The organism is Lacrimispora amygdalina (assembly GCF_900205965.1).
GTDB classification, from domain to species: domain Bacteria; phylum Bacillota; class Clostridia; order Lachnospirales; family Lachnospiraceae; genus Lacrimispora; species Lacrimispora amygdalina_A.
The window spans coordinates 1-57,671 of the sequence record NZ_OAOF01000020.1; the positions used below are offsets into that span (position 1 = coordinate 1).

The 57,671-nt window shown below is 43.1% G+C and carries 52 protein-coding genes (1 of these 52 running past the window's edge); 47 read left to right on the forward strand and 5 right to left on the reverse strand.

All coding sequences use genetic code 11. From position 1 onward, the window contains the following. Positions 1-410: 410 nt before the first annotated feature. Positions 411-1,508 carry a redox-regulated ATPase YchF gene (ychF, locus tag CRO04_RS20875; RefSeq protein WP_097006181.1) on the reverse strand — a complete coding sequence of 366 codons (1,098 nt, stop codon included), beginning with the start codon at positions 1,506-1,508 and terminating at the stop codon, positions 411-413. A 206-nt stretch (positions 1,509-1,714) separates the two neighbouring features. On the opposite strand from ychF, the gene lgt reads away from it, so the two are divergent. From lgt to CRO04_RS21035, 32 genes are all read left to right on the forward strand, one after another. Continuing rightward, positions 1,715-2,593 (forward strand): prolipoprotein diacylglyceryl transferase, encoded by an 879-nt coding sequence (gene lgt / locus CRO04_RS20880; protein WP_097006182.1) that lies wholly within the window; start codon positions 1,715-1,717, stop codon positions 2,591-2,593. 1 nt (position 2,594) lies between these two features. Continuing rightward, complete coding sequence (locus CRO04_RS20885) at positions 2,595-2,747, forward strand: Spo0E family sporulation regulatory protein-aspartic acid phosphatase (protein ID WP_185140375.1); 153 nt, start codon at positions 2,595-2,597, stop codon at positions 2,745-2,747. A gap of 505 nt (positions 2,748-3,252) precedes the next feature. Beyond that, positions 3,253-3,678, forward strand: a complete 426-nt coding sequence (mraZ, locus tag CRO04_RS20890) for a division/cell wall cluster transcriptional repressor MraZ (protein WP_097006183.1) — start codon at positions 3,253-3,255, stop codon at positions 3,676-3,678. Next, entirely contained in the window at positions 3,675-4,613 is a 939-nt protein-coding gene (gene rsmH / locus CRO04_RS20895) for a 16S rRNA (cytosine(1402)-N(4))-methyltransferase RsmH (protein WP_097006184.1), read from the forward strand. The genes mraZ and rsmH overlap by 4 nt, the downstream gene beginning before the upstream one ends. 16 nt (positions 4,614-4,629) lie before the next feature. Next, positions 4,630-5,109 (forward strand): cell division protein FtsL, encoded by a 480-nt coding sequence (locus tag CRO04_RS20900; protein ID WP_097006185.1) that lies wholly within the window; start codon positions 4,630-4,632, stop codon positions 5,107-5,109. Then, positions 5,087-7,345 carry a peptidoglycan D,D-transpeptidase FtsI family protein gene (locus tag CRO04_RS20905; RefSeq protein WP_097006186.1) on the forward strand — a complete coding sequence of 753 codons (2,259 nt, stop codon included), beginning with the start codon at positions 5,087-5,089 and terminating at the stop codon, positions 7,343-7,345. Before CRO04_RS20900 ends, CRO04_RS20905 begins: the two co-directional genes overlap by 23 nt. A 73-nt stretch (positions 7,346-7,418) precedes the next feature. Further along, entirely contained in the window at positions 7,419-9,179 is a 1,761-nt protein-coding gene (locus CRO04_RS20910; RefSeq protein ID WP_097006187.1) for a peptidoglycan D,D-transpeptidase FtsI family protein, read from the forward strand. A 75-nt stretch (positions 9,180-9,254) separates the two neighbouring features. Next, a complete protein-coding gene (gene mraY, locus CRO04_RS20915) occupies positions 9,255-10,223 on the forward strand; it encodes a phospho-N-acetylmuramoyl-pentapeptide-transferase (protein WP_097006188.1) in 969 nt (322 codons plus the stop codon). A gap of 12 nt (positions 10,224-10,235) precedes the next feature. Further along, positions 10,236-11,582, forward strand: coding sequence for a UDP-N-acetylmuramoyl-L-alanine--D-glutamate ligase (gene murD, locus CRO04_RS20920; protein ID WP_097006189.1), 1,347 nt, complete (start codon positions 10,236-10,238; stop codon positions 11,580-11,582). A 41-nt stretch (positions 11,583-11,623) separates the two neighbouring features. Continuing rightward, a complete protein-coding gene (locus CRO04_RS20925; RefSeq protein WP_097006190.1) occupies positions 11,624-12,775 on the forward strand; it encodes an FtsW/RodA/SpoVE family cell cycle protein in 1,152 nt (383 codons plus the stop codon). A gap of 68 nt (positions 12,776-12,843) precedes the next feature. Then, complete coding sequence (murA, locus tag CRO04_RS20930; RefSeq protein WP_097006191.1) at positions 12,844-14,094, forward strand: UDP-N-acetylglucosamine 1-carboxyvinyltransferase; 1,251 nt, start codon at positions 12,844-12,846, stop codon at positions 14,092-14,094. Next, positions 14,091-14,819 carry a cell division protein FtsQ/DivIB gene (locus CRO04_RS20935; RefSeq protein WP_097006192.1) on the forward strand — a complete coding sequence of 243 codons (729 nt, stop codon included), beginning with the start codon at positions 14,091-14,093 and terminating at the stop codon, positions 14,817-14,819. Before murA ends, CRO04_RS20935 begins: the two co-directional genes overlap by 4 nt. Before the next feature lie 118 nt (positions 14,820-14,937). Then, a complete protein-coding gene (gene ftsZ, locus CRO04_RS20940; RefSeq protein WP_097006193.1) occupies positions 14,938-16,251 on the forward strand; it encodes a cell division protein FtsZ in 1,314 nt (437 codons plus the stop codon). Positions 16,252-16,315: 64 nt separating this feature from the next. Further along, the gene (locus CRO04_RS20945; RefSeq protein WP_097006194.1) at positions 16,316-16,642 is read left to right on the forward strand and encodes a hypothetical protein; all 327 of its coding nucleotides are present in this window, start codon (positions 16,316-16,318) and stop codon (positions 16,640-16,642) included. A 17-nt stretch (positions 16,643-16,659) separates the two neighbouring features. Continuing rightward, on the forward strand, positions 16,660-17,589 hold the full coding sequence (locus tag CRO04_RS20950; RefSeq protein ID WP_097006195.1) for a hypothetical protein: 930 nt from the start codon (positions 16,660-16,662) through the stop codon (positions 17,587-17,589). Positions 17,590-17,816: 227 nt separating this feature from the next. Beyond that, on the forward strand, positions 17,817-18,794 hold the full coding sequence (gene hflK, locus CRO04_RS20955) for an FtsH protease activity modulator HflK (RefSeq protein ID WP_097006196.1): 978 nt from the start codon (positions 17,817-17,819) through the stop codon (positions 18,792-18,794). Beyond that, the gene (gene hflC, locus CRO04_RS20960; RefSeq protein ID WP_097006197.1) at positions 18,791-19,660 is read left to right on the forward strand and encodes a protease modulator HflC; all 870 of its coding nucleotides are present in this window, start codon (positions 18,791-18,793) and stop codon (positions 19,658-19,660) included. Before hflK ends, hflC begins: the two co-directional genes overlap by 4 nt. Positions 19,661-19,745: 85 nt before the next feature. Beyond that, the gene (gene metF, locus CRO04_RS20965; RefSeq protein WP_097006198.1) at positions 19,746-20,603 is read left to right on the forward strand and encodes a methylenetetrahydrofolate reductase [NAD(P)H]; all 858 of its coding nucleotides are present in this window, start codon (positions 19,746-19,748) and stop codon (positions 20,601-20,603) included. A gap of 72 nt (positions 20,604-20,675) precedes the next feature. Beyond that, positions 20,676-21,317 carry a vitamin B12 dependent-methionine synthase activation domain-containing protein gene (locus CRO04_RS20970; protein WP_097006199.1) on the forward strand — a complete coding sequence of 214 codons (642 nt, stop codon included), beginning with the start codon at positions 20,676-20,678 and terminating at the stop codon, positions 21,315-21,317. Positions 21,318-21,348: 31 nt separating this feature from the next. Then, positions 21,349-23,787: a homocysteine S-methyltransferase family protein gene (locus CRO04_RS20975; protein WP_097006200.1), complete on the forward strand. Its 2,439-nt coding sequence runs from the start codon at positions 21,349-21,351 to the stop codon at positions 23,785-23,787. A gap of 67 nt (positions 23,788-23,854) precedes the next feature. Continuing rightward, positions 23,855-24,946 (forward strand): tryptophan--tRNA ligase, encoded by a 1,092-nt coding sequence (gene trpS / locus CRO04_RS20980; RefSeq protein WP_097006201.1) that lies wholly within the window; start codon positions 23,855-23,857, stop codon positions 24,944-24,946. Between the two features lie 8 nt (positions 24,947-24,954). Further along, positions 24,955-25,197 carry an RDAC family protein gene (locus tag CRO04_RS20985; protein ID WP_097006202.1) on the forward strand — a complete coding sequence of 81 codons (243 nt, stop codon included), beginning with the start codon at positions 24,955-24,957 and terminating at the stop codon, positions 25,195-25,197. Between the two features lie 226 nt (positions 25,198-25,423). Further along, the gene (ahpC, locus tag CRO04_RS20990) at positions 25,424-25,987 is read left to right on the forward strand and encodes an alkyl hydroperoxide reductase subunit C (protein WP_097006203.1); all 564 of its coding nucleotides are present in this window, start codon (positions 25,424-25,426) and stop codon (positions 25,985-25,987) included. Between the two features lie 12 nt (positions 25,988-25,999). Then, entirely contained in the window at positions 26,000-27,640 is a 1,641-nt protein-coding gene (locus tag CRO04_RS20995) for an FAD-dependent oxidoreductase (RefSeq protein WP_097006204.1), read from the forward strand. Positions 27,641-27,659: 19 nt separating this feature from the next. Further along, positions 27,660-28,958, forward strand: a complete 1,299-nt coding sequence (eno, locus tag CRO04_RS21000) for a phosphopyruvate hydratase (protein ID WP_097006205.1) — start codon at positions 27,660-27,662, stop codon at positions 28,956-28,958. Between the two features lie 190 nt (positions 28,959-29,148). After that, the gene (locus CRO04_RS21005; RefSeq protein ID WP_097006206.1) at positions 29,149-29,796 is read left to right on the forward strand and encodes an MBL fold metallo-hydrolase; all 648 of its coding nucleotides are present in this window, start codon (positions 29,149-29,151) and stop codon (positions 29,794-29,796) included. Between the two features lie 16 nt (positions 29,797-29,812). After that, the gene (locus CRO04_RS21010) at positions 29,813-30,403 is read left to right on the forward strand and encodes a 4'-phosphopantetheinyl transferase family protein (protein ID WP_097006207.1); all 591 of its coding nucleotides are present in this window, start codon (positions 29,813-29,815) and stop codon (positions 30,401-30,403) included. Between the two features lie 28 nt (positions 30,404-30,431). Next, positions 30,432-31,601: an SAM-dependent methyltransferase gene (locus CRO04_RS21015; protein ID WP_097006208.1), complete on the forward strand. Its 1,170-nt coding sequence runs from the start codon at positions 30,432-30,434 to the stop codon at positions 31,599-31,601. A 31-nt stretch (positions 31,602-31,632) separates the two neighbouring features. Further along, complete coding sequence (locus CRO04_RS21020; RefSeq protein ID WP_097006209.1) at positions 31,633-32,379, forward strand: DMT family transporter; 747 nt, start codon at positions 31,633-31,635, stop codon at positions 32,377-32,379. A gap of 72 nt (positions 32,380-32,451) precedes the next feature. Beyond that, positions 32,452-33,306: a MurR/RpiR family transcriptional regulator gene (locus tag CRO04_RS21025; RefSeq protein ID WP_097006210.1), complete on the forward strand. Its 855-nt coding sequence runs from the start codon at positions 32,452-32,454 to the stop codon at positions 33,304-33,306. A gap of 256 nt (positions 33,307-33,562) precedes the next feature. Beyond that, a complete protein-coding gene (gene pfkB / locus CRO04_RS21030; protein WP_097006211.1) occupies positions 33,563-34,480 on the forward strand; it encodes a 1-phosphofructokinase in 918 nt (305 codons plus the stop codon). Then, complete coding sequence (locus tag CRO04_RS21035; RefSeq protein ID WP_097006212.1) at positions 34,480-36,381, forward strand: PTS fructose transporter subunit IIABC; 1,902 nt, start codon at positions 34,480-34,482, stop codon at positions 36,379-36,381. The genes pfkB and CRO04_RS21035 overlap by 1 nt, the downstream gene beginning before the upstream one ends. Positions 36,382-36,405: 24 nt before the next feature. Here CRO04_RS21035 and CRO04_RS21040 read toward each other — a convergent pair whose 3' ends face one another. Next, the gene (locus CRO04_RS21040) at positions 36,406-36,591 is read right to left on the reverse strand and encodes a hypothetical protein (RefSeq protein ID WP_097006213.1); all 186 of its coding nucleotides are present in this window, start codon (positions 36,589-36,591) and stop codon (positions 36,406-36,408) included. Between the two features lie 141 nt (positions 36,592-36,732). Here CRO04_RS21040 and CRO04_RS21045 point away from each other — a divergent pair, with 141 nt between their 5' ends. The 5 genes from CRO04_RS21045 (at position 36,733) to CRO04_RS21065 (ending at position 40,839) form a co-directional block, all read left to right on the forward strand. Then, the gene (locus tag CRO04_RS21045) at positions 36,733-37,386 is read left to right on the forward strand and encodes an HAD family hydrolase (RefSeq protein WP_097006214.1); all 654 of its coding nucleotides are present in this window, start codon (positions 36,733-36,735) and stop codon (positions 37,384-37,386) included. 79 nt (positions 37,387-37,465) lie between these two features. Further along, entirely contained in the window at positions 37,466-38,512 is a 1,047-nt protein-coding gene (locus tag CRO04_RS21050; protein WP_097006215.1) for an LCP family protein, read from the forward strand. Between the two features lie 105 nt (positions 38,513-38,617). Beyond that, positions 38,618-39,973 (forward strand): TrkH family potassium uptake protein, encoded by a 1,356-nt coding sequence (locus tag CRO04_RS21055; protein WP_097006216.1) that lies wholly within the window; start codon positions 38,618-38,620, stop codon positions 39,971-39,973. Positions 39,974-39,990: 17 nt separating this feature from the next. After that, complete coding sequence (locus CRO04_RS21060) at positions 39,991-40,644, forward strand: potassium channel family protein (RefSeq protein WP_097006217.1); 654 nt, start codon at positions 39,991-39,993, stop codon at positions 40,642-40,644. A 15-nt stretch (positions 40,645-40,659) separates the two neighbouring features. Further along, positions 40,660-40,839, forward strand: a complete 180-nt coding sequence (locus CRO04_RS21065) for a FeoB-associated Cys-rich membrane protein (RefSeq protein WP_097006218.1) — start codon at positions 40,660-40,662, stop codon at positions 40,837-40,839. Positions 40,840-40,893: 54 nt separating this feature from the next. Here CRO04_RS21065 and CRO04_RS21070 read toward each other — a convergent pair whose 3' ends face one another. Further along, a complete protein-coding gene (locus tag CRO04_RS21070; RefSeq protein WP_097006219.1) occupies positions 40,894-41,919 on the reverse strand; it encodes a PTS transporter subunit IIC in 1,026 nt (341 codons plus the stop codon). A gap of 239 nt (positions 41,920-42,158) precedes the next feature. Here CRO04_RS21070 and CRO04_RS21075 point away from each other — a divergent pair, with 239 nt between their 5' ends. The 5 genes from CRO04_RS21075 to CRO04_RS21095 all read left to right on the forward strand — a co-directional run bounded on the left by CRO04_RS21075 (position 42,159) and on the right by CRO04_RS21095 (position 48,716). Then, entirely contained in the window at positions 42,159-43,319 is a 1,161-nt protein-coding gene (locus tag CRO04_RS21075) for a CobW family GTP-binding protein (protein ID WP_097006220.1), read from the forward strand. A 17-nt stretch (positions 43,320-43,336) separates the two neighbouring features. Beyond that, positions 43,337-44,290 (forward strand): GTP-binding protein, encoded by a 954-nt coding sequence (locus tag CRO04_RS21080; RefSeq protein ID WP_242974592.1) that lies wholly within the window; start codon positions 43,337-43,339, stop codon positions 44,288-44,290. Positions 44,291-44,379: 89 nt separating this feature from the next. Further along, the gene (locus tag CRO04_RS21085) at positions 44,380-46,536 is read left to right on the forward strand and encodes an ATP-binding protein (RefSeq protein WP_166432629.1); all 2,157 of its coding nucleotides are present in this window, start codon (positions 44,380-44,382) and stop codon (positions 46,534-46,536) included. Positions 46,537-46,616: 80 nt separating this feature from the next. Further along, a complete protein-coding gene (locus CRO04_RS21090; protein WP_097006222.1) occupies positions 46,617-47,930 on the forward strand; it encodes a CitMHS family transporter in 1,314 nt (437 codons plus the stop codon). Between the two features lie 93 nt (positions 47,931-48,023). After that, positions 48,024-48,716, forward strand: a complete 693-nt coding sequence (locus tag CRO04_RS21095) for a response regulator transcription factor (RefSeq protein ID WP_166432630.1) — start codon at positions 48,024-48,026, stop codon at positions 48,714-48,716. A 75-nt stretch (positions 48,717-48,791) separates the two neighbouring features. Here CRO04_RS21095 and CRO04_RS21100 read toward each other — a convergent pair whose 3' ends face one another. Then, entirely contained in the window at positions 48,792-50,198 is a 1,407-nt protein-coding gene (locus tag CRO04_RS21100; protein ID WP_097006224.1) for a polysaccharide deacetylase family protein, read from the reverse strand. 191 nt (positions 50,199-50,389) lie between these two features. Between CRO04_RS21100 and CRO04_RS21105 the strand changes: the two genes are divergently transcribed. Together CRO04_RS21105 and CRO04_RS21110 are read left to right on the forward strand one after the other, a co-directional pair. Then, positions 50,390-51,625: a D-alanyl-D-alanine carboxypeptidase family protein gene (locus CRO04_RS21105; protein ID WP_097006225.1), complete on the forward strand. Its 1,236-nt coding sequence runs from the start codon at positions 50,390-50,392 to the stop codon at positions 51,623-51,625. Between the two features lie 506 nt (positions 51,626-52,131). Then, the gene (locus tag CRO04_RS21110) at positions 52,132-52,581 is read left to right on the forward strand and encodes a hypothetical protein (RefSeq protein ID WP_166432631.1); all 450 of its coding nucleotides are present in this window, start codon (positions 52,132-52,134) and stop codon (positions 52,579-52,581) included. 140 nt (positions 52,582-52,721) lie between these two features. Here the strand turns inward: CRO04_RS21110 and CRO04_RS21115 are convergent, their stop codons facing one another. Next, complete coding sequence (locus tag CRO04_RS21115) at positions 52,722-53,765, reverse strand: AraC family transcriptional regulator (RefSeq protein ID WP_166432632.1); 1,044 nt, start codon at positions 53,763-53,765, stop codon at positions 52,722-52,724. Between the two features lie 140 nt (positions 53,766-53,905). On the opposite strand from CRO04_RS21115, the gene CRO04_RS21120 reads away from it, so the two are divergent. The 3 genes in view from CRO04_RS21120 to CRO04_RS21130 are tightly spaced (at most 13 nt apart) and all read left to right on the forward strand, a layout consistent with a single transcriptional unit that may run on beyond the window. Beyond that, positions 53,906-55,264, forward strand: coding sequence for a glycoside-pentoside-hexuronide (GPH):cation symporter (locus CRO04_RS21120; RefSeq protein ID WP_097006228.1), 1,359 nt, complete (start codon positions 53,906-53,908; stop codon positions 55,262-55,264). Positions 55,265-55,277: 13 nt separating this feature from the next. After that, entirely contained in the window at positions 55,278-56,855 is a 1,578-nt protein-coding gene (locus CRO04_RS21125; RefSeq protein WP_207654495.1) for a cellobiose phosphorylase, read from the forward strand. Then, positions 56,836-57,671, forward strand: the 5' portion of a protein-coding gene (locus CRO04_RS21130) for an ROK family protein (RefSeq protein WP_097006230.1). 100 nt of this gene lie beyond the right edge of the window; only the first 836 of its 936 coding nucleotides appear in the window; the start codon lies at positions 56,836-56,838; the stop codon falls past the right edge of the window. The genes CRO04_RS21125 and CRO04_RS21130 overlap by 20 nt, the downstream gene beginning before the upstream one ends.

Below are 57,671 nucleotides of genomic sequence, written 5' to 3' on the forward strand. Positions count from 1 at the left end.
CTTGGCAGGTAAATGATGTTGCGGCTGGCGAACCTTTCAATGAGTCTTTAGACTCCAGTGCCGGTAACAGGCCCTTATAGGGCCAGAGCAAACCACCGGCTAAGCCGGTGGTTATGATTGCCTGCCATAAGTGGGTTTGGCAATCCTTTATCCGGAATATGCATTTGTGGATATCCTGCAGCCCTGTATCACCTTTACCAAGATTAATACCTTCACTTATTATAAAAATATGACGGACCGCTGATTGAACAAAATACAGAGGAGGGCGTTCTCAGGGAACTTATTAATAGCTTTATATAAAATAAGACAGAGCCGTTGCAAACAGGTGAAAGCCAAAGGCATATATTGTAAATAACCCAATAGTAAATAAGAAAGAAAACCGCCGGCAATTAAGCCGGCGGCCAAATGATTTATACATTGAAACGGAATAAAATTACATCTCCGTCTTTTACTACATATTCTTTACCTTCTAATCGTACCAGGCCTTTTTCCTTAGCAGCGTTGTAAGTCTTGCAGTCCAGCAGATCCTGATAATGTACGACCTCCGCACGGATAAAGCCACGTTCAAAATCTGTGTGGATCTTTCCTGCTGCCCCCGGTGCTTTTGTTCCTTCTTTTATGGTCCATGCTCTGGTTTCCGTTGGTCCGGCTGTTAAGTAACTGATCAGACCAAGTAAGTGGTAACTGGCAGCGATCAGTTTCTCAAGACCGGATTCGGTAAGTCCTAAGTCTTCCAGAAACATCTTTTTCTCGTCTTCTTCCAGCTCCGCTATTTCCTGCTCAATCTGGGCACAGATAACAAAAACTTCACTGTTATTTTCTTTTGCAAAGGAACGGACCTTTTCTACATAAGCATTGGAAGCTCCATCATCGGCAAGGTCGTCCTCACAGACGTTAGCAGCAAAGATAACCGGTTTATAAGTAAGGAGATTAAGAGTGGACAAAAATGCGGTCTCATCTTCATCGTCTGTTTCCATACTTCTGGCAAGTTTACCATCTTCTAAATGTGCTTTGATTTTCTTTAAAATGGTTAATTCCTTTGCAAGGGACTTATCATTCATGGCACCTTTGGCTGTTTTAGAAATTCTGCGGTCCAGGATCTCTAAATCAGAAAAGATGAGTTCCAGATCAATGGTCTCAATATCCCGCAGCGGATCTACGCTTCCATCTACGTGAATGACATTGGGGTCTTCAAAGCAGCGTACCACATGGACGATGGCATCTACCTCGCGGATATTGGAAAGAAACTGGTTTCCCAGACCTTCTCCCTTGGAGGCTCCTTTAACAAGACCTGCGATGTCTACGAATTCTATGACAGCAGGTGTAATTTTGGCGGAATCATACAATGCAGCCAGCTGTCCTAAACGTACATCCGGAACAGGAACAACTCCTACATTTGGATCAATGGTACAGAAAGGATAGTTGGCAGATTCTGCCCCGGCCTTTGTGAGTGAATTAAACAGAGTGCTTTTTCCGACGTTCGGCAAGCCGACAATACCTAATTTCATATCAAATACCTTCCTAATATTGTTTATATTCATGGTTGATTTTTATCTACAACTAATATAGAATATCATATTATCCACAAAAATAAAAGAGAAAAACAAAAAGAACGAAGCCCTTGTCGAAATATAGTTGAATATGTCGGGCGAATATGTTTGATTTTTGTGTTTTAGCGGGGTAAAATAAAGAAAACATCGAAAGGAGAAGACGAATGGCAAATACGGCAGATATTAGTTTTGTGCATTTGGGAATTACCATTGACCATTTGCAAAACAGTATCTCGATATTTGGATTCCGCATTGCATTTTACGGTATTATCATTGGAATTGGAATCTTAACAGGTCTTTGGGTTGCTGCAGGCGACGCAAAGCGCAGAGGGCAGGACCCGGATATTTATCTGGATTTTGCACTGTATGCAATCATTTTTTCTATTATGGGGGCCCGGATCTATTATGTAATTTTTGACTGGGCCAATTATAAGGATGATCTGCTTCAGATATTCAATACCAGAGCAGGGGGGCTGGCAATCTACGGTGGCGTCATTGGAGCTGTCATTACCCTTACGGTTTACACCAGAGTGAAGAAACTTTCCTTCTTTTCTTTGGCGGATACTGGTTGCTTAGGTCTGATAACCGGGCAAATTATAGGAAGATGGGGAAACTTCTTTAATTGCGAGGCGTTTGGCGGATATACAGACGGCCTGTTTGCTATGAGAATCAGAAGGGCGCTTGTTAATGAGAATATGATATCTAAGGAGCTGTTAAACCATTTGATTGTAAAAGACGGTGTGGAGTTTATTCAGGTACACCCCACGTTTCTTTATGAATCGGTCTGGAATTTATGCGTTCTGATATTTATGCTTTGGTATCGGAAACGAAAAAAATTCGATGGAGAGATGCTTCTGATCTACCTGCTGGGCTATGGATTGGGACGAGTATGGATCGAAGGACTCCGTACGGATCAGCTGATCTTTTTTAGTACTGGCATACCGGTGTCTCAGGCGCTGTCATTGATTTTGGTAGTGATATCTACTCTTGTGCTCTTCTGCAAACACAGACAGATACGAATAAAGAGCAAAGGAGAATCATGATATGATAATGTCAAAAGAAGAGTTAATACAAAATATCGAAGTAGCAAGGGAAAGATTAAATAAAAGCATTGACCACGAAGACGGAGAAGTGATTTATCTTAGAAGTGTGGAGTTGGATAAATTAATTGAACAATATATTGAAGCAGGGTATTAAAAAATGAAACGAAAGCAATTGTTTTAAACCGAGTGTTTTTGGAGAACAGAATGTGTAGAGATACATATCCTGTTCTTTTTTGGCTTATAGCTTTTAATTCACTCCAATATGTTCGATTCCGGCAGCGAAGTTACTCTTAGATCATACTGTTACTATCAGACGGTGGAATGCCCACTGGCAGTCATGAAAAAAGTTACGTCAAAAAGTAGTAAAAATCAGTATAAATATTGTTTGTAATTAAAAAAAGGTAATTGTATAAACACTGCAAAACAGCAGTGTTTGGTGCAATTACCTTTTTTGTCAGTTTATGGAATTTTATGGAAAAACCTCTGCAACCCCAGTAAATAAGCCAAATTAAAATAAAAATTATTCTAAATTATCCTTGCCTTTTTGAAGTAAATGTACTAGAATTAGAGTACAAGTGGTGGAAAGTGGTACGAAGTGGTAGAAAATGGTGGGAAAGTGGTCTGATTTCCCCATGCCGAAGTACAAGCAGGTGATTAGTATGTTCATGGGCGAATACAATCATACGGTCGATGCGAAGGGACGTCTTATTGTCCCATCCAAATTCAGAGAACAGCTGGGAGAAGAATTCGTCGTGACGAAGGGATTGGACGGCTGTTTATTTGTGTATGACAATGATGAGTGGAGAGCCCTGGAGGAAAAACTAAAAAGTCTGCCGTTAACAAACACCAATGCCAGAAAGTTTTCCAGATTTTTTCTGGCAGGAGCAAGTTCCTGTGAAGTGGACAAGCAGGGAAGGATTCTGCTTCCGGCAGTTTTAAGAGAACATGCCGGAATTGAGAAAGAGGCAGTATTAGTAGGAGTTGGAAGCAGGATTGAAATCTGGAGCAGGGATGCATGGACAGCAGCCAATACCTATGATGATATGGAAGAAATCGCGGAAGCTATGGAAGGACTAGGTATATGATGTTTGAACACAAATCAGTGCTGCTATATGAAACCATTGACAGCCTGAATATGAAACCAGATGGAATTTATGTGGATGGTACCTTAGGAGGAGGCGGACATGCTTTGGAAGTCTGTACACGCCTTGGGGAGCACGGAAGATTAATCGGGATTGACCAGGACTCGGATGCCATTGCTGCTGCAACACAGCGGCTGAAGGAATACAAAGATAAGGTAACTATAGTCAGGAGCAATTACGAAAATATACATGGAGTTTTAAACGAACTGGGAATTGAAAAGGTGGATGGAATTTATCTGGATCTGGGAGTGTCCTCTTATCAGCTGGATGTACCGGAGAGAGGGTTTACCTATCGGGAAGAGGATGCTCCTCTGGATATGAGAATGGACCAGAGAAATCCCCAGACTGCTGCCGATATTGTAAATCAATACAGTGAATTTGATTTATACCGGATTATAAGGGATTACGGAGAAGACAAATTTGCAAAGAACATTGCAAAACATATTGTGAAAGCCAGAGAGATCAAGCCCATTGAAACCACGGGAGAGCTTAATGAGATCATTAAAGGAGCAATTCCTGCTAAGATAAGAGCAGTTGGGGGCCACCCGTCAAAGAGGACCTACCAGGCTATCAGAATTGAACTGAACCATGAGCTGGATGTATTGAAAAATTCTCTTGATACCATGATCAGTCTGTTAAATCCGGGAGGAAGGCTTTCCGTCATCACATTTCATTCTCTGGAAGACCGTATTGTAAAAACAAGATTCAGAGACAATGAAAATCCCTGTATCTGCCCGCCTGGCTTTCCGGTCTGCGTATGTGGAAGAAAAAGCATGGGGAAGGTTATAACAAGAAAGCCTGTGGTACCCACAGAAGAAGAAATATCTGAAAACAAACGCGCAAAGAGTTCCAAACTCCGTGTGTTTGAACGAATTTAAAAGGGAGGAAATAAGAGTGGCTGCAAAAAGAACTGTGCATTCCTATGGGAACTCTGCCTATGTGCAGGGGAATACTGTCCGAAAAACCATGCCGGTAAGAAGGCCGGTTTCTACGCCGGATGAAATTCGCCGTCCCGTGCCTCACCAGGTAAGACGGAATCGTGAGAAAGCATTACAGATGGATCTGCCGTATGTAATAGTGCTGACAATTGCTGCAGTCATTACCCTTTGTTTGTGTGTCAATTACCTGCATTTGCAGTCCTCTATTACGACCAGTATTCATGGAATTGAAACTCGGGAAGCACAGTTGGAAAAGTTAAAAACAGAAAATGATGCACTGGAAATGAACATTAAAACTTCCGTTGATCTTGATCATGTGTATAAGGTTGCTACTGAGGAACTTGGGATGGTCTATGCGAATAAGGATCAGATCCTTCACTATGATAAAACGGAAAGTGAGTATGTAAGGCAGAATGAGGATATTCCGAAACAATAATAAAATCAGGAACAAAAGAAATAAAGTATTTCCTCGTTATATGCAGGAAAAGCTGGCGATTACGGTTTTGGTAATTACGCTGGCTTTGTTTGCATTGGTCATGGTTCTGTATAACTTAATGACAAAAAAGAAAGAAGATTTTAATCAGATTGTGCTGTCCCAGCAGGAATATGACAGCAGAGTTATTCCTTTTAAAAGGGGGGATGTGCTGGATAGAAACGGCACCTATCTGGCAACCAGTGAAAAGGTGTATAACTTAATCCTTGATCCCAGACAGATTATGAGTGATCCGGATTTATTTCTGGAACCCACCATTAATGCTCTGACGGAATGCTTTGGATACGACCGGACTGAAATCACGAATCTCATTCAGGAAAAAAAGGATAAGCAGTATATCCGCTATGCAAAACAGCTGACCTACGATGATAAAGATAAATTTGAAAAATACAAAAAAGAGAAATCAGAAGAGCTGAAAAAAGAAAGAAAATCCATAAAAGGGATCTGGTTTGAAGACGAATACAAGAGAGTATACCCATACAATTCTCTGGGAAGTAAGATGATCGGATTTGCCAATGGAGACGGTATGGCTGGAACCGGAGGGATTGAACAGTTTTATAATTCGACTCTGATGGGGGTTAACGGCAGAGAATACGGCTACTTAAATGATGATTCCAATTTAGAACGAGTCATCAAACCGGCTTCCAACGGCAATACCGTTGTTTCCACCATTGATGTAAACATACAGAAGATTGTGGAAAAATACATTGCAGAGTGGGAACAGCAGACAGGAAGCAAGACGGTAGGCGTGGTTGTAATGGATCCCAATAATGGGGAAGTCCTTGCCATGGCTGATGACAAGAACTTTGACTTGAATAATCCCCGTGAGCTGCGTCCCGAATATACGGCAGATGTTTTAAGACAGCTGGGCATAAAGGAAGCTATAGATGATTATAAAAGGAAGAATAAGGATGCCGAGCCTCTGACTCCCGAGACGGTTTCAAAGCATTATACCGATGACGAAATCATATCCTTAGGCACCCAGGTAGCGTGGAATCAGACCTGGCGTAACTTTTGTATCAGTGACGGCTATGAACCTGGCTCCACAGAAAAGATATTTACTGTCTCTGCTGCGTTGGAAGAAGGGGCCATTACAGGCAAAGAGACGTATGAGTGTAATAAATTCCTGGAAGTAGGCGGGTATAAAATCAATTGTGTCAGCAGATACGGTCATGGACTCATTACCGTAGAAGAAGGACTTATGAAGTCCTGTAACGTGGTCATGATGCGGATTGCCCAGCAGATGGGGAAAGAGAAATTCTATAAATACCAGAAGATATTTGGATTCGGATCCAAGACCGGTATTGATCTGGCGGGAGAAGCAGATAACAAAACACTGGTGTATACTGCTGATAAAGCAGGACCAACGGACCTGGCGACCAACTCCTTTGGACAAAACTTTAAGTGTACCATGATTCAGATGGCTGCAGCTTACAGCTCCGTTATAAACGGCGGCTCCTATTATGAGCCCCATGTAGTGAAGCAGATTTTAAATGAACGGGGTTCTGTTATGAAAAAGGTGGACCCGGTTCTGGTGAGAGAGACAGTTTCTGAATCAACCACAAAGTTTATTAATGAAGCACTGTTTAAAACGGTCAATGCACCAGGAGGAACAGGGGGCGCTGCCAGGATAACCGGATATAAGGTGGCCGGTAAAACTGGAACTGCGGAGAAGATTCCCCGTGATAAAACAAATTATGTAGTATCCTTCTGCGGCTATGCTCCTTCGGATAATCCTCAGGTTCTGGTTTATGTGGTTGTGGATGAACCTCATGTTGAGGACCAGCCTCACAGTACCTACGCCAGCCAGATTTTCCAGAAAATCATGACAGAGATTCTTCCTTATATAAATGTATTTCCGGATACAGATGAGGCAGGAACGCTTTCTTCGGAGGATGCAGCAACGCTTCCGCAGCAGGAAGGCATTACCAGTGAAACCCAGGAAACATCTGGGGGTGAAGAGCCTGCAAATGAAACATCAGCGCAAGAGCCTGAAAAGGTGGTTCCTACCATGGAAAATGGAGAACCGGTACCAGAAGAATACTTAAATCCGGATGAAGAATATGTGAACCGTCAGGAGGACAGCGAAGGTAAGGATCTGCCGGAAGCACTTCCGGGCAATGAAGGTGATACTTCCGAAGATACTGAGAGTGCAGAGGAAACACAGACTTCAGAATGAACTTTAACGGAAAGAGATTCATAAAAAAAAGCGGATTTCATATACTGTAACAATGATGACGATGGAGCAGCTTATGAATTCGAATAAAACACATCACAGAGAGAAAATAGCCCTCCTGTTTTTCCTGTTGTTTCTTGCCATGACAGGATTGATGGGACGGCTTATTTTTCTAATGATCTTTCGCTCGGAGCACTACAGCGCCATGGCTTCTGATCTTCATGAGCGGGAGAGGACCATTAAAGCTGCAAGAGGAAATATTATCGATGCGAAAGGAACTGTCATTGCCACAAACCGTACTGTCTGCACCATATCGGTCATCCACAATCAGGTGAAACAGGCAGATGAAGTGGTTGCGGTTCTTTCAAAGGAATTAGGACTCAAGGAAGAAGATATCCGCAAGAAAGTGGAAAAGTACAGTTCCAGGGAAATTATTAAGACAAATGTAGACAAGGCTTTGGGAGACCAGATCCGCGCATATCATCTTGCAGGGGTTAAGGTGGATGAAGATTATAAACGGTATTACCCTTACGATACCCTCGCTTCCACAGTACTTGGTTTTACAGGAGGAGATAACCAGGGAATTATCGGCCTGGAGGTAAAGTACGAGCAGTATTTAAAAGGTTTAAATGGTAAGATTTTAACCATGTCGGATGCAGCTGGCATTGAGATTCAAAATGCAGCAGAAGACCGGATTGAACCGATTGCAGGCCAGGATTTGTATATCAGTCTGGATGTAAATATTCAGCGTTACTGTGAACAGGCGGCCTATCAGGTAATGGAGAAAAAGGGTGCAAAACGTGTATCAATTATTATCATGAATCCCCAAAATGGGGAAATTATGGCAATGGTCAATGCACCTGAATTTAATTTGAATGATCCGTTTACACTGAACAGTGAAACGGTCATTCCTGCAAATGAAAAAGAGAAGCAGGATCTGTTAAATAAAATGTGGAGAAATCCGTGTATCAATGATACGTATGAGCCGGGGTCAACCTTTAAGATTGTAACTGCCGCTGCAGGTCTGGAGGCCGGCGTTGTAAAACTCACCGATCAGTTTTCCTGCCCCGGGTTTAGGGTGGTGGAAGACAGAAAAATCAGATGCCATAAAGTGGGAGGGCACGGATCAGAAACATTCTTGCAGGGTATGATGAATTCCTGTAATCCTGTTCTCATTGATGTGGGGCAGCGTCTTGGAGTGGATAACTACTACAAATATTTTGTACAGTTTGGTTTAAAGGGTAAGACCGGAATTGATCTGCCCGGGGAAGCCTCTACCATTATGCATAAGAAAGAGGATATGGGACTGGTGGAGCTGGCAACCGTATCATTTGGCCAGTCGTTTCAGATTACACCCATGCAGCTGATTACCACGGCTTCTTCTCTTATTAACGGAGGAAACCGCATCACACCACATTTCGGAGTGAAAGCTGTCAGCTCTGACGGAAAAGCAGTACACACATTTACCTATCCGGTAAAAGAAGGAATTGTATCAAAGGAGACCAGTGAAACCATGCGTTATATTCTGGAACAGGTTGTTTCTGAGGGAAGCGGAAAAAGAGCGAAGATTGAAGGTTACCGGATCGGAGGGAAAACAGCCACCTCTGAGAAGCTGCCAAGAAGCTTAAAAAAGTATATTTCATCTTTTGTGGGATTTGCCCCGGCTGATAATCCGCAGGTAATTGCCCTTATTACCATTGATGAACCACAGGGCATCTACTATGGCGGAACCATTGCTGCACCAGTAATTGCCGATATATTCAAGAACATTTTTCCTTATCTGGGAATTGAGCCAACAGAGGAAAAAACTGTTTCTGCGTTTCGAATCAGTGGTTGATTATTCAGGCAAAAAGACGTATACTACTAATTGTGTACTTTTGATATACAAATACATAAACGATCGAGGTGTGACATGATTAACGAAACGATTTTGGCAATCATCATAGCTTTCGCCATCAGCGCAATGCTGTGTCCCATAGTAATACCGTTTCTCCACAGATTAAAATTTGGCCAGGAAATCCGCAGGGAAGGACCGGAGAGCCATTTAAAAAAACAGGGGACCCCTACCATGGGAGGCCTGATTATATTAACCAGTATTATTGTTACATCTTTGTTTTACGTAAAGGATTATCCAAAGATTATACCGGTTTTGTTTGTGACGGTGGGATTTGGTATTGTTGGCTTTCTTGATGATTATATTAAAATCGTGATGAAGAGGTCGGAAGGGCTGACTCCTGCACAGAAGATGGCGGGCCAGCTGATCATAACAGGGATTTTTGCATTTTATTTAATTCATTCCAAAGATGTGGGAACCTCCATGCTGGTTCCGTTTACAGGAGGATTTAAAAGCGGAATCTATTTGAATTTTGGCTTTTTATTTGTACCGGCAGTATTTTTTATCGTTATCGGAACAGACAATGGAGTGAACTTTACCGATGGTCTTGATGGCCTGTGTACCAGCGTCACCATACTGGTAGCCACATTCTTAACGGTAGTAGCCATAGGAGAAAGAACCGGCATCAGCCCCATAACAGGTGCAGTAGTAGGCAGCCTGTTAGGGTTTCTTCTCTTTAATGTTTACCCAGCCCGGGTGTTTATGGGAGATACCGGTTCGCTGGGGCTGGGAGGCTTTGTTGCCTCCAGTGCCTTTATGATGCAGATGCCGATATTTATAGCAATTATAGGGTTTATCTATCTGCTTGAGGTGTTATCTGTGATTATCCAGGTAACATACTTTAAACGAACAGGCGGGAAGCGGTTTTTTAAAATGGCTCCCATTCACCACCATTTTGAGCTTTGCGGGTGGTCTGAAACCAGGGTGGTGGCTGTATTTGCAATTGTTACTGCGGTTCTTTGCCTGCTCGCATATCTTGGATTATAGGAGAGAAACCATATGAGTCAGAAAATTTTAGTTGCAGGAAGTGGAAAAAGTGGGATCGCCGCCTCCAGGATGATATTAAAGACTGGTGATGAAGCTGTTTTATATGACAGCAATGATGCTTTAAAAGAGGATGAGCTGTTAGGCAAGTTTGAAGAAAAGGATAAAATCTCCGTGATTCTCGGAGAATTGAAAAAAGAGGACTTAAAGGATATCTCCTTTTGTGTAATCAGCCCGGGCATCGGACTTGATGCACCTTTTGTATCGGTTTTAAAGGAGGAGAATATTCCTATATGGAGTGAAATACAGCTGGCATACCATCATGCAAAAGGAAAGCTCGCTGCCATTACGGGAACCAATGGAAAGACAACCACTACCGCATTAACCGGAGCGATCTTAAAGGCGTATTACGAGCATGTTTACATTGTGGGCAACATAGGAATACCATATACACAGGAAGCATTAAATACGACAGAGGATTCGGTGACAGTAGCCGAAGTCAGCAGCTTTCAGCTGGAGACCATTACCGACTTCCGGCCTGAAGTCAGTGCGATATTAAATATCACGCCTGATCATTTAAATCGTCATAAAACTATGGAATGCTACATAAAAGTGAAAGAAAGCATCACCGCGAACCAGACGGAACAGGATTGCTGTGTTTTAAACTATGATGATCCGGTGCTTCGCCAGTTGGGGGAATCGGTGAAACCCCGTACTGTTTATTTCAGCAGCAGAACCTCTTTAAAAGAGGGGTACTGTATGGATGGAGATATGATTATCCGCAATCAGAACGGCATTCGGGAAGAGATTGTTAATATCCATGAATTAAAGCTTCTTGGCCGCCATAACCATGAGAATGTGATGGCTGCAATTGCCATTGCGGCTGAGTTAAAGGTTCCCATGGAAGTGATTAAAAAGGCTGTCTGTGAGTTTCAGGCAGTAGAGCACAGAATTGAGTTTGTTGCTGAAAAAGCAGGAGTAAAGTATTACAATGATTCAAAGGGAACCAATCCGGATGCGGCAATCCAGGCAGTGAAGGCGATGCCGGGGGCCACAATCCTGATTGCAGGAGGATACGATAAAAATTCCGAATATGATGAATGGATTGAATCCTTTGACGGGAAAGTGAAATACATGGTGCTTCTTGGCCAGACCAGGGAAAAAATAGCGGAATGCGCAGCAAAGCATGGGTTTACCAATGTAATGTATGCGGAAGATATGCAGGAAGCCGTAAGTGTCTGTGCCTCCTATGCCAACAGAGGAGATTATGTGCTGCTTTCTCCGGCATGTGCAAGCTGGGGTATGTTCCGGTGCTATGAAGAGCGTGGGGAGATTTTTAAAGAATGTGTCCGCAGCCTTTAGTATGATCGGGCATTGTAATTTGGATGGCGAGGAGGAATGGTATGGCGGAAAAAAGGCCAGTAGTGAAAAAAAACAGGCCGCGCCGTTTTTATGACTACAGTCTGCTGTTCACTGTTATATTTCTATCTGTCTTTGGTCTTGTTATGATTTACAGCTCCAGTTCTTACGCTGCCCAGTTGAAGTTCGGCAATGCGTCCTTCTTTATGATAAAGCAGGCCAAGATTGCTCTGGGCGGGTTTGTGGTGATGATTGTGATTTCGAAGATGGATTACCATTGGTATGGGAAATTCGCAGTGTTAGCCTATGTACTATCTTATATTCTGATGATTGCTGTTTCCCTGTTCGGTAAGAAACTGAATGGTAAACGAAGATGGCTGGGCGTGGGAAGTCTGACGTTTCAGCCAACAGAGTTTGTAAAGATCGCTCTCATAGTTATGCTGGCGGTTATGATAGTGCAGATGGGCAGAAATATCAATACAAAAAACGGAGCAGGGCTTATCATTGTCACCACTCTCCCCATTGCCGGGATTGTTGCTGCTAACAACTTAAGCTCTGGTATTATCATCGTTGGAATTGCATTTGTCATGCTGTTTGTGGCATGTAAAAAGAAGTGGCCGTTTTTTGCCTGTGGTTTTGCAGGCGTAGGGTTACTAGCGTTTGCCGGTCCCATCGCCACGGTGCTTGAGAAGTTAAATATACTTCATGATTACCAGCTGGGAAGAATTCTTGTCTGGCTGGAACCGGAGGCATTCCCTTCTACAGGTGGTTATCAGGTATTGCAGGGACTGTATGCCATTGGCTCCGGAGGACTGGTAGGAAGAGGTCTGGGTGAGAGCATACAGAAGATGGGGTTCGTGCCGGAGGCACAGAATGATATGATATTTTCCATTATCTGTGAAGAACTGGGACTTTTTGGTGCGGTATCAGTGATTCTTATTTTCCTCTTCATGATATACCGTTTTATGCTGATAGCAGATAATGCACCGGATCTGTTCGGCGCGCTTTTGGTGGTAGGGGTTATGGGACATATTGCCATTCAGGTAATTTTAAACATTGCCGTAGTAACCAATACCATACCGAATACAGGAATTACCCTGCCCTTTATCAGTTACGGGGGGACGTCAGTTTTGTTTCTCATGGTTGAGATGGGCATGGTTTTAAGTGTTTCCAACCAGATTAAACTGGAAAAATAGCTGGATATGAAACCATTCTCTCACTTATAACATAGGATAGTATATAAGAAACCATGGGAGGTACCGGTTTGTCAGTCATACAGGTCCAGGGGTTACGATCCTTAAGAGGTGAGATAAAAATTCAGGGTTCCAAAAATGCTGTTCTGCCAATTATGGCAGCGGCGGTTCTCCATAAAGGTACTACAGTGATTCACAATGTCCCCAGGATACAGGATGTGTTCTGTATGCTGGGGATACTTGAGCGTATCGGGTGTAACTACATTCTTGACGGACATATGCTGACCATTGATGCTTCTGATATCAACTGCGCAGAGATTCCGGAAGAGTATATAAAAAGCATGCGTTCCTCTATTATCCTGTCAGGTCCCCTTCTTGGAAGGCTGGGTTACGCTGTTACCAGTTTTCCGGGAGGCTGTTCCATTGGACTAAGACCCATCGATATTCATCTGGCAGCGTTCCGTACGCTTGGTGCCGTGATCGAGGAGAAAGAAGAGAAGCTGTGCGCCTCTGCCAAAAACCTTGTGGGCGCAGATATTTATTTCCCGTTTCCCAGTGTGGGAGCGACGGAAAATGCTCTGATGGCGGCTGTTTACGCAAAAGGAATTACTGTGATACATGGAGCGGCAAAAGAACCGGAGATCATTTCGCTATGTGAATTCTTAAACAATATGGGGGCGAGAATTCATGGTATTGGAACTTCCAGACTTGCCGTGACAGGAGTTACAGGTTTACATGATTCTGAATTTATTGTGTCAGGAGACCGGATTGTAGCAGGTACTTATTTAACAGCAGTTATGGCAGCCGAAGGGGATGTGCTTTTAAAAGGAATCCAGCCGGATCATCTTACTTCTGCTCTTTTACTGGCAGAAAAAATGGGAGCAGAGTTAAAACGGTATACAAACCAGCTGGAGGTTTCCATGAAAGGACGCCCTGACTGTGTCAATGTTACAACCGAACCATATCCGGGATTTCCAACGGACCTTCAGTCCCAGGTGATGGCAGTGATGGCATCAGGAGTGGGCTGGGGAAGAGTGGAGGAGACAATTTTTGAAGGCAGGTTCGGTGCAGCCGTAGAACTTAAGAAGCTGGGAGCAGATATTGTCATAGAAGGAAAAAGGGCGATTGTACACGGGCTGTATCCGCTAAAAGGGAATTGCGTAACTGCACCTGATTTAAGAGGCGGAGCTGCACTTGTTGTAGCAGGGCTTGCAGGTGAAGGTGTTACTGAGATTTTGGATTGCCACCACATTGACCGGGGGTATGAGGATATCTGCCGCGATTTAAGCAGTGTTGGAGCTGTAATCAGAGGTAAGGAATGAAAAATTTCAAAAAGAGCAGAAGAAAGTTGACAGTTGCAATCATAGCAGTATTCCTTCTGGCTGGGGCGGCGGTATTTTTGTCGCTTCAGATCAGAAATATTACTGTAACCGGCAACAAAAAATATACATCCGATCAGATCATAGACTTATTATTTAAGGATGGCTGGGACCGGAATGCGATTTTCTGTATTTACAAGGACCACTTTCAGAAACACGAACAGATTCCTTTCGTGGAAGATTATAAAATCGTATTCCAGAGCCCTGTAAGCGTTGAAGTGATTGTTTATGAAAAATCCGTGGTCGGTTATGTTTCCTATATGGGCAGCTATATGTATTTTGATAAAGACGGAATTATTGTGGAGAGTTCCAGCCAAAAACTGACAGGAATTCCATGGATTACGGGGCTTTCGTATGGGCATATTGCTCTGCACCGGCCCCTTCCCGTGGAGGATCCCAAAGTCTTTGACCGTATTCTGACACTGACCCAGCTTTTGTCCACCCACCAGATCCCGGTGGATGAGATCCAATACGATTCCCAGGGGAATGCAACGCTTGTGATGGGAACCATCCGTGTGTATCTTGGAAGCAATGACCAGATGAGCGGAAAGATCTCAGAACTGAGTGATCAGCTGCCTGTTCTGGGCGGATTATCCGGCACTCTTTATCTGGATACATATGACGAAGCGGAAACTGTCACATCTTACCGTTTTATGAAAGATAAGTGAATTTACATATTTTACATGGAATTTTGTTAAAAAAATGGTTGATATTTTTTACAAAATAAAATATTATATTAAATAGGTTTATACAGTAAGCTGTATATGGTTAAAGGAGGATATAATCTTGTTAGAGATTAAGATAAATGAGGCGGATAATGCTGCAAGAATTCTGGTAATCGGTGTAGGCGGTGCCGGAAACAATGCGGTGAACCGCATGATTGATGAGAATATAGCTGGTGTGGAATTTCTTGGAATTAACACGGACAAGCAGGCATTGCAGTTTTGCAAGGCTCCTACTGCCATGCAGATCGGTGAAAAACTGACTAAGGGCCTTGGGGCAGGTGCTAAGCCTGAGATTGGCGAAAAGGCAGCGGAAGAGAATGCGGACGAGCTGGCTCAGGTCATGAAGGGTGCAGATATGGTTTTCGTTACATGTGGTATGGGAGGCGGAACCGGAACCGGGGCAGCTCCTGTAGTGGCTAAGATTGCGAAGGATATGGGAATCTTAACTGTAGGTGTTGTAACAAAGCCCTTCCGTTTTGAAGCTAAGACACGTATGACCAATGCAACTTCAGGTATTGAACGTTTAAAGGAAAGTGTGGACACACTGATTGTGATCCCCAATGACCGTCTTCTTGAAATTGTGGACAGACGCACGACGATGCCTGATGCTTTGAAGAAAGCGGATGAAGTACTTCAGCAGGCAGTACAGGGAATTACAGACCTGATTAATGTACCAGGGCTGATTAATCTGGATTTTGCAGATGTTCAGACGGTTATGACAGATAAAGGCATCGCACATATCGGTATTGGCCGTGCAAAGGGTGATGAAAAGGCAATAGAGGCAGTGAAACAGGCTGTATCCAGTCCGCTTCTTGAGACTACCATCGAAGGTGCAACTCATGTAATTATTAATATCTCCGGAGACATCAGCCTGATTGAGGCCAATGAAGCAGCCAGCTATGTTCAGGAGATGGCAGGAGATGATGCAAATATTATTTTCGGTGCCATGTATGATGAGAATGCCCAGGATGAAGCAAGCATAACGGTTATTGCAACAGGACTTGATATGCAGCATGAAACACCGGTTTCCAAGGTTATGACTAATTTCTCCAATCCAAACTATAAGCAGCCAAAGGCAGCGCCTCAGCCGGGAAGCCAGGAAGCAGCAGCAACCGCAGCAAATCCAGGATATAATCAAAACTTTAACCAGAACTATGGCAATGCCAATAATTATTCCGGACAGGCTTATCCTAACAACCAGAACAGTGGAAATTACAGCGGCCAGAACTACAGCAATCCCAATTATAATAAACAGCCAAATTACGGACAGGGTACTCCTCAGAACGCACCTCAGGGAAACGGACAGCCTTACCGTCCGACTGTGAACAAGGAAGTACAGATTAATATTCCTGACTTTTTAAGAAATAAAAGATAATAGATAATAGATACATAGCAGGCAGGTTCCCGTGAACCTGCCTGTTTTTGAAAGGAGTGCTACGATGATAAAGGATGAAAAGGACTGGGAGCTTTCAGAGGATTATTATTCAGGGCAGGGAGAGGAAAAGAAACTTTCTCTGGAAGATTTTATAACGGATCAGGATTTAGATGGAAATTCACTTAATTATTCCACGGAGTCTGACGAACTTTTAAATAAGACCATAGAAGATGTTCATAAGGTACTGACTCTTGCCAGAGAAGGAAAGAGCATTGAAGCAATTGCCGGTTTAACAGGTCTGAACGAAAAATATATATATGATATTCAGGTATGTGCACAGGGCTTTCGGGAGGATGATGAGATTGCAGTAGCTCATTTGGTCCTGGGCTGAAGGAGGGGGAACAAAAGATGATGAAAAAGATTTGCCCGGTCTGCGATCTTCCGGTGAATGAGGTGAATTACTGCCCCAGGTGCAGGCGTGTTATCAGAAAGCCTGTGTACTGGGAAGTTAACTATTTATTAAATGAGAAAAGAAGCGGGGTGGACCCGGTTGTAGTACAGCCTGAAAGTCAGCAGGCGGGAATGAGACCCGTCATGAACCAGCCAGGGGGAGATAAGAGAAAGTCTTATTTATTGCCGGTTATACTGGCCGTGTTTTTTGTAACTATCTCAGCAGCAGGCGCTCTTGTCAGTTACACTGTGGCAGCTGTAACCTATTCTCATGAAACTGAAGTTAGAGATGAAGACTCCGGATATCGGGATTTAGAGGAAGCAGATGTAATTGCTGCAGGAGAAGCATGCAGCGGCTATAATCATTTTGAGGCAGACGGAAGAGCCATTGCAGATTCTATGAGCAGTTTTATGAAAGAAGGAGACTATGGCTGGCAGATCAGTTCTGAAGAGACTAACTCATACAATTATGAGATTGATCAGGACAGTGGCCCTGTCACATATTTTGAGACAGTGAAAAGTGTTTATTTCATAACCGATGCAACCGATGGTGAGGAACAGGATGAAGCGTCGTATGAGTATGTTGATATCAATTACGATACGGCGACAGGGGAACTGCATCAGTACGTGTCTTACTTAAAGGACACAGAAGCATCGATGGCTTACTTAGAGCAGTTTTTAAGGCTGACTGAGGAGTCTTACGGAATTACGCCGGAACAAAGCAGCATCCCTTCCATTATGGAACAGGCAAAGTCAAGGCTCAGCTATGAGGATGGAGCTTATATACTGGAGGGAATCTTTGATATTAACTTATATGTCGACGAAGACTGGGTACAGATTTATGTGACATTTAACAATCCTGAAACTGTTAAAAATCAGGAAACTTAGCGGGAAGACCCCACTATTGACAGACAATGATGGATCTGGTATAATAATACCAATCACAAAAGGGAGTAGCTTCCACCGTAAGGATGGATAAGCGTGCGTCACAACGATAAAGAGATTTATCCGCATTCTTATGAAATGTCAAGACTTTTACTGGTACCGTCAGGTATTGGCAAAGGTCTTTTTTTATACTTCTTTTGTGATAAGAAAAGAAAGAGAGGATTTGAATTATGGAAACAGTTAACCCGAAAAGAACGGAACAGCTTAAAAAATTCCAGAAGCTGTTTAAGAAGTCCGGATTTGGACTTTTAATCGCTGTAGCGGTCCTGGTGATAGCATTAGGATCCGTTTACAATGTACAGGAGCAGGAACAGGCAGTGGTGACAACCCTTGGCATTCCCAGAACTGTTGCAGAGCCGGGCCTTCATTTTAAAATCCCTTTTGTACAGAATGTGCAAAAAGTGAATACCACAATCCAGGGCTTTGCCATAGGCTATGATCCCAGTGACAATGAAAGCAGGGAAGAAGACTCCCTTATGATAACCAGGGATTATAATTTTGTAAACGTGGATTTCTTTGTGGAATACAAAGTCTCTGATCCGATAAAAGCAATCTACGCTTCTGAGAAACCGCTGACTATTCTTAAGAATGTAACGAGAAGCAGCATACGGACCGTTATTGGCAGCTACGATGTAGATTCCGTTCTCACCAATGGAAAAAATGAGATTCAGTCCAAGGTAAAGGAAATGATTGCCACGAAGCTGGCGGAGCATAACGTAGGGCTTGCCGTTATTAATGTTACGATACAGGATTCCGAACCGCCGACAAAAGAGGTAATGGAAGCGTTTAAAGCTGTGGAGACAGCCAAACAGGGGAAAGAAACAGCTATCAACAATGCAAACAAATACCGCAATGAAAAACTTCCGGAGGCAACGGCCCAGACGGATCAAATCCTCCAGGAAGCAGAATCCACCAAAGCAAAACGTATTAATGAGGCCAATGCAGAGGTTGCTAAATTTAATGCCATGTATCAGGAATATATTAAAAATCCGGAAGTGACAAAAAAACGAATGTTTTATGAAACCATGGAAGATGTTCTTCCCAACATGAAGGTGATTATTGACGGTACGGACCAGACCAGTACCATCCTGCCTCTTGACAGCTTTACAGGAGGAGAAACCAGTGAGAAGAAGGAGAATAAGGAATGAAAAAGATAAAAACAGCCATAGGAATATTGATTACAGCAGCGGTCCTCATTGTACTGACAGGGTCGGTTGTGGTTACCAATGAAAATGAATATAAGCTGATCCGCCAGTTCGGAAGAGTGGAACGTGTTATCAGCACACCTGGAATTTCTTTTAAGATTCCGCTGGTCCAGACCGCATATACTCTGCCAAAACAGATTCTGCTTTACGATCTTGCTGCGTCGGATGTGATTACAATGGATAAAAAGACAATGCTCAGCGATAGTTATGTTCTCTGGCGGATCGAAGACCCGTTAAAATTTGCCCAGTCGTTAAATTCATCGGTTATAAGCGCTGAGAGCAGAATTGATACGGTGGTTTATAATTCTGTGAAGAATGTGATCAGCAGTATGGCCCAGAATGAAGTAATCAGCGGCCGGGATGGAGAACTGTCACAGGCAATTATGGAGAATGCAGGGGACAATATGGTGCAGTACGGCGTACGCCTTCTGGCAGTGGAAACGAAACGGCTGGATCTTCCCGCAGATAATAAGACAGCTGTCTATGAGCGAATGATTTCGGAACGTGATAAGATCGCGGCTACATTTACGGCAGAAGGCCAGGCGGAGGCAAAAAAGATACAAAATACAACCGACCGTGAGATCGCCATCAGCATATCCGATGCCCAGGCAAAGGCTGCATCAATCACAGCTGAAGGAGAAGGGGAATATATGAGAATTATGGCGGAAGCTTATCATGATCCTCAAAGAACAGATTTTTATTCTTTTGTTCGGTCTTTGGAAGCTGCAAGGACTTCTCTTGCCGGAAATGAGAATACGTTAATTCTTCCAGAAAGCTCTCCGCTTGCCAGGATATTTACAGGACAGTAAAATTAGGAATACTGCCTGTTGCGGGAAATAGTTTTTTATGGTAAAGTGTTAAAATAAAAGAAGCAGAGGATAGGAGATTGACAGAATGAAGATTACCGATATATTGAGCCAGGGAAAGCCCACCTTATCTTTTGAAGTGTTTCCGCCTAAAACAGAGGATAAGTATGATTCTGTTGAGAAAGCTGCTGCTGAGATAGCAAAACTGAAACCTGCCTTTATGAGTGTAACCTACGGCGCAGGCGGAGGAACCAGTAAGTATACCGTAGATATCGCTTCTGCGCTTCATCATGATTACCATGTTACGGCTCTGGCCCATTTAACCTGTGTTTCTTCTACCAAAGAAAAGGTACGCCAGGTTCTTAGAGAGTTAAAGGAAGCAGGGATTGAGAATGTGCTGGCATTAAGAGGAGACATTCCTGCCGATGCACCGGTGAAACGGGAATACAGCTACGCATCAGAGCTGATCAGGGAGATAAAGGAGACCGGTGATTTCTGCATCGGTGCCGCCTGTTATCCGGAGGGCCATGTGGAATCCGCAAATAAGACCATTGATATGGATTATTTAAAGCAGAAGGTGGAAGCGGGCTGTGATTTTGTAACCACCCAGATGTTTTTCGATAATAATATTTTATATAATTACTTATACCGGATACGGGAGAAGGGAATTACGGTGCCGGTCGTTGCAGGTATTATGCCTGTAACCAATGTAAAGCAGATCATACGCAGCTGCCAGCTTTCCGGGACCTATCTGCCCTCCCGCTTCAAGGCTATTGTTGACCGGTTCGGGGATAATCCTGCAGCTATGAAGCAGGCAGGAATCGCGTATGCAACGGAGCAGATCATTGATCTGATTGCAAATGGTGTCAATGCCATCCATGTTTATTCTATGAATAAGCCGGATGTTGCATTAAAGATCAAGGAAAATCTTTCGGAGATACTGTAATCCGTCAGGCAGCAGGTCCGTTTCTGTTAAAGATCCGGACCTGTTTTATCAGGAATGATGGGAGGAATATGGATGGAGATCAGCCGGAAAGAGATTCTGAGATATTTAGGATATGGGAACAGGGAAGGCGATGAACAGGTAAATGCTTTGATTGAAGACGTTTTAAAAGAACTTCTGGCTGCTGCGTCACCGAAAAGCATTTTCCGGTCATATCCCTTAAGGCTGCTTCCTGATTATGAAATAGATTTCACAGTTTTCCGTACGAAGAGCCGGAATCTAAGCAAGAATCTGGCGGATTGTGAAGAAGTACTGTTGTTTGCAGCAACACTGGGAACCGGAGTGGATGTGCTGCTTCACAAATACACCAGACTTCAGATGAGCAGGGCAGTCATCATGCAGGCAGCTGCAGCTGCAGTGATTGAAGAATACTGCGATGAAGAAAACCGCAGGCTGAAACAGGAATATGAGGCGAAAGGCTATTACTTAAGACCAAGATTCAGCCCGGGGTACGGTGATTTTTCACTGGAATGCCAAAGAGAGATTACCGCCGTTTTGGAAACGCCGAAACGGATCGGCATCATGCTCACGGAAAGCCTGCTTATGACACCCTCAAAATCCGTAACGGCGGTTATGGGAGTCAGTAAAAAGCCTTACCGGTGTGAGATAAAAGGGTGTGAATCCTGCAAAAAAACGGACTGTGCATACCGGAGATAGGGAAAGAATCCGGATGCAGATGGAGGAATGTATGACAGCGATTTTAGAGGAAATGAAAAAGAGAATCCTTTTTTTTGACGGCGGAATGGGCAGCCTTTTACAGGCCGGCGGCTTAAAGCCCGGTGAGCTTCCGGAGACCTGGAATATAACTCATTCCGATTTAATTGTGAAGATTCACAGAGATTATCTGGAATCAGGTGCGGATCTGATTAAAACCAATACTTTCGGGGCAAATGGTTTAAAATTTAATCAGCATAAGGAATTTGACTTAGAACACATTGTGACGGCTGCAATGAGGAATGCGAGGCAGGCAGTGGATACGGCTGTTTATCCTAAAGGGAGAAAAAAGGGAGCGGTTGCTCTTGATATTGGTCCCACCGGCAAGCTGCTAAAGCCTTTGGGTGACCTTGATTTTGAAGAAGCCTATGAATTGTTTTCCCAGGTCGTAAGAATCGGTGTCCGGGAAGGCGCGGATCTGATACTCATTGAAACCATGAGCGACAGCTATGAGGCAAAGGCGGCAGTTCTTGCTGCAAAAGACAATAGCAGTCTTCCAGTGTTTGTAACGATGATTTTTGATGATAAGGGGAAGCTGTTAACCGGAGGAAATGTGGAGTCAACAGTGGCTCTTTTAGAAGGCCTGGGTGTGGATGCACTGGGAATTAACTGCGGACTTGGACCTGTTCAGATGAAGGGGATTTTAGAGGATATCATGAAGGTGGTCTCTGTTCCTGTCATTGTCAATCCCAATGCAGGTCTGCCGAGAAGTGAAGGCGGGAAGACGGTCTATGATATTGATGAGGATGAATTTGCTGAAGCGATGAAGGAAATTGCCCAGTCTGGTGCCTGCATCATCGGAGGCTGCTGCGGAACCACACCGGAGCATATTAAAAAGATGGTGGCTTTGTGTAAGGATTATCCGGTCAGAATTCCTGAGAAAAAACACCGTACGGTCATTTCCTCTTATGCACAGGCTGTTGTGATAGACAGGAATCCTGTTATCATTGGAGAACGGATCAATCCTACCGGTAAATCCAAATTTAAGCAGGCATTAAAGGATCACAATCTGGAGTATATCTTAAAAGAAGGAGTGCTTCAGCAGGATAATGGGGCTCATGTTCTGGATGTGAACGTAGGACTTCCTGAAATTGATGAACCATCAATGATGGAAGAAGTGGTGAAAGAACTGCAAAGCATCATTGATCTTCCGTTACAGATTGATACTTCCAATATGTCCGCCATGGAACGGGCCATGAGAATCTATAACGGCAAGCCGCTGATCAATTCTGTCAATGGTAAAAAAGAGGTTATGCACGCCATTTTTCCGCTTGTTAAGCGGTATGGGGGTGTTGTGGTAGCACTGGCTCTCGATGAGGATGGGATCCCGGAAACTGTGGAAGGAAGAATTGCTGTTTCAAAAAAAATCTATGATACGGCAGCTGGATACGGTATTGGGAAAGAGGATATCATCATAGATGCTTTATGCATGACAGTCAGCTCAGACAGCAAAGGAGCTCTTACAACTCTTGAGACGGTGAGACGTGTCAGGGATGAACTGGGAGGGAAGACCATTCTTGGAGTATCCAATATATCCTTTGGACTGCCCCAGAGAGAAATTGTCAATGCTGCATTCTTTACAATGGCTTTGCAGAACGGGTTAAACGCCGCCATAATCAATCCCAATTCAGAGGCTATGATGCGTTCGTATTACAGCTACTGTGTTCTTGCAGACTTGGATCCCCAGTGCAGCACTTATATCAGTACCTACAGTGGTAATGTGACTGTTCTTGGTGAAACAAAAAGACAGGGAGGAGATTTAAAGGCAGGAGGGGACAAAAGAAATGATCTCTCCTTACAGGAAAGTATTAAAAAAGGATTGAAAGACCGAGCATTTACAGCAGTCTCTGAGCTTCTTAAAAACAGTGAACCTCTTACGGTCATTCAGGAAGAGATGATTCCTGCTCTCAATGAGGTTGGAAAAGGGTTTGAAAAGGGAACGGTATTCCTCCCACAGCTTCTGATGAGTGCGGAGGCGGCAAAAGCCGCTTTTGGTGTAATTAAGGAACGGCTTGCCCTAAGCGGTGCTAAGGAGAAGAAAAAGGGAACGGTGATACTGGCTACGGTAAAAGGAGATATCCACGATATTGGAAAAAATATCGTAAAGGTGCTTTTGGAAAATTACAGCTATGAGGTGATTGATCTGGGAAAGGACGTTGCTCCTGAAACCATTGTTAAGACTGCTGTAGAACGGAATGTGAAACTGGTGGGGTTAAGCGCCCTCATGACAACCACGGTTCCCAGTATGGAAGAGACCATCCGGCAGCTTCGTAAAGAGGCGCCTTTTGTGAAAGTGATGGTGGGAGGTGCGGTCCTTACGAAGGAATATGCCATTACAATCGGTGCGGACCGGTATTGCAGGGATGCCATGGCATCCGTCAATTATGCCGAGGATATATTTGAAGTAAAATAAGGTGCCTCATTGACAAATATCGAATGAATGGTACAATAAAACTTGATAATATATCTGGAGGTACAAAATGGGAAAGATTATTTTAACGGGGGACAGACCCACCGGAAAGCTTCACATCGGACATTATGTGGGTTCGCTGAGGCGCAGGGTGGAACTGCAGAATTCCGGCGAATTTGACGAGATTTTTATTATGATTGCGGATGCCCAGGCATTGACGGACAATGCAGACAATCCGGAAAAAGTCCGTCAGAACATTATCGAGGTGGCGCTGGATTATCTTGCATGCGGACTGGATCCCAGTAAGAGTACGTTGTTCATCCAGTCTCAGATACCACAGCTTACAGAGCTTAGCTTCTATTATATGAATCTGGTAACTGTTTCAAGGCTTCAGCGCAATCCTACTGTAAAATCAGAGATTGCCATGAGAAACTTTGAAACCAGCATCCCTGTGGGCTTCTTTACGTATCCCATCAGCCAGGCAGCCGATATTACAGCTTTTAAGGCAACGACTGTTCCGGTTGGAGAAGATCAGGAGCCTATGATCGAGCAGACGAGGGAGATTGTGCGTAAATTCAACTCTGTTTACGGAGAGGCGCTGGTAGAACCTGACATCCTTCTTCCGGATAATCAGGCATGCTTACGGCTTCCTGGAACAGATGGCAAGGCAAAGATGAGCAAATCACTTGGAAACTGTATTTACTTATCCGATTCAGAGGAAGAGGTTAAGAAAAAAGTGATGAGCATGTACACCGACCCTAACCACCTTATGGTTTCTGATCCTGGTAAAGTGGAAGGCAATACGGTATTTACCTATCTGGACGCATTCAGCAGGGAAGAAGATTTTAAAGAATATTTACCGGATTACAAGAATCTTGATGAGCTGAAAGAGCACTATCAAAGAGGCGGACTTGGGGATGTGAAGGTAAAGAGATTTTTAAACAGCGTACTTCAGGCCGAGTTAGAACCCATCAGAAAAAGAAGAAAAGAATACGAAGCGGATATTCCTTACGTATATCAGATCTTAAAAGAGGGAAGCCAGAAAGCGGAAGCGGTGGCTGCTGATACCTTAAAAGACGTGAAGGAAGCCATGAAGATCAACTATTTTGATGATATGGAACTGATCGGTGAACAGGCAAAGCGGTTTCAGGAGAAGGAATAGAGACAGTCATGAAGATTGTATCAATCAGTGAAATACTGGAATGCAACCAGCTTTTAAAAGACAGCGGGCTAAAATTTAAGATTCATTTAAGAGATGCCTGTGGGAAACAATCCTGCTCCATTGAATCACTCAGTGATAGCAATGGCTCAGAGCAGTATCAGGTGCTTTACCAGACACTGGAAGCATATTTTGGAAACTTGCGTTTCCGGTTAGAGTACAGTGCGGATAATAAGAACTTCTGGATGAGTTAGCTCCGGAAACTGGAATGCCGGAGTGGCTGCAAAGAGAATATTCTTTTGGCTTCTCCGGCTTTTTGTACTTTAAAAATAAAATAATAATTATTATCAATATTGTTTATTGAATTTTCTGGAAATCTATGCTATGATTGTATTATGAATTAGGAACGACTAACTCATAAATTTAATTGAAATAAGCCATATTAATCGGGTATAGCCAACAGGAAAGGAGATAGATTGTATGTCATTCATTGGAAAAGAGATTAGTGATTTTAAAGTACAGAGTTTTATAAATGGAGAATTTAAGGAAGTAATAAAAAAGGACGTTTTGGGAAAGTGGTCCGTATTCTTTTTCTATCCGGCAGATTTTACATTTGTCTGCCCAACGGAACTGGAAGATCTTGCAGATAAATATGAGGATTTTAAAAAGGCGGGCTGTGAAATCTACAGCGTATCCTGTGATACCCATTTTGTACACAAAGCATGGCATGATGCTTCAAAGACCATCAAAAAGATTAAGTATCCCATGCTAGCAGATCCGACAGGAGCGCTGGCAAGAAGCTTTGATGTACTGATTGAGGATTCAGGAATGGCGGAACGAGCAACTTTTGTTGTGAATCCGGAAGGTGTAATCGTAGCCTATGAGGTGATTGCCGGCAATGTGGGACGTAACGCAGAGGAACTGTTCCGCAGAGTGGAGGCTTCCCAGTTCGTTGCAAAGCACGGAGATGAAGTTTGTCCTGCAAAATGGAAACCAGGGGAGAAAACCTTAAAGCCCAGCCTGGATTTAGTTGGGCTTTTGTAAAGGTGGTATCCTATGGCTGAACTTTATGACGTAATCATTGTAGGCGCAGGTCCTGCAGGCCTCTCAGCAGCCATATATGCAGCAAGGGCCAGATTTAAGGTTCTGGTTCTTGAAAAGGAAAAAATCGGCGGTCAGATTACCATCACATCGGAAATCGTGAATTATCCTGGCATCGAAAAAACAGACGGAACAGAGCTGACAGAAAAGATGCGTGAACAGGCACAAAGCTTTGGCGCTGAATTTCAAATGGCCAGAGTGACAGATTTCGATTTTTCCGGGGATATCCGGCTTGTAAGGACCGATAAAGGTGATTTCCAGACACTTGGAATTGTACTTGCTCTCGGTGCAAACCCCAGAATGCTGGGGTTTGCAGGGGAGAAAGAATATAAGGGCAGAGGAGTGGCGTATTGCGCGACCTGCGACGGTGAATTTTTTACCGGAATGGATGTTTTTGTAATTGGTGGTGGGTTTGCAGCAGCGGAAGAAGCGGTATTTCTTACCAAATATGCAAAAAAGGTTATCATCATTGTAAGGGAAGAGGATTTCACCTGTGCTGCCACTGTAGCTGATAAGGCCAGGAATCATGAAAAAATCGAGGTACATTATCAGACTGAGATTGTTAAAGCAGAAGGCGACCGGTTATTGCGATCTGCCCGTTTTCTGGATAATAAAACCGGAAAAGAATGGAATTATGAGGCAGCTGAGGGTGAATCCTTTGGCATATTCGTATTTGCGGGCTATGTACCGGATACAGAGCTGGTAAAAGGGAAGCTGGAGCTTGACAGCCATGGATATCTCATCACCGACCAGAATCAGATGACTAAAATCCCTGGAGTGTATGGTGCCGGTGATGTATGTGTTAAAAATCTAAGACAGGTAGTTACAGCTGTTTCCGATGGTGCAGTTGCTGCTACCTCCTTAGAAAAATATGTGGCTGAGGTTTATGAAAAACTGAATTTGTCCCCACGGGAGCCGGCATCGGAGGAAATACACAGCAGTGAGGACACAAAACGTCTGGAAGAAACGGAAGGAGAGCTGTTTATCAGTTCCGGGATGAGACATCAGCTTAAGGATCTGTTTCAAAAATTTCAGAACAAAATTGTTGTTAAGGCTCTTCTGGATCAAAGCCAGCTGGCAGCTGAGATGGAATCCTTTCTGGAGGAACTGACGGGGATATCCGATCATGTGAAGGGGATTACTAAACAGGTATCGGATAAGACGGAGCCGGATGAAACACTTCCTGCCCTGTGTGTTTTAAGAGAAGATGGAACGGAAACAGGAATTCGTTTTTTTGGGATTCCCGGAGGCCATGAATTTAATTCTTTTGTAATTGGGCTTTATAATGCGGCAGGACCGGGGCAGTCTCTTTCTCCGGAAGATACGGACCGGATACAACGGATTAACAAACAGTTTAATATCCGGATCGCGGTTTCGTTATCCTGTACCATGTGCCCCACCACAGTTATGTCGGCAGGAAGAATTGCGGCAGGCAACAGGAATGTTAAGGTCTGGACTTATGATCTGGCTTATTACCCGGAATTAAAGAAGCGGTATCAGATTATGAGTGTTCCCTGCATGATTATCAATGATGAGATCGTAGAATTTGGGAAGAAATCCGTAGAGGAGGTTCTGACCATTCTGGAAAGCATATAAAAGAAAAGGAGAAATCATGATGAATTATCTGGAAATTGAAAAGGTCATTGGAAGAGAAATTATTGACTCAAGAGGGAATCCTACTGTAGAGGCAGAGGTACATTTAGCAGATGGTACCATTGCTATGGGAGCCGCACCCAGCGGAGCGTCTACCGGCGAATTCGAGGCGCTGGAGTTAAGAGACGCAGATAAGACCCGTTATGGCGGAAAAGGTGTTTTAAATGCGGTTCACAACATTAATACTGTGATTCATTATGCTCTGGTTGGCATGGATGCATCTGATATCTATGGTATTGACCAGGCGATGATTACAGCGGATGGAACGCCGGACAAATCAAGACTGGGAGCCAATGCCATTCTTGCAGTATCCATTGCATGTGCAAGAGCAGCAGCAGTCAGCATGGGAATTCCACTTTACCGGTTTTTAGGCGGTATTACAGGAAACCGACTTCCTGTTCCCATGATGAACATCTTAAATGGCGGTGCTCATGCAGCCAATACCGTAGATGTTCAGGAATTTATGATTATGCCGGCAGGCGCGCCAAGCTTTAAGGAAGGTTTGCGCTGGTGTACAGAGGTCTTCCACTGTCTTGCATCTATTTTAAAGGCGAAGGGACTTGCAACCTCCGTTGGAGACGAAGGCGGATTTGCTCCGGACTTAGAAAGTGACGAAGCTGCCATCGAGCTGATTCTGGAAGCGGTGAGAAAAGCGGGATATGAACCGGGACGGGATTTTGTACTTGCCATGGATGCTGCATCAAGCGAATGGAAAGGAGATGGGAAAGGTCAGTATGTCCTGCCGAAATCAGGTAAGCACTATACCTCAGAGGAACTGATTGAACACTGGAAACAGCTTAGTGACAAATATCCCATTTATTCCATTGAAGATGCACTGGATGAAGAGGACTGGGAAGGCTGGAAGTTACTGACAAAAGAGCTGGGAAGCAAGATCCAGCTGGTAGGAGATGATTTATTTGTAACTAATACGGAGCGTCTGAAAAAGGGAATTACAGAGGGATGCGGAAATTCCATTCTCATTAAACTCAATCAGATTGGATCGGTATCAGAGACTCTGGAAGCCATTAAGATGGCTCACCGTGCAGGCTATACCGCCATTGCCTCCCACCGTTCCGGTGAGACGGAGGATACCACGATTGCGGATCTGGCAGTGGCTTTAAATACCTGTCAGATTAAAACCGGAGCTCCAAGCAGAAGTGAGCGTGTTGCAAAATACAACCAGCTGATTCGGATTGAAGAAGAACTGGGAGAAAGTGCAGTTTATCCGGGAATGGATGCATTTCATATCCGCCGATCATAAATAAAAAGATAGAGAAGACCTGCCTGGCAAAAAAGTCCGGCAGGTCATTTTTTCGTATTTTGATGAAAATGTTTGATGTATGGGAAAATAAATGGTATGCTAATGAAACTGGTGGAATATCAGACGTCCTTTTCCAATAGAATAAACAGTGATACCCGCGATTAGCGCGGAGCAGGTGGGAGAAGGATAGATGGCGGAGATAAAAAGAATCAGATGCGGAAGCGAGAACTGCTATCTGATAGAAAAAAAAGGCAGAGCCATTCTGATCGATACCGGAAGAAAGGGCTTTGAAGAAAAGATTCTTAATCAGTGTAAAAAAAACAGGGTGGAGCTGATCATTCTGACTCATGGCCATATAGAACAGGTACAGAATGCAGCATTTCTTTCAAAAGAGCTGAAAGCCCCTCTGGCTATCCATAAAAGTGATGTGGGTATTCTGAAAGATAATTTTAAGGATCCGGTTTCCTATCAGGGACTTTTGGGCATGATGGTTGCCGAAGTTGCTGTAAAGAATTTTAAGGATTCGGTGATTTTAGATTTTACGCCTGATATCTTTTTAAAAGAAGGTGACAGGCTTGATGAATATGGCATAGACGGAACGGTTCTGGAACTTCCCGGTCATACCAGAGGCTCTGTGGGGGTGGAACTGGAGAAACGGGCCGTATTTGTGGGAGACGCTCTTATGAACTTATTTTACCCCGGTCTTCCCATGATTTACTGTGACCGGGAAGCTATGATAGAAAGTGCGGAAAGAATCAGCGCTCTTGGTGGAAGAAGGATATATTTCTGTCACGGAAACCCGGCGGAAAACAGAACCTGGATCCGGACAGATAATTGAACAGGGGAATTTGCGTATGATTAACATTTATCTGAAAGAATTTGAACTAACGGCGGGAGAAAACAGGCATGAAAAAGAGCATCTGGTGGGCGAGATGCTCCTGCGGGAGGGATTAAAGAAGGAATACGGAATCGTTTACGGGGAAGATATTCCCCTTCCCGTTGTTAAAGGAGAGAGAGGAAAGCCCCAACTGAAGGAGTATCCTCACATTTACCATAATATCAGCCATACGGATGGACTGGCTGTATGTGCGCTTGGTGATGAACCTGTGGGGATTGATACAGAGCTTATCCGTCCTTTTTCTGAAAAGATCATACGAAAAGTGATGTCAGCAAAGGAACAGGAGCTGTTTGAGAAGCTGAAGGGAAAAGAGCGGACTGCCTACTTTTTTAAGATCTGGACGCTGAAGGAAAGTTATGTAAAAGCAAAAGGATGGGGGATTACCATACCCCTTACGGATTTTTCTTTTTATTTGGAAGATGGGACTGTTACATGCTCGGTTCCAGGTGTTCATGTGGTTTTGCGATGCCTGAAGGAGAAATATATGTTATCGTTGTGTACCTTACAAGAGACTAAAATCTGTTGGAAACGGCAAGAATCTATTTAAGTGTCTATCACTGGAATGGAGGAAGCCAATGAAACTTGTATCGGATCAATCGATAATTACGTACTTACAGAAATTTAACCAGTATCCGTTTGAAGTAAGACTTCACGGAACATCATATCTGATCGGTGGGGGACATCCTGTGTTTACCGTTAGCATGAAAGAGGATATCAATACCAGGGATTTAATGACCAGCACGTCTCTGGCTCTGGGCGAGGCTTATATGAAGGGAACACTGGATATCGAAGGAGATTTATTTCAGGCACTGGATCATTTTATGGGGCAGATGGCAGCATTTACAGCAGATCAGAAAAAACTAAAAGGTCTTATTTTTACTTCTCTTTCCAAAAAGAACCAGGAAAAAGAAGTTGCCTCTCATTATGACATTGGTAACGACTTCTACAGCCTTTGGCTTGACGATACCATGAGCTATTCCTGCGGATATTTTAAAACGGACCAGGATACTCTTTATGAAGCTCAGTGCAACAAAGTGGAACGTATTCTGAAAAAGCTGTACTTAAAAGAGGGAATGACACTTTTGGATATCGGCTGCGGCTGGGGATATCTGCTGATTCGTGCAGCAACGGAATATGGAGTTAAAAGTGTGGGAATCACACTGAGCATGGAACAGAAAAAGGAATTTGAAAATCGGATTGAGATTTTAGGGCTGACCGACCGTATTAAGGTGGAACTGATGGATTACCGGGATCTTCCCCAGTACGGCAAAACTTTTGACAGGGTAGTCAGTGTTGGTATGGTGGAGCACGTAGGGAGAGAGAATTACGATTTATTTATCAAAAGTGCAGAGTCTGTGCTGGTGCCGGGGGGGCTTTTTCTTCTGCATTTTATCAGTGCATTAAAAGAGTATCCGGGAGATCCGTGGATGAAAAAATATATATTTCCCGGAGGAATGGTTCCCAGTCTGAGAGAAATGATAAATCTGCTGAGTGATCATCAGTTTTATACGTTGGATGTGGAAAGCCTCCGGCGGCATTATTATAAAACACTGCGTCACTGGGATCAGAATTTTAATAAAAACAGGGATCAGATTGAAAAAAAGATGGGTACGGAATTTGTGAGAATGTGGGACTTATATCTGAATGCCTGCGCTGCAACCTTTCACAACGGAATCATTGATCTGCATCAGATTCTTTTGTCAAAGGGTATTCATAATGATCTGCCCCTGACCAGGTGGTATTAAATTAAAAGAGTAACGAAAGAGGAATAAGGCAATGAAGATGACGGAGAAACAGCACCTTAAACGGGGAAGCATTCTGACGATATCAGGTGGAATTTTATGGGGAATATCAGGAACCTGCGGGCAGTATCTTTTGCAGGTAAAGGGACTGGATTCCGACTGGCTGGTTCCGGTACGCCTCCTTTGTGCAGGAATTTTACTGCTGTTTCTCTGTTATATAAAACAGGGAAAGCAGATCTTTGCTCCATGGAAAAGCAAAAAAGACGGGGCTGACTTATTGATTTTTGGCATGGTGGGTATGTCCATGTGCCAGTATACATATTTTACGGCAATCGGATATTCTAATGCAGGAACGGCAACTGTACTTCAGTACATAGGACCGGTTCTCATTATGCTTTATGTATCCGCACGCGCAGGGAAAATACCAGGCAGATACGAGCTTCTGGCGGCGGTACTCGCCATGGCAGGTACTTTTTTACTGGCAACTCATGGGAAACCGGGAAATCTTGTGATTTCAGACAAGGCTCTTTTCTGGGGTCTCTGCTCTGCAGCAGCGCTTGCGGTTTATACTACCCAGCCAGGCAGGCTTCTTAAAAAGTATGGTTCCATGGTGATAGCAGGCTGGGGGATGCTCATTGGCGGAATCCTGCTCAGTCTGATTTTCCGCCCATGGGAGAAGCACCTCTTTTTAGATACCCAAGCGGTTTTTGGTATGCTGGATCTGCTTGGATTTGCATGTATTATTTCGACTATTTTTCTGCTGACATCAGGCAAAGAATAGCCAGGCTTTACTTTTTATTTCATATCATATATAATGATGAAATAATATTACATGAATTAGAGGTAACGATATATGCAGGAAAGTATAAGTGTGTCCGGTGTTCTCTGCTCTTCCTATGATTCTTTTTTTGAGGCAGAGAAGAAAATTGCGGATTTTATTCTCTCAAATAAAAGTGAAATCATTGACATGACAGTGGCGGAACTGGCTCTGGCAAGCGGGACGAGCGATGCGACGGTTTCCAGATTCTGCAGGCGATGCGGGTTTAATGGGTTTCACCATTTAAAGATTAATCTGGCAAAAGAGGTGGCTGAGGAACGGGGCAACTCTATCGAGATTTCCAATGATATCAGCCGGGACAATATCGGCCAGTCTCTTCAGAATATTCTGGCGAACAAGGTTACGGAGCTTACCCAGACCATTTCCATGATGGATCCGGATGAACTTGATAAAATCTTATCCGTGGTGGAACAGGCAAGAACCGTACAGCTGGTGGCTGTTGGCAATACTATTCCTGTCGCACTTGATGGTGCCTTTAAGTTCAATCAACTGGGAATTGCCACTGTATCCGGGACGATATGGGAAACTCAGATGGCATATACCTGCAACATGGGTCCGGAGGATGCGGTCATTATCATATCCAACTCCGGTTTTTCCAAACGGCTTATGACTCTTGTGGCAGTAGCCAAGGAAAACCATGTGCCAACCATTGCAATTACAAATAATATTTCCTCTCCGCTGGGGCAGGCCTGTGACCATCACATCACAACTGCGACCAGGGAAAAGCTGCTTTTAGGAGAGTTTTGTTTTTCCAGAGTATCTGCAACAACTGTGATAGAGATCTTATATCTCTTTCTGTCTGTCAGCAGACCGGATTCACACGATCATATACGGCGTCATGAAATTGCAATCTCTGACGATAAAAAATAGGAGAACCGGGAGGTTCTCTTTTTTTTGATGTAATGGGTGAATGACTGGGATTTCTTTGGGGAATAATGGAATATGGGGAAATAGTACAAAAAACGGTCGGGAAAATACGATTAATTTATGACTAATTGTGCAAAGCGACGAAATGATACGAGAAATATTATTTCTCATATAAACGTATTGACGAAATAAAACAATCGTATTATAGTATAGACGAGGGGATGAAATAAAATTTTATATATAGAAGGAGCAGTGATATATGATTTACACGGTAACATTTAATCCGGCTCTCGATTATGTGGTTCAGGTAGATCACTTCACACTGGGAACAGTCAACAGAACGGAGCAGGAAAGCATTTTCTGCGGAGGAAAAGGGCTGAATGTATCAACTGTTCTGGCAGCTCTTGGATATGGTAATACTGCACTTGGTTTTGTCGCAGGTTTTACCGGAGACGAGATAGAACGCAGAGTGGGAACCCTGGGATTTCGAAGTGATTTCATCCATGTTGAACATGGAATGTCAAGAATTAATGTAAAACTTAAATCCGGGGAAGAAACGGAGATCAACGGAATTGGACCTGAGATAACAAAAAAAGATGTGGATCAGCTTTATGAAAAGCTTGACTGTCTTACAAAAGGAGATATCTTAATTCTGTCTGGAAGTATTCCCAGATCGATCGATGACGATATTTACGAGAGAATCATGGAGTATTTAGACAATAAGGGAATCCGCATTGTGGTGGATGCAACCCGTGATCTGCTTTCAAATGTGCTTGCTTATCATCCGTTTCTGATAAAGCCGAACAATCATGAATTAGGGGAGATGTTCGGAGTGACCCTGGAGACGATAGAGGAAATAATTCATTACGGAAAGCTCCTTCAGGAGAAAGGTGCAGAAAATGTGCTGATTTCCATGGCAGGAGACGGTGCGGTGTTAATTACAAAAAAAGGGGAGGTATTCCAGATGGGAGTACCCTCCGGAATTGTGAAAAATTCTGTTGGAGCCGGAGATTCCATGGTTGCAGGCTTTGTGGCAGGTTACCTGGAAAACGGCAGTTATGAACACGCTTTGCGCCTTGGAAGCGCTGCAGGAAGTGCGACCGCATTTTCGCAAGGTCTTGCAGCAAAGGAAGATATTATGAAGCTTTATGAAGAATTATTAAAGGAGGGGTATTGATGAAGATTACGGACTTACTGAAAAAGGAAAGTGTGGAGCTTGGGGTGAAGGTTTCCAGTAAGGAAGCAGCCATCGATAAGCTGGTGGAACTGATGAATTCTGCCGGCAGACTGAAAGACAAAGCAGCCTACAAAGAGGGGATTCTTGCAAGAGAGGCTCTCGGCAGCACGGCGGTGGGAGATGGAATTGCCATTCCACATGCAAAGGTAGCAGCAGTAAAGGAGCCTGGTCTGGCGGCTATTGTGGTGCCGGATGGAGTGGATTATGAAGCTTATGATGGTTCTTTATCCAAAATTATTTTTATGATTGCAGCACCGGATGGTGAGGCGGATGTCCATCTGGAGGCATTATCCAAATTATCCACTCTGCTGATGGATCCTGATTTTAAGGAGTCCTTGATTCATGCAGGATCAAAGGAAGAATTTTTACGCCTGATTGATGAGAAGGAAGCTGGTAAAAAGTCAAAACAAAAGGAAACAAAGAGCGGCTACCGTGTATTGGCAGTAACAGCCTGCCCAACAGGGATTGCCCATACCTTTATGGCGGCTGAAAACTTAGAGCAGAAAGGCAAAAAGCTGGGAATTTCCCTTAAGGCAGAAACAAACGGCGCGGAAGGCGTTGGAAATGCTCTGACAAAAGCGGAAATCGACGCAGCAGACGGCATCATCATTGCAGCGGATAAAAATGTAGATATGTCCCGTTTTGATGGAAAGCGGGTTGTTGTGGCAACTGTAAGCGAAGGAATTCAAAAGGGGGAGGAACTCATTAAACGTGCAGTGAGCAGCGAGACACCGGTCTATCATTATGATGGTTCTTCCTCTTCTGAGGATGACTCCAGACAGGAGGGGCTGGGACGTTCGGTTTACAAACATTTGATGAACGGCGTTTCTCATATGCTTCCATTCGTTATCGGCGGCGGTATTTTAATTGCACTTGCATTCCTTTTTGATGATTATTCCATTGATCCTTCAAATTTTGGTAAAAATACGCCTCTTGCAGCTTATATAAAAACAATTGGTGAGCAGGCCTTTGGCATGATGCTTCCGGTACTGGCAGGTTATATTGCCATGAGTATTGCTGACCGTCCTGGTCTGGCAGTGGGCTTTGTCGGTGGTCTGATTGCAAAGATGGGCGCCACATTTGCAAATCCTGCAGGCGGAAGCGTAAACTCCGGATTTTTAGGAGCACTGCTCGCTGGTTTTATCGGCGGTTATATTGTACTGTTTTTAAAGAATGCATTTAAAAAGCTTCCGAAGTCTTTAGAGGGAATTAAGCCGGTTCTTCTTTATCCGCTTCTTGGTATATTTCTTGTTGCTGTTGTGACCACATTTATTAATCCGTTTGTGGGTGCCATCAACGATGGAATCACCAGTCTGTTAAACGGAATGGGCGGTACCAGCAAAATTATACTGGGTGTAGTTGTCGGCGGCATGATGTCTGTGGATATGGGCGGTCCGGTTAACAAGGCGGCTTATGTATTTGGTACGGCTCAGCTGGCAGAAGGTAATTTTGATATTATGGCTGCAGTTATGGCAGGCGGTATGGTTCCTCCCATTGCAATTGCGCTGTGTACTACATTCTTTAAGAAGAAATTTACAGAAAAAGAGCGTCAGTCAGGTCTGGTAAACTATATTATGGGACTGTCCTTTATCTCTGAGGGCGCAATTCCCTTTGCAGCAGCGGATCCTCTTCGTGTGATTCCTTCCTGTATGATCGGCTCTGCAGTAGCAGGCGGACTTTCCATGGCACTGGGATGTACATTACGTGCACCTCACGGCGGAATCTTTGTGCTTCCCACTATTGGCAATCCATTCGGGTATCTGATTGCAATTATTGCCGGTTCCGTCGCAGGCTGTTTTGTACTTGCTGCTTTAAAGAAAAATTTAAAATCCGGATCATAAAAGAGTAAAAAATGCCCCTGTCAATTATGACAGGGGTGTTTGATTCTCTGCCAGCACGTTGTCTAAATTCCTGTTGACTTCAACAGAGGGGAGACTTTGCGGGGCTGCTTTTTTGATTTTGTACCAGTTTGCGGCTGTAAATACGGCAATCAGCAGGATCGCAAATCCTAAAATCATTCCGATTGCCCAGTATCTCATATGATTATTCATAAAATGCTCCTGTCTTATTATCCGGGATATGAAAAGTATGAACGGATGCAGACAGGTTATACCAAATATGCGGAAAAGTATTGCTAAAAACCGGGGCAGATAGTACAATTTTTACAGGAAGAGCAGATAAGGAGGCAGAATATGTATAAAAGCTGTATATTTGATTTAGACGGAACCATCATTGATACCATACAGTCCATGACTCACAGCATCAGCCTTACTATGGGCCGCTTTGGATATGCTCCGGTGGATGAAGACCATACCAAGCTGTTTGTAGGCGATGGTTACCGCAAGCTGGTAGAAAGGGCACTCCTTTATTCCGGGGATAAAGATCTGGTCCACTATGAGGAAGCACTTCAGATATATGAAAAGACGTTCCGTGAAAACTGCCTTTATAAGGTGAAGGCATATGAAGGCATGTCTGAATTTTTGGATTTTCTGAAAGATAAAGGAATAAAGATCGGCGTCCTGACCAATAAAGGTCATGAACGGGCGGTAGAATGCGTGGAGTCTGTCTACGGAAAGAATTATTTTGACCAGATCATCGGAGAAGGGAATGGAATTAAAGTGAAACCTGACCCTGCAGGAGCTTTTTTAATGGCGAACCGCTTTAAGCTGCAGCCTTCCCAGTGCCTCTATTTTGGAGATACCAATACAGATATGAAGACCGGTACGAATGCAGGTATGGATACGGTAGGTGTTACATGGGGATTCAGGGACCGGCAGGAGCTGGAAGCATTTCACCCCAGATATATCATTTCCCACCCGGATGAGATTCGTCATGTTTTTGAATAAAAATCCGATTTCATGGAAAATTTAAGGAGAGATACGTAAATGAATCTCTTCTTTTTTTCTTGAAGAGGATGGAGGAAACATGGCAAAATCAAATTTATTAAAGTGGGGACTTGTAATCATAGCTTCTGTCTGGGCTTCCTTAATCGGATCAATGATAGGGTATGCATGGAATATGGCGCATTTGCCGAAACAAATGCCCAAAATCGAAAAACCGGAAGTGAAAATGCCTGAAATCCAAAATACAAACATCAGCATAGAAACCCAGGAAAAAATGGAGGGATACTGGACGGTGGCTGTATTTGGCGTGGATTCCAGAAATGGAACATTGGGAAAAGGGACCAGATCCGATATGCAGATGCTGTTTAATATAAATCTGGGAACAGGAGAAATAAGGGCAGTTTCGGTTTACCGGGATACTTATTTAAGGGTGAATGATATGGGACGCTATGATAAGATTAATGAGGCGTATTTTAACGGTGGTCCTGCACAGGCACTGAAGGCTTTAACGGACAACCTGGATATTGCCATTGATGATTATGCTTCTTTCACCTGGAAAGCGGTTGCAGATGCAATTAATATACTTGGAGGAATCGATGTAGATATCAGCCATGACGAATTCCGTGTAATTAATGGATTTATCACAGAGACAGTAGAATCAACCGGTGTGGGGTCCCATCATTTAAAAAAGGAGGGACCTAATCATCTGGACGGAGTTCAGGCGGTTGCCTATGCCAGACTCAGAAAGATGGATACGGATTTCAAGCGTACGGAAAGACAGAGAACAGTAGCCAATCTGGCGCTGAAAAAAGCGAGAGAGGCGGATCTGCCGACTTTAAACCGGCTGGCGAATGCCATACTTCACCAGATATCCACCAGCGTGGGTATGAAGGATATGCTTCCTATTTTAAAAAATATAAAAAGATTCCATCTTACTGAGACAGAAGGATTTCCTTCAAAGCTTGCAGATGCCAGAATTAACAAGAGGGATTGTGTCATACCCGTGAATCTGGAGGAGAATGTAAAGCGTCTTCATCAGTTCTTGTTTGATGAAGAACAGTATGAACCGTCGGAGCTTGTAAAAAAAACAAGCAGGCAGATTCAGATTAATGTGAAAAACAGGAGATAATTTTACCTATAAGATGTTAAAATCAAACCTTTTCCTTCAGAAAAAAATGTGCTATACTATGCTGATGGAATTAGCCGTAAGAAAGGGAAGGGCAACAGCACTATCATGGATAAAAAACGAAACAAACGTTTTAAGTGGAATGTGAGCCAGACTCAGTATCTGGCTTATGGTTTCTTAGTTATTATTTTGGCAGGAACACTTCTTTTGATGCTTCCTTTCTCCAGCAAGGATGGGCAGTCGGAGAATTTTCTTAATTGCCTGTTTACTGCAACAAGCGCTTCCTGCGTTACAGGTCTCGTCGTTCGGGATACATGGACGCAGTGGTCACTGTTCGGACAGATTGTAATCATGGCGATGATACAGATCGGCGGACTTGGTTTTGTCACGGTTGGAGTATTTATTTCCATCGTTCTAAGGCGTAAAATCGGTCTAAGGGAAAGAGGTCTTTTACAGGAAAGCGTGAATACTCTTCAGATTGGAGGAGTGGTAAGGCTGGCAAAAAGAATATTAAAAGGAACTTTTATTTTTGAAAGCGCAGGGGCAGTTTTACTAGCCATTCGATTTATTCCGCAGTATGGATTTTTAAGAGGCGTATTTTATGGTATTTTTCATTCTGTATCAGCTTTTTGTAATGCGGGATTTGACTTAATGGGAAACATAGAACCTTATAATTCTTTCGTTTCTTATTATGATGACTGGCTGGTTAATCTGGTTATTATGACCCTGATTATTATTGGAGGTATTGGTTTTATTGTATGGGACGATATCTATAAAAATAAATTTCATTTAAAAAAATACCTGCTCCATACGAAGATTGTACTGGTTACTACGTCCATTCTTTTGTTTGGAGGAGCAATGCTTTTCTATTTGCTGGAAAGAAATAACCTTTTGGTGGGCATGAATACAAGCGGTCAGATACTTACCTCTCTATTCAGTTCCGTGACAGCCAGAACGGCGGGATTTAATACGACTGATACACATGCTTTAACAGATGGCAGCAAGCTTCTTACTATCATATTGATGTTTATCGGCGGAAGTCCCGGCTCTACTGCCGGAGGTATTAAGACGACTACCGTGTTTGTACTTCTTATGTGTGTTCACTCTAATATTAAGCAGTCTTATGGGGTGAATGTATTTGGCAGACGTCTGCAGGATGAGGCCATAAAACGGGCGGGAACAATATTGACCATTAATCTTTTCCTTGCGCTTTTTGCTGCTCTTGTTATTATGGCAAATCAGTCTCTGGGCTTTTCAGATATATTATTTGAGGCATTTTCTGCTATTGGTACTGTAGGAATGACAACCGGAATTACCAGAGAGTTAAACACATTTTCCAGAGTGATTATTATACTGCTTATGTATTGCGGAAGGATTGGCAGTTTATCGTTTGCACTGGCTTTTGTACAAAATCACAGAATCGCTCATGTGGAACAGCCCGCAGAAGCAATTAACGTAGGATAAAGGAAAGGGGTATATTCATGAAATCAATTTTAATTATCGGTCTTGGCCGGTTTGGACATCATCTTTGTATTAATATGGCCAGTCTTGGAAATGATATTATGATCGTGGATCAGAAGGAGGAGTGTTTGGAAGATCTGCTCCCCTATGTGAAAAGTGCGAAGATTGGCGATTGCACCAATGAAGCCGTATTAAGGAGCCTTGGCATTTCTAATTTTGATATCTGCTTTGTCTGCATCGGCACGAATTTTCAAAGCAGCCTTGAAATCACCAGCCTGGTAAAGGAGCTGGGAGGCAGAAGGGTTATCAGCAAGGCAAACAGGGATATTCACGCGAAGTTTCTTTTAAGAAACGGAGCAGATGAAGTAATCTATCCGGACCGTGATATTGCAGAAAAGACTGCCGTCAGATACAGCACAGACCATGTCTTTGATTACATTGAACTGACTCCTGAATATTCCATCTATGAGATTCCACCTCTTCCGGAATGGGTGCATAAAAGCATTCGGGAAGTTGATATCAGAAACCGCTATCATATCAGCGTACTGGGAATTAAACGGGATGGCAGGGCGCAGCTTATGCCGCCTGCAGATTATCAGATCCAGGCACAGGAGCATTTAATGGTAATTGGCAGGAGAGAACATATTGATAATATATTGAAAGATTTGAAGTAGAATTTTGGAGGTATTATGTCAGTTTGGCTGGTGAAAAACTGGGCGACAATTATAATATTAGTGATACTTCTGGTTCTGGTATTTTTTGCAGTCCGCAGTGTTTTAAGGAACAGAGGCGGATGCGGATCCGGCGGCTGCGAAAACTGTGCGGGATGCGGTACGGGAAGGAAAAGCCGCAGGAAAAACAAGGATTAAGAAGGAATCTTAAAAGGGAACCGGCAGTTAAATGCCAGTTCCCTTTTGTGGTTCTTACTTTAAATCCAGCTTTAAGTCACCAAATTGAATCCAGCCTGCTTTTCGAAGCAATTCTCCGGCTGCCAGCGAAATAATGGCGGGCAGGACAAAGCAGACAAACAAAATGCCAAGCCACATGGTTTTACCTCCGCCCATGGCTGTATAAACGCCGATTGGTCCCACAAGCCCGCAGGTTCCCATTCCGGAACCGGCTGGAATGTTTTTTAACTGGAACACCATGGTTGCTATGGGACCGGTAATCATAGAGGCAAGGGTAGGAGGGATCCAGATTTTCGGATTTTTCACGATATTTCCCATTTGCAGCATGCTGGTACCAAGACCCTGTGACATGAGACCGCCGACTCCGTTCTCCCGGAATGAAAGGACGGCAAATCCCACCATCTGGGCACAGCACCCGGCAGTTGCCGCACCGCCGGCCAGTCCATCGAGAGATAAAGCGATGCAGATGGCTGCGCTGCTGATTGGCAGCGTCAATGCGATACCGATGAGAGCAGAGACCAGTATTCCCATATAAAAGGGCTGCAGCTCTGTGGCGGTCTTTACAAGGCTTCCGAACCAGTTCATAAATCCTGCCACCCCGGGGCCCACAAACTGTGCAATCAGAACACCGGAAATAATGGTGACTCCCGGCGTTACCAGAATATCCAGTCTGGTTTCCTTTGATACCATTTTTCCAAGTTCTGCGGCAATTACTGTTGCGGCCAGTGCGCCCACGGGACCGCCCAGTGCATTGCCTGCAATACCAACAGTGGCTGCAGAAAATAGTACCAGTGCAGGAGCGTGAAGGGCATAGGCAATTGCGACTCCAAGAGCTGCGCCTGTGGCACTTTTAGCAAAATCTGCAATTACATTGAATAGTTCCAGATGAAACTGCTGGCCCAGAGTGCCGAAGATGGTTCCGATCAATAAAGACGCAAAAAGGCCAAATGCCATAGCACCCAATGCGTCAATAAGATAGGTCTGGACCGTGATTGTGACGTTCTTCCTCTTGAGGAATTCTTTTACGCCGCGTTTCTCCATGGTTAAAACTCTCCTTTTTGTTTGGTGCACACATTTGACCTTTCGTCAAAGCAGTTGCAAGTATTTTATCATAGTATGCCCAAAAATCAAGTTTTTTTTCCAATTGAGGAGAAAATTGATAAAACGTTAACAATATGCGGAGAAAAACCATGGGACCTCTGCTTGACTTTGTCCTCTGTTTGTGACACAATAAGTAGTTGTAATGTTAAACTCTGGAAAGAAAAGAGGTATGGAATCGTATGACAAAGATAGATATTATATCCGGATTTCTTGGAGCCGGTAAAACAACTTTTATTAAGAAACTTCTGCAGGAAGCCATTGCCGGTGAGCAGGTTGTCCTGATTGAGAATGAATTTGGAGAGATAGGAATTGACGGCGGCTTTTTAAAGGATGCCGGCGTTGAAATCAGGGAAATGAATTCTGGCTGCATCTGCTGTTCTCTGGTTGGTGATTTCGGACAATCCTTAAAAGAAGTGCTTACTAATTATCATCCGGACCGAATTATCATTGAGCCATCCGGCGTAGGCAAATTATCCGATGTAATGAAAGCTGTTAAAGATGTGGCAGCTGAAATACAGGTAACGTTAAACAGTGCAGTTACTATTGTAGATGCTCAGAAATGTAAAATGTACCGGAAGAATTTTGGAGAGTTTTTCAACAATCAGATTGAGAATGCCGGCACAGTTGTATTAAGCCGTACAGATATTGCTGCCGCTGATAAATTGGATCTTGCAGTTGATATAATCCGGGAATTGAACCCGGAAGCAGTGGTTGTTACAACACCCTGTGACGAATTAAGCGGAAAGCAGCTTCTGGAAATCATTGAAAAGCCGGATACTATGGCAGAAGATCTGTTAAAGGAAGTGAAAGAACACCACGATCACGATCATGAAGAATGCGGCTGCGGCTGCGGCTGTGGAGGCCATCACCACGACCACGACCATGATCATGACCACGAAGAGGGAAGCTGCGGCTGTGGAGGCCATCACCATGACCACGACCATGATCATGACCACGAAGAGGGAAGCTGCGGCTGTGGAGGCCATCACCACGACCACGACCATGATCACGATCATGAAGGTGGATGCAGCTGCGGTCATGACCACGATCATCATCATGCAGATGAAGTATTTAACAGCTGGGGACTTGAGAATGTGCCTGCAATGAGTAAGGAGACACTGGACCGGATCCTTGACGAGCTTGCATACGGAGATGGCTTTGGTGATGTACTTCGTGCTAAGGGTATGATTCCAGGTCTGGAAAAAGGAACATGGCTTTATTTTGATCTGGTACCGGAGCAGTATGAAATTCGGGACGGTAAACCGGAATACACTGGAAAGGTTTGCGTAATCGGAGCGAATCTGAAAGAAGAAGCGTTAAAACAGGCCTTTGGAAAATAGAAGTATTGGAGGAAATGATGAGTAATATCGACGAAATGGAAGATGATTTTATGCCGGTTTTCCTGATTGATGGATTTTTGGAGTCAGGAAAGACCCAGTTTCTTCAATTCACTATGGAACAGGATTATTTTAAGGCTGAAGGGAAGACGCTTCTGATTGTCTGCGAGGAGGGAGAAACGGAATACAGTGACGAACTGCTGAAACGGACAAAGACGGCTGCCATTTATATTGACAGTCTGGAAGAATTAAACCAGGAAAAGCTACTGGAGCTGGAACTGCTGTATAATCCGGAGAGAGTGCTGATTGAATGGAATGGCATGTGGAATTTAGATGATTTAAAGCTTCCTGATGACTGGAAAGTTTATCAGCAGATCACATTGATTGATATGTCTACCTTTGATCTGTATGCCGCCAATATGAAATCCCTCCTTTATTCCATGGTGCGCAATTCCGAGATGATTATCTGCAACCGCTGCGATGGAATCGAGGATTTATCCGGTTACCGTCGTACATTAAAGGCGATGTGTCCCAGAGGAGAAATCGTATTTGAGGACTCCGAAGGAGAAGTTAATGAGATAGCAGAAGAAGACTTACCTTATGATATCAGTGCAGATCTGGTGGAGATTTCACCGGAGGCATATGGTATCTGGTATCTGGACTGTATGGAGCGCCGGGACCGTTATGAAGGGAAAACTGTGGAATTTACTGCCATGGTATTAAAGACCCCTGAATTCCCAAAGAATTATTTTGTTCCTGGTCGTATGGCCATGACCTGCTGTGAAGACGATATGACATTTCTGGGCTTTATTACAAAATCAAAAGATGCCAGGAGTCTTGAGACAAAACAGTGGGTTCGTGTCAAAGCCAGAATCGCGTATGAATACTGGAAGGATTATGAGGGAGAGGGACCGGTTTTATATGCAGAGTCTGTGATACCAGCCAATCCAGTGAAAGGATTCGTACAATTTTAACCAAACGGATTTTTTATCCTCAATAATTGCAGTTGGAAGAACGTTTTTTATTATTCCAACTGCTTTTTTGGTTCATGGGAGTGATGAAGTTGAAAATATTAAAAAGAGGGCGTCTGAGAGGGGTTGCAGCAGGCTTGTGTTTTCTGATACTTCTGCTGGCAATGAATTTCTGGATTTTTAAGAGTTACCGGGAACATCTGATCGGTATGACTCAGGATAATCTTATGGTGACTGCAAAATCTACTGCCAACAGCCTAAGCATATTTTATAAGGAAAAGCTGGAGGAATTTTCTCTTTTTATTCCAATTGCGGCGGAAAAATCAGATGAACTATATCTAAAGTCATACATTGAATTAAACAGGGATTATATTTCGTCCATTGCATTGCTGGGAGAAGATAAAAAAGTTCTCTCGTTCAGTGGTATCAACTACAAATCGGAAGAAGAAGATGCGGTTAACAGGGCACTTTTGGAATCGGATTTCAGAGAGGGAAAGGCTGTATTACTGGAACCTGTTTTGACAGGAACCGGTCACTTTACACAATTTATGGTTTCCAGGGTGAAGAGAAGGAAACAGAACCGGATTTTCTACGCGGTAGCAGCGATCAATACAGGGGAAGTTTATAAAAAGATCGTTCAGCCAATTAAAGTCGGGAACAATGGATATTCCATGGTGAAAGATTTGTCGGGAATTATTTTAATGCATCCTACGGAGGATCAGATTGGGTTAAATGCGGTAGAGGGGCGTCAGGAAAAATATAAAGACTATAACCTGGATCTGACAGGTCTGAAAGAACTGCTAAAACGGCAGCAGGAGAATGAGGAAGGAAGGGAACTCCTTGACAGCTATTGGTGGAGTAAGCTGACAAAGGCAAGAAAAGTACTTGTTTATACCAGAACTCAAGTTGGGAAACAACAATGGATTGTAAACGTCACCTTAAATTATAAGGAAATTGAAAAGCCTCTGAATCAGGCAGCCCGTTTAAATCTGCTGGCTGCAGCAATCATACTGATCTTGTTCTGGGCATTCCTGTATTATTACATGAAACAAGAGAATCAGACCCGATCCATGGAAATTGAAGTGAAGTATCTGCGGGAGTTAAACAGCACACTAGAGGAGCTGCAGCAAAAGGAGGAGCAGGTCAGGCATGGAAGCAGGCTATGGGAAATAGGGGCTTTATCTGGAATGATCAACCATGAATTTAATAATTATCTCACCCCTATCCTGATCTATGGAGAGTTAATTCTTGGAGATCCGTCGGTGGATACAGCAACCAGGGAAAATGTAGCTGAAATGGTCCAGTCGGCAAAACGGGCGGCGGAAATGACAAAGGAGCTGGCTTCTTATACCAGAAAGGATTCCACCGGGGAAAAACTGGTAGCGGTTAATGTGAAAGAACAGCTGGAACGAAGCCTCAGAATGGTGAAAAAACTAGTGCCAGCCAGTATCCGTCTGGAAAAAGATATCTCCCCGGAAGAATGTTATATTAAAAGCGGTGAGACAATGATTTCCCAGATTATATTAAATCTAAGCACCAATGCGGTCCATGCCATGAAAGGGAAACAGGGCCGTATCACTGTGTCTGCAAAGCACATGATAAAAAAAGAAAGAGAAGTGTATGAGATTACCTTTGAAGATACAGGAATGGGTATGTCTGATGAGGTGAAAGCCCACATTTTTGATCCTTTTTTTACAACGAAGGAAGACGGTGCAGGAACAGGACTTGGTCTCAGTGTTATCAAAGAGCTGATTGAGGCGGCAGGTGGAACCATCTCCGTGCAGTCACAAGCTGAAAAAGGAACGGTATTCCACATTGACCTGCCTCTTTGTCAAAAGGAAGAGGCAACGCTTCGGCGTAGCCGGAATAAAAGAAAGAACGACTTTCAGCGTATCCTGGTGGTAGAAGATGAAGAGGGAGTGGGGAAGGCACTGGTTAAGGGACTGGAAAAAAGAAAATATAAGGTTCAGTTCTGTAAAAACCCGGTAGAAGCTCTTGGGATTTTAAGAAAAGACGCAAAAGATATTGATGTGATACTTACAGACTATTCCATGCCGGAGATGGATGGGATTGAGTTTGCAGGATTGGTACGCTGTATGGGGATTGATGCTAAAATACTTCTCCTCACCGCAGCTTCCAATTATGAAGAACTGTGCAAAAAAGCGGGAAAGAATGTGAATGGAATCTTAGAAAAACCGATTGCTATGATACAGATTGAAGAGGCGCTGGAATCTCTTTTTAGTTCTTAACAGTTATTAAGAAATCAGTCAAAAAATAGTAAGAACCTGTCCGTATATTTAAAATATAAAAATAAAAGGAGAGGTTTCTTATGTTTGTAGCAACAATTGGTTTTATCATGGTAATTGCCATCGTAGCTCTGCTGTTAAAAGGGAAAATGTCACCGATTGTGGTCCTGATTATGATTCCCACCATTGCAGCACTGATTATGGGTTACGGAATTGGAGAAGTGGGCGGTTTTATTAAAGAAGGTGTAAGCAAAACAACCAGTAACGCCATTTTATTTATTTTTTCTGTTGTATTCTTTGGAGTCATGTCAGATGTAGGCGTCTTTGACATTATTGTTAACTTTCTGGTCAAAAAAGCCGGCGCCAATGTAGTGTCCATAACGGTTGCAACTGCAGTAATTGCGATTATTGCGCATCTGGATGGTTCTACAGCCACCACCGTACTGATCAGTATTCCTTCTATGTGGCCGATTTATAAGCGGATGAAAATTCGTCCCCAGGTGCTTCTTTGCATTGTAGCATCTGCCATGGGAGTTATGAATCTGCTTCCATGGGGCGGTCCGACTGCCCGTACTGCTACCGTACTCGGAATGGATGCCACCGTATTGTGGCATATGCTGATCCCTATCCAGATTCTAGGATGCGTTGTTACCATTCTTTTAGCTGCAGTGCTGGGCACTCTGGAAAAGAGAAGAGGAGCGGGTCTTACTGGAGAAGCGTCAGATACCGGCATCCTTGAAGCTGCCGCATCCGATGATCAAAAAGGTCAGGAACTCAAAAGGCCCAAGCTTCTCTGGATTAATATTCTTCTGACAGTAGGGCTGATAGCCGCCCTGATGTTAAATATCACAACCTCTTATGTGCTGTTTATGTTATTTTTATCGGCTGCACTGATTATTAACTTCCCATCTTTAAAGGAGCAGGACAAACGGATTAAAGCTCACGCCCCTACAGCACTGATCATTTCTGCCACAATGCTGGCTTCAGGTGCCATGGTAGGAATCATGAACGGAACAAATATGCTGGATGCCATGGCGAATGCCATCATCAGCATTCTTCCTGAAGCCCTGGGACGCTATATCCATATTGTGTTTGGAATATTAGGTATGCCTCTTGGTATGGTAGTGGGCACCGATGCGTATTTCTATGGAATTATGCCTCTGATTATCGAGGTGGGAACTAAATTTGGAGTATCTGGTTTAAATACAGCGATTGCCATGATGATTGGAAAGAATGTGGTGCTGATGATCAGTCCGCTGGTACCTGCAACTTACCTGGCCATCGGGCTGGTAGATATGGAATTAAAGGATCACATCCGTTTCTGCTTTAAATGGCTGTTCGCAGTGACGATGGTTATGCTTGCAGGTGGTCTGTTAATGGGGGTTGTACAACTGTAGAATCAATCGTATCTGATGATTTGCTTGTTTGCTTTTTTTTCTGGTTTGCTTTATACTGGAGCAGGTACATGCAATAATCGGGGAGTGATAGGAATGACAGACAGAATTTTAGTAATTGATGATGACAGTTCCGTTCGTTTATCGTTAAAACAGGTTTTTGAAAGAGAAAATAAAGCTGTGACTCTGGCAGACAGCGGAACTGCAGCCATTCAGCTGCTGGAACAATATGTTTATGATCTAATTATTCTTGATGTAATCATGGATGATATGGATGGATTTTATGTGGTAAATCTGATCAGGAAGAAAGGGATCTATACTCCTGTTTTGTTCCTGAGCGGACAGATGGAAGAACAGAGCAAGATTCTTGCCATCACTCTGGGAGGAGATGATTACATAACCAAGCCGTTCAGTCTGGAATTGCTGACCACAAAAGCCAATGCGCTGGTCCGCAGAAACAGGGATTATAATCTGGAAGCGAAAAAAGAACTGGTATGCGGAGAATTACGGCTGTCCTTAAGTGATTTCACCTTGAGAAAGGGTGGAAAGCAGATCCTCCTGACGTCAAAAGAACTGGCTTTAATTAAGTTTCTCATGGAAAACCAGAATCAGGTATTCACAAAAGAGCAGCTATACGTGAATGTGTGGCAAAACTCCATTGTGGATGACAATACTATCATGGTGTATATAAAAAGGATACGGGATAAAATAGAAGATAATTCAAAGCATCCCAGATATTTAAAGACAGCCTGGGGGCTTGGATACATATTCAAAGATGAGGTAAAATAAAAAGGACGAATCTCAATTCGTCCTTTCTTTTTATGTTCGGTTTTACAGATCACTTCTCAAGACCAGAGCTGATTTTTACATCGGAGGAACGGGTTTAGGTCTTGCCGGATCGAAAATATCGTTGACATTAAATAAGTCCGACAGGCTGTCCGGATAATAAAACATCCGATAACCGTCTAAATTTCTGCGGGCCTGTCTGAAGTAGTCTGGACCAAGCTGCATCCAGGCAGGCTTACTTGCATCAACGTTACAAAAGTAGCGGAAACCTTTGGATTTTAAATATGTAAACCGTTCATTGCTGTCTGTATAGGGTGTCCAGCTTCCAATATCGCTTCCAAACGGGAAAAGTATGATATCAGTTGGACCAATCAGAGACTCTACATTGCGCTCCCATTTATCAGTATCGGTTTTAAAGTGATTCATGGAAATGGAACCCATGTTCCGGTGTCCCCAGCTATGGGAAGAAAGCTCCCAGCCGTGATCTTTAAGCGCCTGTGCCACCTTCGCGGCTGTCTGGCGGTCTGCTTCGTAATTGGGGTTGGTATCTTTATAGGCTTCGTCTGTCCGGTAGCCGAGGATTCCGTTGTACCCGGTAAAGGCCAGAATTCCTCTTGCTCCCTTGTAGGAAAACCCAGGGTGTGTTTTAATAAAGTTTTCAAGGATCGGAACTAAATCATAATCTCCCACGGAAACACTGCCGTCGTCCATCTTCATCTCACAGGTAGGATAACCGTCTTCTCCAATAATCATGCGGGTGGCAAAGCCGTCTCCCTCCATATATTCATAATAGCATAAATCGTCCTGGGACAGAACAAATGCCTTTTTCCCTGCCGGCAGCATAATATCGCCATACACAAACTTTGGATTACCGTTATCATCCTTCGTTTCGTATGCCAGATCATGGATTTTTACAAGAACATAACCTTTGTCATACATGGACTGCATCATTTTTATAAATTCATCTTTGGTGGTCATCATCTGGTTGTAGCCGTCCTGCTTGGAATCACCGTCAAAAGCCTTTGCTGTATCCATAATCAGTGAATGGAAGAATACATGGGTGACATCAAGAGGATTAATCCGGACAAGTGCAGACTTAGAAGTCTCGTAGCTGTTAACGGCTGAAATGACTTCATCCTTTGCTGCAAACCTGGAATCAGATTTTAAAAGGTTTATGGCTCCATCGTAATCGTATTGGGAAGCAAGCTGTTCGGCATTTGATAAAAGCGCTGTCAGTTCGTCTGCTTTTGAAGTGTCCGCTAAGGAAGGTTCCTCAGAAGAGGGCTGTGATTCGCTCTCGGAAGAAACGGCTGCAGCAGAGGAATCAGAAGGCAGAATCTTGTTCTGCATATTCTTACTGATAATAATCCCGCAGAGTATCACAACCAATATAAGCAGCAGTCCCACAAGGATGACCGCCAGAAGATTTTTTGAGTGTTTTGGCCCTTTTCCAACATTCCATTTACGGAAATCATTTTGATTCATAATGAAACCTCATAATTCTATTATATTTTGGATGAAACAATTACTACAATAATATTCCCTGTCCAAGTATAGCATACTTTGTAGAAAGATGAAATGAAAATGAAGTAAATTTTTTTGGGAAAAGTGGCATATGAACGGGAAGCAGTCCCATACAATGGTATAAAGCGATTGACCAGAGGAACGTGTATAACATGAAAAGAGTTACAGCATTTTTATTAAGCTTTTTTCTGCTATTTTCCTGCTTATGCCAGACTGTGGCCGCGCAGGAACCGGATATAGCGGTTGCCTCGGACATGATTGTAAAAGCGGAAGAGGCCCAGGCGGTTAATACAGAAGGCGGACCCACCCTGCAGTCTCCAAGCGCGGTTTTGATGGAAGCATCTACCGGGCAGGTCATATACGAGAAGGATGCGGACGAAAAAAGAAGCCCTGCCAGCATCACAAAGATTATGACGTTGATTTTGATTTTCGATGCTCTGGATTCAGGGAAAATCAAACTGACTGATGAGGTTGTGACCAGTGCTCATGCAAAATCTATGGGCGGATCACAGGTGTTTCTGGAAGAGGGAGAAGTACAGACCGTTGAAACCCTGATTAAATGTATCGTTGTGGCTTCTGGCAACGATGCTTCCGTTGCCATGGCAGAATACATAGCGGGAACTGAAGATGAATTTGTAAAGATGATGAATGAGCGGGCTGCCGGTCTGGGAATGACAAATACCCATTTTGAGGACTGCTGTGGTCTTACGGAATCTCCCACACATCTTACCACCGCCAGAGACATTGCTATTATGTCAAGGGAACTGATTAACAAGTACCCGCAGATTCATAATTACTCTACAATCTGGATGGAGAACATTACCCATGTGACAAAACAGGGAACAAAGGAATTTGGCCTGTCCAATACCAATAAACTGTTAAAAATGGCAACAAACTTTCAGGTAACCGGCTTAAAGACCGGATCTACCTCCATTGCAAAGTACTGTCTCTCTGCGACTGCGCAAAAGGATGGTGTCCGTCTGATTGCCTCTATTATGGCTGCACCGGATTATAAAGTGAGATTCGCAGATGCCCAGACGCTGTTAAATTATGGCTATGCAAACTGCAAACTATATGAAGATAAAGAGATGCTTCCCCTTCCGGATATGATTGTAGATAACGGGGTAGACGAGATAGTTCCCTTAAAATACGGCGGTTCTTTTTCCTATCTAAGCCTGAAGGGGGAAGACTTCACTGCAATTGAAAAGAAACTGGAGCTGGTTCCTTCTGTGACTGCACCCATAGAAGAGGGTCAGCCTGCAGGAAATCTGGTATACACTCTTGGCGGAAAAAAGATTGGTGAGGTGCCGGTTCTGACAGCAGGAGCTGTGCGGGAGGCGAAGTTTGGAGATTATTTAAAACGTCTGCTGCATGTGTTTGGTTTGTAGAAAAAAAGAATTATGCAGATGTCTGCACGTCTGGTTTTGGATTATAGCAGCAGGTATCCTTTTGATTTCTTACAGAGGATACCTGCTGTTATTTATGCTTTTTGTGAAGTGATAAGACCATACGGTTAGTTTAAATAAAGACTGTACAAAGATATATTAAATCTATAACAGAGTTGAAAGATATAATTGCTGTAAAGCTTAAAGCTAATATTTATTTAATTCGTATCCAATATTTTAAATTTTTTCTTTGCATATAAGTATGTAAATATTAGGAAAACATTACAAATTATCATTTAATATTTAATTATTTATTGAAAATTTAGTAAAATTATTAAATCCATTGATTTGGAAAAAAATGTCTGTTATATTAAAGACGTAACTATAAGTTCGAGTAAAATTATTAAATAAAAAAACAATCTGGAAAAGGTACTACTACATTTAAGTAATTAAAAGATAAAGGAGCAGAATTGTTCTGCTCCTTTCTTAATATGAAAGGTACAGTTATTATGAAAATTAAATTTTTATTTTTATTATTATTTATTTCATTATTTATATCAGGGTGTAAAAGTGAGCAAAGTAACAAATATGAAAAAAATGCTGAGGTTGAAGGTATATCATTAGATAATAAGCTAAATGAATATACAGCTCATTATACTGATGCTGAATACAAATATGGTGAAGAGATCTATGGTCAGTCAGTTCGGATAGATTTAAAAAAAGACGATTTTGCTAATATTTCCAATTCCGACTTCGCAGACTTTGTAAGAATAAGCAGTAAAATGAATGATAATATTGTCATTGCATTTGAAGACAATACGGCAATTATTTTTACTAATACTTATGAATATGGCAAATATGGGAAGTGGGATACAAATCTTGGAATAACAGAATTAATTGGAGAATATAGTTTAGATGAAAATAATCATTATTTATATAATGAATTAACTAAACAATAACATGGGGCATAAAAATACTATGCCATATAATGATTTTATATCAGCCCTGCGAGAGCAGGGCATAGGTAACAGACGATGCTGAGTTAGAAGATATAACCACCAATAGAAGTACAACAGAGGTGCTTGTGTGCCGAAGGTATTCATTTATTTTTTCGATATTCTCCGGGAGTCATATGAAAAGTTTCTTTAAAAATCCGGTTAAAGTGCTCCGGATTTGTATAACCAATTATTTCGCAGATGGAAGAGACGCTTAAATTTGTAGTCTTAAGTGCCCGGCAGGCTTTTTCCAGACGTATATTCCGGATAAGCTTAACGAAGGTCTGGCCTGTATGTTCCTTGACCAGCTTGCTGAAATGGGGGACCGAAAAGCCGAAATATTCTGCAGCAGAGGAAAGCGTAATATCCATAAAGTGTGTCTGAAAGTAATTCAGGATATCAGGCAGGGCAAGGTTTTTATGGGTGGTATTTAAAAAGCTTTCCAGATGCTTTTCATGCCGGCGCAGCAGGATCGCCCAGAATGTGAGAAGATAACTGTCAAGTAAGGGATCAGAGTACTTTTCGTGTCCGTAGAATTCAATATAAATGTCTTCGATTAGATTGCAGATTACCTCATCTGACCGGGTATGAAACAGCAGGTAATTATTTTCCGTTTTTTTATACAAGGTATAGGCAAAAAAGTGGGACAGGGCATTGTTGTTGGCAAACAGCTCAAAAAAGGTTGAATGGAAGGCATTGGTTTTAATCATGATATTAATCACGACACTGTCATCAAATACGGCAATGCTGTGCCTTGTTTTAGGAGGAATAATGCATAAATCTCCGGTTTTGCACACTCTTTTTTTCCCCTGAATGGTATTGGAGCAGGCGCCGGAATACACGTAAAAGCATTCATAAAATTCATGCTCATGAATAAATTCCGGAGTATAGCGGTTATGTTTATTAATGTAAATATTCTGTGAGGAGGATTTAAAGAATGCGTTTTCAGAGATATATGGATGCCAGATTGGGTGCAGGCAGGGAACATATAGCTGGCGCCGTTCAATATATTCCTGGTCCAATGAATCCACATAGGAGGGAAAAGTCTGGGGAGAGCGCTGTTCCGCCTCAAAAAGACGGCGGTAAAATTCTTCATCTTCATCATATGAAACGATAAATTCTTTAAATTTCTTCTTGTTTATTTTCATGACAGCTTCCTCCGGGCGTAATCTTTTCATAAGTGTACCATGTTAAAAAATATCAAGTCAATAACATAAATTAGTCATTAGTCAAAACCTTTGCATGATGATAGTATACAACTATCAATAAATAAGGAGAGACTGAGAAGATGGATACGTTTGAAAAAGAGATTAAAAAAAGCAAGTGGAGGCAGCGAATTGGTTATGGCTCTTCTGATTTTGCCTGTAATCTGATCTGGCAGGTGATTTCATTATACTTATTATACTTTTATACAGATGTGATGCATTTAAATGCAGCGGCAGTAAGCGTCATGTTTCTGGTAACTAAAATTTTTGATGGATTTACAGATCTGGCAGTGGGGATTCTTATAGACAGAACCAATACGAAATGGGGGAAATCCAGACCATGGATTTTTGCTGGTGCGGTGCCATTTGCAGTGACTGCATTTCTGGCATTCAGCGTACCGGATATTTCACAGAAGGGGATGCTCATTTATGCATATGTAACCTATATGCTATTATCTCTTGCCTATACCATTGTAAATATTCCTATGGCCTCCATACTGCCGTCTCTGACTGCTGATCCGCAGGAGAGAACCAACCTGGCTGCCAGCCGTGTGTTTTTCTCTTATATGGGTTCTACTGTAGTATCTGCCTTTGCTCTCAGGATGGTAGACCGTTTTGGCAACGGAAATGAAGCTGTAGGATTTCGAATCGTTATGATGATTTTTGGTATTGCAGGCTGCCTGGTATTCTTCTTCTGTTTTTATAACACAAAAGAGAGAGTGCGTATCAATGAAGAAAAGGTAAGCCTGAAGGCCAGTATTTACTGTCTGATTCACAATAAGCCATGGTTATTGTTTGCCGCCAATATTATCTGGTTTTTCGGCGGTTTTATAATTCAGGCAGGGGCCATCATATATTACTTTACTTATAACCTCAACAATAAAGAACTATCAAGCGTGGCTGCGACCATTACAACTTTAATACCTGTTGCTACAAATCTCAGTGTTCCGTTTTTGGCTCGTATGACTTCAAAAAGAAATCTGATGATAACAGGCTCTGTATTTCACGGAGCCGGACTTCTCATTGTTTTTGCAGGAGGAACCTCAGTTCCTGTTGTAATTGCAGGCGTGACAGTTGCAGCCCTGGGATATGGACTGAAGGGAAGTATGCATTTTGCCATTCAGCCTGATCCGGTGGATTATGGTGAATGGAAATCAGGAGTTAACATTGCAGGAACCATGTCGGCAGTAAACGGATTTATAGGCAAGGTGGGAATGGCGGTCGCAAGTTCTGTGGCAGCAGCACTTTTGGCATCAAGCGGTTATGTGGCAAACGCACAGGTTCAGACAGGCTCTGCTTTAAATGCCATCAGTGCCATGTATATATGGATCCCGCTTGCAGCCAATATATTGACTATCATTACTTTTCTTATGTATGATCTGGATAAAAAGCTTCCGCAGATTAACAGAGAGTTAGAGGAAAGAAGAGTGGCAAAACGTTAAGAAAGGAATAATTATGGCGGCAGTCAGTATTGATTTAAAAATGAAAAGAGTTACCAATAAGGCGTTTGTAGAGAAAGCAAAAAAGCTGGAGGGCAGGTTGATAGAAAATATTGTAAAACCGGTTGGGATTGTAACTGTGGATGAAAAAGGGGAAATCCATCCAGGAGCAAAGCTTAAAGATTTATCCGGTATTTTACTGAAAAAAGGAGATTCTATTGTTCTGGATTTTGGAGATCATCAGGTAGGCTATGTCAGTTTAAAGTTAAAATCAGCCGGAAGTCCTCAGGACGCACCTGCTTACTTAAGGCTGAAATTCGGTGAAATTGCCAGAGAAATGATAGAAAATTCCGAGGAATACAATGGCTGGATCAGCAGGGGTTGGATTCAGGAAGAGTATATACATATTGATGTACTTCCCGCATGTCTGGAGCTGCCGAGAAGGTATGCGTTCCGCTATCTGGAGATTTATGTGGTGGATACTTCTTTAAAATATCAGGTGGCAGTGGAGGAAATTATATGCAGGGCCGTTTCGGCAGTTAGTATGGAAGGGGTGGCATGCGTTGCTGATCCGCTAATGAGACAGCTGGACAGAGTAAGCTTACGGACTCTTCAAAACTGTATGCAGTCTGTGTTTGAGGATGGTCCCAAACGTGACAGACGCCTTTGGCTGGGGGATTTAAGGCTGCAGGCACTTGTTAATTACGAAACCTTCAAAAATTATGATATGGTCAAAAGATGCCTCTATCTGTTCGGCGGACTTACCAGAGATGATGGAGCCATCGGCGCCTGTGTTTTTACAGAGCCGGAGTATCTTGTAGATGATACTTTTTTGTTTGATTATTCTCTGTTTTTTGTATCTACTCTGAAGGACTACTATGAGGCTTCAAAGGATCTGGAGACATTAAAGGAACTTTGGCAGCCGGCTTACCGGCAGATTGAACTGGCAAGAGAGCGTTTCAATAATAACTATATAATTGAAGGCAGCGATAAGTTCTGGTGCTTTGTTGACTGGAAAGAAGGACTTGACAAACAGGCAAGTGCTCAGGCAATCTATATCTATACCTTAAATGCAGCAATTGAACTTGCTAAGATCCTGGGAAAAAAAGAGATTGCAAAGCAATTACAGGAGGAAAAGGGGTATTGCAGCAGTGCGGCTTTGAAGTATTTATGGGATGAAAAGCTTAATGTGTTTATCAGCGGGGCTAACCGTCAGGTTTCTTATGCAAGCCAGGTATGGATGATACTGGCAGGTGTCATAAAAGGTGAAGAGGCAGGTGCGCTCATAAAACGAATTACTGAGATCAATCCCACTATGGGGATGGTGACGCCCTACATGAATCATCATTATGTGGAGGCACTGATTCTGTGCGGGGAAAAGAAAATGGCGGTGGATTATATGAAATATTACTGGGGAGGAATGCTTTCTCAGGGGGCAGATACATTCTGGGAATTGTATAATCCGGATAATCCGGAAGAATCTCCCTATGGTTCATCGGCTGTAAACAGCTATTGCCATGCATGGAGCTGTACTCCGGCCTACTTGCTGCGAAAACTGGAGATGGAGGATAAGGATGGAATATCTGGTAATTGATGCAGGCGGTACGTTTATTAAGTATGCACTTATGAATGAAGGCGGGGAATTTATTGAAAAAGGCAAAGTTAAGACAAAGGTTTATAAAAGAGATGAACTGGAGGATTATCTGGAAACCCTGCATTCCATTTTCAAAAAGTATAAAGACAGGGCAAAAGGCATCGCCATGAGTGCTCCCGGAATATTAGACAGTGAAACAGGATACTTCTATACAGGCGGGACGCTAAGCTGTGTTTCAGGTCATAATATGGTTGAACTGCTTCAGGAAAGATGCAAAGTGCCGGTTACAATTGAAAATGACGGAAAATGTGCGGCTCTGGCAGAAAAATGGATGGGGAATCTGAAAAATATAAATAACGGGATTGTGCTTGTGCTGGGAACCGCTGTCGGAGGAGGTCTGATCATCGATGGAAAGATTTATAAGGGAACGCATTTTTCTGCAGGAGAATTCAGCTACATGGCAGTAGCTGATGAAAATCTGGATCAGATGACCGGTTATTGGGGAACAACTGGAGGAACTCCGGCACTGATAAAAGCGGTGTCAGAAGAAACAGGAATTCCAAAGGAAGAGCTTGATGGAATCCGGATCTTTGAGATGGCAGAACAGGGAAATCCGGAAGTATTAAAGGGGTTAGAACGCTATACGAGACAGCTTGCGGTTCGGATTTATAATTTACAGGTACTTTTTGATGCGGAGCTTGTGGCAATCGGTGGCGGTATCAGCAAGCAGCCTCTTCTGATTGAGTATATCAGAAACCATGTGGAGAAATTTTGCAATGAGAATCCTCTTCGGAAACTATCTCCCTTTTTACCCAA

Coding starts and splice junctions, on each gene's coding strand:
- ychF (WP_097006181.1), bottom strand. CDS start 1,508: ATGAAATTAGGTATTGTCGGCTTGCCGAACGTCGGAAAAAGCACTCTG.
- lgt (WP_097006182.1), top strand. CDS start 1,715: ATGGCAAATACGGCAGATATTAGTTTTGTGCATTTGGGAATTACCATT.
- CRO04_RS20885 (WP_185140375.1), top strand. CDS start 2,595: ATGATAATGTCAAAAGAAGAGTTAATACAAAATATCGAAGTAGCAAGG.
- mraZ (WP_097006183.1), top strand. CDS start 3,253: ATGTTCATGGGCGAATACAATCATACGGTCGATGCGAAGGGACGTCTT.
- rsmH (WP_097006184.1), top strand. CDS start 3,675: ATGATGTTTGAACACAAATCAGTGCTGCTATATGAAACCATTGACAGC.
- CRO04_RS20905 (WP_097006186.1), top strand. CDS start 5,087: ATGAGGATATTCCGAAACAATAATAAAATCAGGAACAAAAGAAATAAA.
- CRO04_RS20910 (WP_097006187.1), top strand. CDS start 7,419: ATGAATTCGAATAAAACACATCACAGAGAGAAAATAGCCCTCCTGTTT.
- mraY (WP_097006188.1), top strand. CDS start 9,255: ATGATTAACGAAACGATTTTGGCAATCATCATAGCTTTCGCCATCAGC.
- murD (WP_097006189.1), top strand. CDS start 10,236: ATGAGTCAGAAAATTTTAGTTGCAGGAAGTGGAAAAAGTGGGATCGCC.
- CRO04_RS20925 (WP_097006190.1), top strand. CDS start 11,624: ATGGCGGAAAAAAGGCCAGTAGTGAAAAAAAACAGGCCGCGCCGTTTT.
- CRO04_RS20935 (WP_097006192.1), top strand. CDS start 14,091: ATGAAAAATTTCAAAAAGAGCAGAAGAAAGTTGACAGTTGCAATCATA.
- CRO04_RS20945 (WP_097006194.1), top strand. CDS start 16,316: ATGATAAAGGATGAAAAGGACTGGGAGCTTTCAGAGGATTATTATTCA.
- CRO04_RS20950 (WP_097006195.1), top strand. CDS start 16,660: ATGATGAAAAAGATTTGCCCGGTCTGCGATCTTCCGGTGAATGAGGTG.
- hflK (WP_097006196.1), top strand. CDS start 17,817: ATGGAAACAGTTAACCCGAAAAGAACGGAACAGCTTAAAAAATTCCAG.
- hflC (WP_097006197.1), top strand. CDS start 18,791: ATGAAAAAGATAAAAACAGCCATAGGAATATTGATTACAGCAGCGGTC.
- metF (WP_097006198.1), top strand. CDS start 19,746: ATGAAGATTACCGATATATTGAGCCAGGGAAAGCCCACCTTATCTTTT.
- CRO04_RS20970 (WP_097006199.1), top strand. CDS start 20,676: ATGGAGATCAGCCGGAAAGAGATTCTGAGATATTTAGGATATGGGAAC.
- CRO04_RS20975 (WP_097006200.1), top strand. CDS start 21,349: ATGACAGCGATTTTAGAGGAAATGAAAAAGAGAATCCTTTTTTTTGAC.
- trpS (WP_097006201.1), top strand. CDS start 23,855: ATGGGAAAGATTATTTTAACGGGGGACAGACCCACCGGAAAGCTTCAC.
- CRO04_RS20985 (WP_097006202.1), top strand. CDS start 24,955: ATGAAGATTGTATCAATCAGTGAAATACTGGAATGCAACCAGCTTTTA.
- ahpC (WP_097006203.1), top strand. CDS start 25,424: ATGTCATTCATTGGAAAAGAGATTAGTGATTTTAAAGTACAGAGTTTT.
- CRO04_RS20995 (WP_097006204.1), top strand. CDS start 26,000: ATGGCTGAACTTTATGACGTAATCATTGTAGGCGCAGGTCCTGCAGGC.
- eno (WP_097006205.1), top strand. CDS start 27,660: ATGAATTATCTGGAAATTGAAAAGGTCATTGGAAGAGAAATTATTGAC.
- CRO04_RS21005 (WP_097006206.1), top strand. CDS start 29,149: ATGGCGGAGATAAAAAGAATCAGATGCGGAAGCGAGAACTGCTATCTG.
- CRO04_RS21010 (WP_097006207.1), top strand. CDS start 29,813: ATGATTAACATTTATCTGAAAGAATTTGAACTAACGGCGGGAGAAAAC.
- CRO04_RS21015 (WP_097006208.1), top strand. CDS start 30,432: ATGAAACTTGTATCGGATCAATCGATAATTACGTACTTACAGAAATTT.
- CRO04_RS21020 (WP_097006209.1), top strand. CDS start 31,633: ATGAAGATGACGGAGAAACAGCACCTTAAACGGGGAAGCATTCTGACG.
- CRO04_RS21025 (WP_097006210.1), top strand. CDS start 32,452: ATGCAGGAAAGTATAAGTGTGTCCGGTGTTCTCTGCTCTTCCTATGAT.
- pfkB (WP_097006211.1), top strand. CDS start 33,563: ATGATTTACACGGTAACATTTAATCCGGCTCTCGATTATGTGGTTCAG.
- CRO04_RS21035 (WP_097006212.1), top strand. CDS start 34,480: ATGAAGATTACGGACTTACTGAAAAAGGAAAGTGTGGAGCTTGGGGTG.
- CRO04_RS21040 (WP_097006213.1), bottom strand. CDS start 36,591: ATGAATAATCATATGAGATACTGGGCAATCGGAATGATTTTAGGATTT.
- CRO04_RS21045 (WP_097006214.1), top strand. CDS start 36,733: ATGTATAAAAGCTGTATATTTGATTTAGACGGAACCATCATTGATACC.
- CRO04_RS21050 (WP_097006215.1), top strand. CDS start 37,466: ATGGCAAAATCAAATTTATTAAAGTGGGGACTTGTAATCATAGCTTCT.
- CRO04_RS21055 (WP_097006216.1), top strand. CDS start 38,618: ATGGATAAAAAACGAAACAAACGTTTTAAGTGGAATGTGAGCCAGACT.
- CRO04_RS21060 (WP_097006217.1), top strand. CDS start 39,991: ATGAAATCAATTTTAATTATCGGTCTTGGCCGGTTTGGACATCATCTT.
- CRO04_RS21065 (WP_097006218.1), top strand. CDS start 40,660: ATGTCAGTTTGGCTGGTGAAAAACTGGGCGACAATTATAATATTAGTG.
- CRO04_RS21070 (WP_097006219.1), bottom strand. CDS start 41,919: ATGGAGAAACGCGGCGTAAAAGAATTCCTCAAGAGGAAGAACGTCACA.
- CRO04_RS21075 (WP_097006220.1), top strand. CDS start 42,159: ATGACAAAGATAGATATTATATCCGGATTTCTTGGAGCCGGTAAAACA.
- CRO04_RS21080 (WP_242974592.1), top strand. CDS start 43,337: ATGAGTAATATCGACGAAATGGAAGATGATTTTATGCCGGTTTTCCTG.
- CRO04_RS21090 (WP_097006222.1), top strand. CDS start 46,617: ATGTTTGTAGCAACAATTGGTTTTATCATGGTAATTGCCATCGTAGCT.
- CRO04_RS21095 (WP_166432630.1), top strand. CDS start 48,024: ATGACAGACAGAATTTTAGTAATTGATGATGACAGTTCCGTTCGTTTA.
- CRO04_RS21100 (WP_097006224.1), bottom strand. CDS start 50,198: ATGAATCAAAATGATTTCCGTAAATGGAATGTTGGAAAAGGGCCAAAA.
- CRO04_RS21105 (WP_097006225.1), top strand. CDS start 50,390: ATGAAAAGAGTTACAGCATTTTTATTAAGCTTTTTTCTGCTATTTTCC.
- CRO04_RS21110 (WP_166432631.1), top strand. CDS start 52,132: ATGAAAATTAAATTTTTATTTTTATTATTATTTATTTCATTATTTATA.
- CRO04_RS21115 (WP_166432632.1), bottom strand. CDS start 53,765: ATGAAAATAAACAAGAAGAAATTTAAAGAATTTATCGTTTCATATGAT.
- CRO04_RS21120 (WP_097006228.1), top strand. CDS start 53,906: ATGGATACGTTTGAAAAAGAGATTAAAAAAAGCAAGTGGAGGCAGCGA.
- CRO04_RS21125 (WP_207654495.1), top strand. CDS start 55,278: ATGGCGGCAGTCAGTATTGATTTAAAAATGAAAAGAGTTACCAATAAG.